This window comes from Enterobacter sp. P82 (assembly GCF_037053385.1).
Lineage (GTDB): Bacteria > Pseudomonadota > Gammaproteobacteria > Enterobacterales > Enterobacteriaceae > Enterobacter.
Genome location: NZ_JBALHX010000007.1, coordinates 1 through 57,312, shown reverse-complemented (window position 1 = coordinate 57,312; position 57,312 = coordinate 1). Strand labels below are relative to the sequence as shown.

At 54.4% G+C, this 57,312-nt stretch carries 54 protein-coding genes (1 of these 54 only partly in view); 20 read left to right on the top strand and 34 right to left on the bottom strand.

Going from position 1 to position 57,312, the window contains the following annotated elements; all coding sequences use genetic code 11:
- The 3 genes from tyrB to WB237_RS20980 all read left to right on the top strand — a co-directional run.
- Positions 1-858, top strand: partial view of an aromatic amino acid transaminase gene (gene tyrB / locus WB237_RS20990; protein WP_336216069.1) — the 3' portion only. It extends 336 nt beyond the left edge of the window; only the last 858 of its 1,194 coding nucleotides appear in the window; the start codon falls outside the window, past its left edge; the stop codon is at positions 856-858.
- 175 nt (positions 859-1,033) lie between these two features.
- Entirely contained in the window at positions 1,034-1,747 is a 714-nt protein-coding gene (aphA, locus tag WB237_RS20985; RefSeq protein ID WP_028017930.1) for an acid phosphatase AphA, read from the top strand.
- 116 nt (positions 1,748-1,863) lie between these two features.
- The gene (locus tag WB237_RS20980) at positions 1,864-2,217 is read left to right on the top strand and encodes an MmcQ/YjbR family DNA-binding protein (RefSeq protein ID WP_028017929.1); all 354 of its coding nucleotides are present in this window, start codon (positions 1,864-1,866) and stop codon (positions 2,215-2,217) included.
- Positions 2,218-2,220: 3 nt separating this feature from the next.
- Here WB237_RS20980 and uvrA read toward each other — a convergent pair whose 3' ends face one another.
- Positions 2,221-5,043, bottom strand: a complete 2,823-nt coding sequence (uvrA, locus tag WB237_RS20975) for an excinuclease ABC subunit UvrA (protein ID WP_336216065.1) — start codon at positions 5,041-5,043, stop codon at positions 2,221-2,223.
- Between the two features lie 251 nt (positions 5,044-5,294).
- Between uvrA and ssb1 the strand changes: the two genes are divergently transcribed.
- On the top strand, positions 5,295-5,819 hold the full coding sequence (gene ssb1 / locus WB237_RS20970) for a single-stranded DNA-binding protein SSB1 (RefSeq protein WP_008503384.1): 525 nt from the start codon (positions 5,295-5,297) through the stop codon (positions 5,817-5,819).
- Positions 5,820-5,879: 60 nt separating this feature from the next.
- Here the strand turns inward: ssb1 and WB237_RS20965 are convergent, their stop codons facing one another.
- Positions 5,880-6,161: a YjcB family protein gene (locus WB237_RS20965; RefSeq protein WP_336216062.1), complete on the bottom strand. Its 282-nt coding sequence runs from the start codon at positions 6,159-6,161 to the stop codon at positions 5,880-5,882.
- Positions 6,162-6,650: 489 nt separating this feature from the next.
- Between WB237_RS20965 and WB237_RS20960 the strand changes: the two genes are divergently transcribed.
- Both WB237_RS20960 and WB237_RS20955 read left to right on the top strand, forming a co-directional pair.
- A complete protein-coding gene (locus WB237_RS20960; protein WP_336216060.1) occupies positions 6,651-8,054 on the top strand; it encodes a sensor domain-containing diguanylate cyclase in 1,404 nt (467 codons plus the stop codon).
- A gap of 340 nt (positions 8,055-8,394) precedes the next feature.
- The gene (locus WB237_RS20955) at positions 8,395-9,960 is read left to right on the top strand and encodes an EAL domain-containing protein (RefSeq protein WP_236920662.1); all 1,566 of its coding nucleotides are present in this window, start codon (positions 8,395-8,397) and stop codon (positions 9,958-9,960) included.
- Positions 9,961-9,966: 6 nt separating this feature from the next.
- Here the strand turns inward: WB237_RS20955 and soxS are convergent, their stop codons facing one another.
- Positions 9,967-10,293, bottom strand: a complete 327-nt coding sequence (soxS, locus tag WB237_RS20950; protein WP_013095071.1) for a superoxide response transcriptional regulator SoxS — start codon at positions 10,291-10,293, stop codon at positions 9,967-9,969.
- 98 nt (positions 10,294-10,391) lie between these two features.
- On the opposite strand from soxS, the gene soxR reads away from it, so the two are divergent.
- The 4 genes from soxR to WB237_RS20930 all read left to right on the top strand — a co-directional run bounded on the left by soxR (position 10,392) and on the right by WB237_RS20930 (position 15,229).
- The gene (soxR, locus tag WB237_RS20945; protein WP_114979535.1) at positions 10,392-10,850 is read left to right on the top strand and encodes a redox-sensitive transcriptional activator SoxR; all 459 of its coding nucleotides are present in this window, start codon (positions 10,392-10,394) and stop codon (positions 10,848-10,850) included.
- Positions 10,851-11,116: 266 nt separating this feature from the next.
- Positions 11,117-11,788, top strand: coding sequence for a glutathione S-transferase family protein (locus tag WB237_RS20940; protein ID WP_028017924.1), 672 nt, complete (start codon positions 11,117-11,119; stop codon positions 11,786-11,788).
- Positions 11,789-12,082: 294 nt separating this feature from the next.
- Entirely contained in the window at positions 12,083-13,432 is a 1,350-nt protein-coding gene (gene ghxP / locus WB237_RS20935) for a guanine/hypoxanthine transporter GhxP (protein WP_336216051.1), read from the top strand.
- A gap of 150 nt (positions 13,433-13,582) precedes the next feature.
- Complete coding sequence (locus tag WB237_RS20930) at positions 13,583-15,229, top strand: Na+/H+ antiporter (RefSeq protein ID WP_028017922.1); 1,647 nt, start codon at positions 13,583-13,585, stop codon at positions 15,227-15,229.
- A 56-nt stretch (positions 15,230-15,285) separates the two neighbouring features.
- Here the strand turns inward: WB237_RS20930 and WB237_RS20925 are convergent, their stop codons facing one another.
- Positions 15,286-16,179, bottom strand: a complete 894-nt coding sequence (locus tag WB237_RS20925) for a LysR family transcriptional regulator (RefSeq protein ID WP_114979532.1) — start codon at positions 16,177-16,179, stop codon at positions 15,286-15,288.
- Positions 16,180-16,280: 101 nt separating this feature from the next.
- Here WB237_RS20925 and WB237_RS20920 point away from each other — a divergent pair, with 101 nt between their 5' ends.
- Positions 16,281-16,691, top strand: a complete 411-nt coding sequence (locus tag WB237_RS20920; protein ID WP_129996884.1) for a CidA/LrgA family protein — start codon at positions 16,281-16,283, stop codon at positions 16,689-16,691.
- Positions 16,684-17,373: an LrgB family protein gene (locus WB237_RS20915; protein ID WP_014830302.1), complete on the top strand. Its 690-nt coding sequence runs from the start codon at positions 16,684-16,686 to the stop codon at positions 17,371-17,373. Before WB237_RS20920 ends, WB237_RS20915 begins: the two co-directional genes overlap by 8 nt.
- Before the next feature lie 32 nt (positions 17,374-17,405).
- Here the strand turns inward: WB237_RS20915 and actP are convergent, their stop codons facing one another.
- From actP to acs, 3 genes are all read right to left on the bottom strand, one after another.
- Positions 17,406-19,055 carry a cation/acetate symporter ActP gene (gene actP, locus WB237_RS20910; RefSeq protein WP_114979529.1) on the bottom strand — a complete coding sequence of 550 codons (1,650 nt, stop codon included), beginning with the start codon at positions 19,053-19,055 and terminating at the stop codon, positions 17,406-17,408.
- A complete protein-coding gene (locus WB237_RS20905; RefSeq protein WP_114979528.1) occupies positions 19,052-19,366 on the bottom strand; it encodes a DUF485 domain-containing protein in 315 nt (104 codons plus the stop codon). Before WB237_RS20905 ends, actP begins: the two co-directional genes overlap by 4 nt.
- Before the next feature lie 78 nt (positions 19,367-19,444).
- Positions 19,445-21,403, bottom strand: coding sequence for an acetate--CoA ligase (gene acs, locus WB237_RS20900; protein ID WP_114979527.1), 1,959 nt, complete (start codon positions 21,401-21,403; stop codon positions 19,445-19,447).
- Positions 21,404-21,826: 423 nt separating this feature from the next.
- On the opposite strand from acs, the gene gltP reads away from it, so the two are divergent.
- A complete protein-coding gene (gltP, locus tag WB237_RS20895) occupies positions 21,827-23,140 on the top strand; it encodes a glutamate/aspartate:proton symporter GltP (protein ID WP_014830305.1) in 1,314 nt (437 codons plus the stop codon).
- Between the two features lie 37 nt (positions 23,141-23,177).
- Here the strand turns inward: gltP and WB237_RS20890 are convergent, their stop codons facing one another.
- From WB237_RS20890 to fdhF, 3 genes are all read right to left on the bottom strand, one after another.
- Entirely contained in the window at positions 23,178-23,852 is a 675-nt protein-coding gene (locus WB237_RS20890; protein WP_336216043.1) for a tetratricopeptide repeat protein, read from the bottom strand.
- A gap of 121 nt (positions 23,853-23,973) precedes the next feature.
- On the bottom strand, positions 23,974-24,126 hold the full coding sequence (locus WB237_RS20885; RefSeq protein ID WP_028017915.1) for a Hok/Gef family protein: 153 nt from the start codon (positions 24,124-24,126) through the stop codon (positions 23,974-23,976).
- A 320-nt stretch (positions 24,127-24,446) separates the two neighbouring features.
- Complete coding sequence (gene fdhF, locus WB237_RS20880; protein ID WP_336216040.1) at positions 24,447-26,594, bottom strand: formate dehydrogenase subunit alpha; 2,148 nt, start codon at positions 26,592-26,594, stop codon at positions 24,447-24,449.
- A 256-nt stretch (positions 26,595-26,850) separates the two neighbouring features.
- Here fdhF and WB237_RS20875 point away from each other — a divergent pair, with 256 nt between their 5' ends.
- Positions 26,851-27,582, top strand: coding sequence for a response regulator (locus WB237_RS20875; RefSeq protein WP_028017912.1), 732 nt, complete (start codon positions 26,851-26,853; stop codon positions 27,580-27,582).
- On the opposite strand, the gene WB237_RS20870 is transcribed toward WB237_RS20875, so the two are convergent.
- From WB237_RS20870 to WB237_RS20845, 6 genes are read right to left on the bottom strand one after another with little or no spacing between them, the layout of a single operon-like run.
- Complete coding sequence (locus tag WB237_RS20870) at positions 27,579-28,583, bottom strand: carbohydrate kinase family protein (RefSeq protein WP_336216037.1); 1,005 nt, start codon at positions 28,581-28,583, stop codon at positions 27,579-27,581. The two genes, WB237_RS20875 and WB237_RS20870, sit on opposite strands and share 4 nt — an antisense overlap.
- Complete coding sequence (locus tag WB237_RS20865; RefSeq protein ID WP_129324891.1) at positions 28,583-29,443, bottom strand: ketose 1,6-bisphosphate aldolase; 861 nt, start codon at positions 29,441-29,443, stop codon at positions 28,583-28,585. Before WB237_RS20865 ends, WB237_RS20870 begins: the two co-directional genes overlap by 1 nt.
- Before the next feature lie 10 nt (positions 29,444-29,453).
- Positions 29,454-30,140: a D-lyxose/D-mannose isomerase gene (locus tag WB237_RS20860; protein ID WP_129996879.1), complete on the bottom strand. Its 687-nt coding sequence runs from the start codon at positions 30,138-30,140 to the stop codon at positions 29,454-29,456.
- A 49-nt stretch (positions 30,141-30,189) separates the two neighbouring features.
- On the bottom strand, positions 30,190-31,131 hold the full coding sequence (locus tag WB237_RS20855) for an ABC transporter substrate-binding protein (protein WP_049007723.1): 942 nt from the start codon (positions 31,129-31,131) through the stop codon (positions 30,190-30,192).
- Between the two features lie 30 nt (positions 31,132-31,161).
- Positions 31,162-32,157 (bottom strand): ABC transporter permease subunit, encoded by a 996-nt coding sequence (locus WB237_RS20850; protein WP_049007722.1) that lies wholly within the window; start codon positions 32,155-32,157, stop codon positions 31,162-31,164.
- Entirely contained in the window at positions 32,154-33,674 is a 1,521-nt protein-coding gene (locus WB237_RS20845) for a sugar ABC transporter ATP-binding protein (protein ID WP_028017906.1), read from the bottom strand. Before WB237_RS20845 ends, WB237_RS20850 begins: the two co-directional genes overlap by 4 nt.
- A 125-nt stretch (positions 33,675-33,799) precedes the next feature.
- On the opposite strand from WB237_RS20845, the gene WB237_RS20840 reads away from it, so the two are divergent.
- The 3 genes from WB237_RS20840 (at position 33,800) to yjdP (ending at position 37,229) form a co-directional block, all read left to right on the top strand.
- Positions 33,800-36,079: an ATP-binding protein gene (locus WB237_RS20840; RefSeq protein WP_336216033.1), complete on the top strand. Its 2,280-nt coding sequence runs from the start codon at positions 33,800-33,802 to the stop codon at positions 36,077-36,079.
- Positions 36,080-36,200: 121 nt separating this feature from the next.
- Positions 36,201-36,827 (top strand): GNAT family N-acetyltransferase, encoded by a 627-nt coding sequence (locus tag WB237_RS20835; RefSeq protein ID WP_336216031.1) that lies wholly within the window; start codon positions 36,201-36,203, stop codon positions 36,825-36,827.
- 75 nt (positions 36,828-36,902) lie between these two features.
- Positions 36,903-37,229 (top strand): DDRRRQL repeat protein YjdP, encoded by a 327-nt coding sequence (gene yjdP / locus WB237_RS20830; RefSeq protein WP_047345567.1) that lies wholly within the window; start codon positions 36,903-36,905, stop codon positions 37,227-37,229.
- 45 nt (positions 37,230-37,274) lie between these two features.
- Here yjdP and phnP read toward each other — a convergent pair whose 3' ends face one another.
- From phnP to WB237_RS20750, 16 genes are all read right to left on the bottom strand, one after another.
- On the bottom strand, positions 37,275-38,033 hold the full coding sequence (phnP, locus tag WB237_RS20825) for a phosphonate metabolism protein PhnP (protein ID WP_336216028.1): 759 nt from the start codon (positions 38,031-38,033) through the stop codon (positions 37,275-37,277).
- A gap of 9 nt (positions 38,034-38,042) precedes the next feature.
- Complete coding sequence (phnO, locus tag WB237_RS20820; RefSeq protein ID WP_336216026.1) at positions 38,043-38,477, bottom strand: aminoalkylphosphonate N-acetyltransferase; 435 nt, start codon at positions 38,475-38,477, stop codon at positions 38,043-38,045.
- On the bottom strand, positions 38,470-39,021 hold the full coding sequence (gene phnN / locus WB237_RS20815) for a ribose 1,5-bisphosphokinase (RefSeq protein WP_336216191.1): 552 nt from the start codon (positions 39,019-39,021) through the stop codon (positions 38,470-38,472). Before phnN ends, phnO begins: the two co-directional genes overlap by 8 nt.
- Entirely contained in the window at positions 39,018-40,154 is a 1,137-nt protein-coding gene (gene phnM / locus WB237_RS20810; RefSeq protein WP_336216023.1) for an alpha-D-ribose 1-methylphosphonate 5-triphosphate diphosphatase, read from the bottom strand. Before phnM ends, phnN begins: the two co-directional genes overlap by 4 nt.
- Entirely contained in the window at positions 40,151-40,831 is a 681-nt protein-coding gene (gene phnL / locus WB237_RS20805) for a phosphonate C-P lyase system protein PhnL (RefSeq protein ID WP_336216021.1), read from the bottom strand. Before phnL ends, phnM begins: the two co-directional genes overlap by 4 nt.
- 9 nt (positions 40,832-40,840) lie before the next feature.
- Positions 40,841-41,596: a phosphonate C-P lyase system protein PhnK gene (gene phnK, locus WB237_RS20800; protein WP_006177354.1), complete on the bottom strand. Its 756-nt coding sequence runs from the start codon at positions 41,594-41,596 to the stop codon at positions 40,841-40,843.
- Positions 41,593-42,438, bottom strand: a complete 846-nt coding sequence (gene phnJ, locus WB237_RS20795) for an alpha-D-ribose 1-methylphosphonate 5-phosphate C-P-lyase PhnJ (protein ID WP_049007713.1) — start codon at positions 42,436-42,438, stop codon at positions 41,593-41,595. The genes phnK and phnJ overlap by 4 nt, the downstream gene beginning before the upstream one ends.
- Positions 42,431-43,495 (bottom strand): carbon-phosphorus lyase complex subunit PhnI, encoded by a 1,065-nt coding sequence (locus WB237_RS20790; RefSeq protein ID WP_336216016.1) that lies wholly within the window; start codon positions 43,493-43,495, stop codon positions 42,431-42,433. Before WB237_RS20790 ends, phnJ begins: the two co-directional genes overlap by 8 nt.
- Positions 43,495-44,079, bottom strand: a complete 585-nt coding sequence (gene phnH / locus WB237_RS20785) for a phosphonate C-P lyase system protein PhnH (protein WP_336216014.1) — start codon at positions 44,077-44,079, stop codon at positions 43,495-43,497. Before phnH ends, WB237_RS20790 begins: the two co-directional genes overlap by 1 nt.
- Positions 44,076-44,528, bottom strand: a complete 453-nt coding sequence (phnG, locus tag WB237_RS20780; protein ID WP_336216012.1) for a phosphonate C-P lyase system protein PhnG — start codon at positions 44,526-44,528, stop codon at positions 44,076-44,078. Before phnG ends, phnH begins: the two co-directional genes overlap by 4 nt.
- Positions 44,529-45,254 (bottom strand): phosphonate metabolism transcriptional regulator PhnF, encoded by a 726-nt coding sequence (gene phnF / locus WB237_RS20775; RefSeq protein ID WP_114979508.1) that lies wholly within the window; start codon positions 45,252-45,254, stop codon positions 44,529-44,531.
- A gap of 20 nt (positions 45,255-45,274) precedes the next feature.
- Positions 45,275-46,054 (bottom strand): phosphonate ABC transporter, permease protein PhnE, encoded by a 780-nt coding sequence (phnE, locus tag WB237_RS20770; RefSeq protein WP_028017893.1) that lies wholly within the window; start codon positions 46,052-46,054, stop codon positions 45,275-45,277.
- Between the two features lie 53 nt (positions 46,055-46,107).
- Complete coding sequence (gene phnD, locus WB237_RS20765; protein ID WP_336216008.1) at positions 46,108-47,124, bottom strand: phosphonate ABC transporter substrate-binding protein; 1,017 nt, start codon at positions 47,122-47,124, stop codon at positions 46,108-46,110.
- Between the two features lie 24 nt (positions 47,125-47,148).
- Positions 47,149-47,937: a phosphonate ABC transporter ATP-binding protein gene (phnC, locus tag WB237_RS20760; protein ID WP_108089428.1), complete on the bottom strand. Its 789-nt coding sequence runs from the start codon at positions 47,935-47,937 to the stop codon at positions 47,149-47,151.
- Positions 47,938-48,073: 136 nt separating this feature from the next.
- Positions 48,074-48,511 (bottom strand): VOC family metalloprotein YjdN, encoded by a 438-nt coding sequence (gene yjdN, locus WB237_RS20755; protein WP_114979504.1) that lies wholly within the window; start codon positions 48,509-48,511, stop codon positions 48,074-48,076.
- A gap of 80 nt (positions 48,512-48,591) precedes the next feature.
- Positions 48,592-48,927 carry a zinc ribbon domain-containing protein YjdM gene (locus WB237_RS20750; protein ID WP_114979503.1) on the bottom strand — a complete coding sequence of 112 codons (336 nt, stop codon included), beginning with the start codon at positions 48,925-48,927 and terminating at the stop codon, positions 48,592-48,594.
- Between the two features lie 595 nt (positions 48,928-49,522).
- Here WB237_RS20750 and crfC point away from each other — a divergent pair.
- Together crfC and WB237_RS20740 are read left to right on the top strand one after the other, a co-directional pair.
- Positions 49,523-51,877: a clamp-binding protein CrfC gene (gene crfC, locus WB237_RS20745; RefSeq protein ID WP_336216004.1), complete on the top strand. Its 2,355-nt coding sequence runs from the start codon at positions 49,523-49,525 to the stop codon at positions 51,875-51,877.
- Positions 51,874-52,749, top strand: a complete 876-nt coding sequence (locus tag WB237_RS20740; protein ID WP_336216002.1) for a diguanylate cyclase regulator RdcB family protein — start codon at positions 51,874-51,876, stop codon at positions 52,747-52,749. The genes crfC and WB237_RS20740 overlap by 4 nt, the downstream gene beginning before the upstream one ends.
- A 58-nt stretch (positions 52,750-52,807) precedes the next feature.
- Here the strand turns inward: WB237_RS20740 and kdgT are convergent, their stop codons facing one another.
- Entirely contained in the window at positions 52,808-53,800 is a 993-nt protein-coding gene (gene kdgT / locus WB237_RS20735) for a 2-keto-3-deoxygluconate transporter (RefSeq protein ID WP_049007705.1), read from the bottom strand.
- Positions 53,801-54,448: 648 nt separating this feature from the next.
- On the opposite strand from kdgT, the gene proP reads away from it, so the two are divergent.
- The gene (gene proP, locus WB237_RS20730) at positions 54,449-55,951 is read left to right on the top strand and encodes a glycine betaine/L-proline transporter ProP (protein WP_114979499.1); all 1,503 of its coding nucleotides are present in this window, start codon (positions 54,449-54,451) and stop codon (positions 55,949-55,951) included.
- 34 nt (positions 55,952-55,985) lie between these two features.
- Here proP and WB237_RS20725 read toward each other — a convergent pair whose 3' ends face one another.
- Positions 55,986-56,939: a nickel/cobalt transporter gene (locus WB237_RS20725; protein ID WP_336215998.1), complete on the bottom strand. Its 954-nt coding sequence runs from the start codon at positions 56,937-56,939 to the stop codon at positions 55,986-55,988.
- Between the last annotated feature and the right edge of the window lie 373 nt (positions 56,940-57,312).

Genomic DNA, 57,312 nt, shown 5'->3' with positions numbered 1-57,312 from the left:
GACTTCCTGAAAAAATACTTCCCGGATTCCGGGGTGTGGGTCAGTGATCCTACGTGGGAAAACCACGTGGCTATCTTTGAAGGCGCAGGTTTTAAGGTCGCGACTTATCCATGGTTCGACAACGAAACCAACGGTGTGCGTGTAGAGGCATTACTGGAAAAACTGCACACCTTGCCGGAGCGCAGTATTGTGCTGCTGCATCCATGTTGCCATAACCCGACCGGCGCGGACCTCACTAATGACCAGTGGGATGCAGTAATTGAGGTACTGAAAGCGCGTAATCTTATCCCGTTCCTCGACATTGCCTATCAGGGCTTTGGCGCAGGCATGGAAGAAGATGCTTACGCCATTCGCGCCGTTACCAGCGCAGGTCTGCCGGCGCTGGTGAGTAACTCTTTCTCTAAAATCTTCTCTCTGTACGGTGAACGCGTCGGCGGTCTGTCCGTGGTGTGTGAAGATGCCGAAGCCGCCAGCCGCGTGCTGGGTCAGCTGAAGGCGACGGTGCGCCGCATTTACTCCAGCCCGCCAAACTTTGGTGCGCAGGTCGTCGCCACGGTTCTTGGTGATGCGCAACTGAAAGCATCCTGGCTTGCTGAAGTGGAATCAATGCGTACGCGCATTCTGGCGATGCGTCAGGAGCTGGTTAACGTCCTGAAAGAGGCCGTGCCGGGCCATAACTTCGACTATCTGCTCAAGCAGCGCGGGATGTTCAGCTATACCGGGCTGAGTGCCGCTCAGGTTGATCGTCTGCGCGAAGAGTTCGGCGTCTATCTGATTGCCAGCGGCCGTATGTGCGTGGCGGGGCTGAATGCCAGCAATGTTCAGCGCGTGGCGCAGGCCTTTGCTGCTGTAATGTAAGTAAGTGATCACATTCTCTCTTCTTTCAGAAGAAGAGAATGTGATCTTTCTTCTTTTTCGCTGATCCATAAGCAAAAACTCCTTTCCTTCGCTTCCCGCTGGGGTTATGGTCGGATAGTTTTTTGACCATTCGCTCAAAATAAAACGATAACAAACTGAATATTCAGGGGAAAACATGCGCAAGATCACACTGGCGCTCAGCGCCGCCTGCTTATTGTTCTCGCTTAATAGCGCAGTCGTTGCGCGAGCTTCCGCGCCGACGCCGCTTTACACCGGAACCACCGCCGCCATCCTTGCCGAGCAGGCACCTGTTCACTGGGTCTCTGTGGCACAAATCGAAAACAGTCTGATGGGGCGTCCGCCAATGGCCGTGGGCTTCGATATTGACGATACTGTCCTGTTCTCAAGCCCGGGTTTCTGGCGCGGTAAGAAAACATATTCACCGGACAGCGAAGACTATCTGAAAAACCCGGAGTTCTGGGAAAAAATGAACAACGGCTGGGATGAGTTCAGTATCCCGAAAGAGGTCGCCCGATCGCTTATTGCCATGCATGTTAAGCGCGGCGACAGCATTTACTTTGTTACCGGACGCAGCCAGACCAAAACGGAAACAGTATCTAAAACCTTGCAGGACGATTTTCTGATCCCTGCCGCTAACATGAATCCGGTCATTTTTGCGGGAGATAAACCCGGTCAGAACAGCAAAACGCAGTGGCTGGAGCAGAAAAATATCAAAGTGTTTTATGGCGATTCTGATAACGATATCACGGCCGCGCATGATGTGGGGGCCAGAGGGATCAGGGTGTTACGCGCCTCTAATTCGACCTATCGACCACTGCCGATGGCCGGGAAATTTGGTGAAGAGGTGATTGTTAATTCTGAATACTGAGGTATGCTGGTTTTTTGTACAAATCGCGCCTGCCGGGTTTACCTTTTGTCGTCTTGCTGCACACTTAAAGAGGCAGGAACTCAGGCCGTGTCCAACCCATTTAGAGGGGAGCTAAGATGACAATTTCGGAGATACTCCAGTACTGCATGAGTAAGCCCGGCGCGGAACAAAGCGTCCACAGCGACTGGAAAGCCACGCAGATCAAAGTGGGTGACGTGCTGTTTGCGATGGTGAAAGAGGTTGAAGGCCGTCCGGCGGCTGCACTGAAAACCAGCCCGGAACTGGCTGATTTATTACGCCAGCAGCACCATGACGTCCGACCGAGCCAGCATCTCAACAAGGCTCACTGGAGCACTGTCTACCTCGATGGTTCTCTGCCGGGCTCGCAAATTTACTATCTGGTGGATGCATCGTACAAGCAGGCGGTTGAACTGCTGCCGGAAACGACCCGACAGCAGCTTTCCGTGTGACAATTACAGCAACGGTTTAAGGAAGCGTGCGGTGTGCGAGGCTTCGCACTCTGCAACGGTCTCTGGCGTACCGGAGACGAGGATTTCACCGCCGCCGCTGCCGCCTTCCGGGCCAAGATCGACAATCCAGTCCGCGGTTTTAATCACGTCCAGGTTGTGTTCAATGACCACAATGGTGTTGCCCTGGTCTCTGAGCTGATGCAGAACGTCCAGCAACTGCTGGATATCGGCAAAGTGCAGGCCGGTGGTTGGCTCATCCAGAATGTAGAGCGTCTGACCGGTGCCGCGTTTCGACAGCTCACGCGCCAGCTTCACGCGCTGCGCTTCACCACCCGAGAGCGTCGTTGCTGACTGTCCGAGACGGATATAGGTCAGCCCCACATCCATTAACGTTTGCAGCTTACGCGCCAGCGCCGGGACGGCATCGAAGAACTCACGTGCTTCTTCAATGGTCATATCCAGCACTTCATGGATAGTCTTGCCTTTGTACTTAATTTCCAGCGTTTCGCGGTTATAGCGTTTGCCTTTGCACTGGTCGCACGGCACGTAGATATCCGGCAGGAAGTGCATCTCAACTTTGATCACTCCGTCGCCCTGGCACGCTTCACAGCGCCCACCACGCACGTTGAAGCTGAAACGTCCTGGTGTATAGCCGCGTGAACGAGATTCCGGTACGCCAGCAAAGAGTTCACGTACAGGCGTAAAGACGCCAGTATAGGTCGCCGGGTTAGAACGTGGGGTACGGCCAATCGGGCTCTGGTCGATGTCGATAACCTTGTCGAAATGCTCCAGCCCTTGAATATCGCGGTACGGTGCTGGCTCGGCAAGCGTTGCGCCGTTCAGCGCCGTCTGTGCTATCGGGAACAGCGTATCGTTGATCAGCGTTGATTTACCGGAACCGGACACGCCGGTGATGCAGGTAAACAGGCCAACCGGCAGCGTCAGGGTGACGTCTTTCAGGTTGTTGCCGCGTGCGCCAGTCAACTTCAGCACTTTTTCCGGGTTTGCTGCCACGCGCTGTTTCGGCACGTCGATCTTGCGCTTGCCGCTCATATACTGGCCGGTCAGCGATTCAGGTACCGCCATGATATCTTTCAGCGTCCCTTCCGCGACCACCTGGCCGCCATGCACGCCTGCACCTGGGCCAATGTCGATAACGTGGTCAGCGGCGCGGATCGCGTCTTCGTCGTGCTCAACCACAATCACCGTGTTACCGAGGTTACGCAGGTGGATCAGCGTGCCGAGCAGACGTTCGTTATCACGCTGGTGAAGGCCGATAGACGGCTCATCCAGGACGTACATCACGCCGACTAAACCTGCGCCGATCTGGCTGGCAAGGCGGATACGCTGGGCTTCGCCGCCGGAGAGCGTTTCAGCGGAGCGGGAAAGTGTCAGGTAATTCAGGCCGACGTTCACCAGGAATTTCAAACGATCCCCGATCTCTTTCAGCACTTTCTCGGCGATTTTCGCGCGCTGGCCGGAGAGTTTCAGGTTGTTGAAGAAGTCCATCGCGTGGCCGATGCTCATGTCTGAGATAGTCGGCAGCGCCGTGTTTTCGACAAAAACGTGGCGCGCTTCCCGACGCAGACGTGTACCGTCACAGGTGGCGCACGAGCGGTTGCTGATGAATTTTGCCAGTTCTTCGCGTACTGCGCTGGATTCGGTCTCTTTGTAGCGGCGCTCCATGTTGTGCAGCACCCCTTCAAACGGGTGGCGACGCACGGAGGTATCACCGCGATCGTTCATGTACTTGAACTCGATGTTCTCTTTGCCGGAACCGAACAGAATCACTTTGTGCACACTCGGGCTCAGGCTGGCCCACGGGGCTTCAACATCGAACTTATAGTGCTCTGCCAGCGATTTCAGCATCTGGAAGTAGTAGAAGTTACGCTTGTCCCAGCCGCGAATGGCGCCTCCCGCCAGAGACAACTCCGGGTTCTGGATCACTCGGTCCGGGTCGAAATACTGCTGAACACCTAGGCCGTCACACGTCGGGCACGCGCCCGCCGGGTTATTAAAGGAGAACAGGCGCGGTTCCAGCTCGCGCATGCTGTAGCCGCAAATCGGGCAGGCAAAGTTGGCGGAGAAGAGCAGCTCTTCTGCTTTTGGGTCGTCCATGTCGGAGACCACGGCCGTGCCACCAGAAAGTTCCAGTGCCGTTTCAAAGGATTCCGCCAGACGTGTCGCGAGATCCTCACGCACTTTGAAGCGGTCAATCACCACTTCGATGGTGTGCTTTTTCTGCAGCTCCAGCTTGGGTGGGTCTGACAGGTCACATACTTCACCGTCGATACGAGCGCGGATATAACCCTGGCTTGCGAGGTTCTCCAGCGTTTTGGTGTGTTCGCCTTTACGTTCTTTAATGATGGGAGCCAACAGCATCAGACGTTTGCCTTCAGGCTGCGACAGCACGTTATCCACCATCTGGCTCACGGTCTGGGCCGCCAGCGGGACGTCGTGGTCCGGGCAGCGCGGCTCACCCACACGGGCATACAGCAGACGCAGGTAGTCGTGAATTTCGGTAATGGTACCGACCGTTGAACGCGGGTTATGCGAGGTAGACTTCTGCTCAATGGAGATGGCAGGGGACAAGCCTTCAATATGGTCGACATCCGGTTTTTCCATCAGCGACAGGAACTGACGCGCGTACGCAGAGAGTGATTCAACGTAACGACGCTGTCCTTCGGCATATAAAGTGTCGAAAGCCAGTGAGGATTTGCCAGACCCCGAAAGCCCGGTCACGACGATGAGTTTGTCGCGAGGGATTATGAGGTTGATATTCTTGAGATTGTGGGTGCGGGCGCCCCGAACTTCGATCTTATCCATTCACCTTTCCCGGTTGGAACACGGATTGCCTGGTTTGTTTGAAGGACAAACGGCTGTCAGAAACGGCTAATTATGACACAATTTAACCTGTTTGAATATACAGTATTGGAATGCATTTTCCGATTGGCTATGTAACAATGTAGCGTTCGCACGAGAACTCTGGAATCCATCTCGCAGCTATCAAAATGCAGCATGGAAATGGTACACTCGCGCGTTTACACTATTAAGAAACGTATTCAGGAGACACGAACATGGCCAGCAGAGGCGTAAACAAGGTGATTCTCGTCGGTAATCTGGGCCAGGACCCGGAAGTACGCTACATGCCGAGTGGTGGCGCAGTTGCCAACATTACGCTGGCTACTTCCGAATCCTGGCGTGATAAAGCGACCGGTGAGATGAAAGAGCAGACTGAATGGCACCGCGTTGTGCTGTTTGGCAAACTGGCAGAAGTGGCCGGTGAATATCTGCGTAAAGGTTCTCAGGTTTATATCGAAGGCCAGCTGCGTACCCGCAAATGGACCGATCAATCCGGCGCTGAGAAATACACTACTGAAGTTGTGGTAAACGTTGGCGGCACCATGCAGATGCTGGGTGGCCGCCAGGGTGGTGGCGCACCAGCAGGTGGTGGTCAGCAGCAGGGCGGTTGGGGTCAGCCTCAGCAGCCGCAGGGCGGCAACCAGTTTAGCGGCGGCGCACAGTCTCGCCCGCAGCAGCAGTCTGCTCCTGCACCGTCTAACGAACCACCAATGGATTTCGACGACGATATTCCGTTCTGATCCTCTGATATCTAAACAAAAACCCAGACAATAGTCTGGGTTTTTTTATTCCGTAAGGGATCAGGTAATCACCATCGGCCAGTCTGGCGGTGTGTGGCTCATTGCTTCAACCATCACCACTTTAATATTTTCCCAGACGGCGGCAATGTCCAGCAGGGTGATGCCAAGAAGACCAGTAGCAAACCAGCAAGCTGCGCCTAATCCCAACAGAGTGCTGATGATAGCAAGGGCAGCGTAATCAGACTTACGAAACTGAATGTTCAGCGTGCTGGCTAAAAACATCAATACCGCACTCAATAACGGCCAGCGTAAGAGAACCATGCTGGTAGTAATGGTTGCCATAAAACCCATCCTCTACAAAACAGACTCACTGAATGAAACAGTGTTTATTATTACACAAGATATGTGAACTATATCACACTTGATGATTTATTCGCCAGAGTCAGGGGCGTGAAAATGGGAGGATTCACAACTGAGTGAAAGGGGGAGGTATCAGAAAGAAAATATATCTTTGCAGGCTAAGAAACCCTTTTCCCCAGCTCTTCATAACGAATTCATTGAGATAGCAAAACCTCTGCAAGACGGCGCCTGTTGTACAGCGTTTACAGCAATAAACCTATGGATTATGCTTGAGTGGACATATTAATTTACTCGCAGCTAACCTTTCAGGTTTTTGAATTTTATTATTATTTTATTTCTTTGTCCGTTTTTAATTACACACAACAGTCGTTTCATTTCGCTGTGCTGATATTCAGCCTCCAGCTTTGGCTGACCAGTTTTTGAATCTGAAGACAGTTGCGTCCGGTTTATCGCGTGATAATCGGCGAAAAGATGAAAAAAAAACGATGTGAGATTGTCAATGACAGCATGCAGGCTTTGCATGCACTGGCTAAGTTGATGCCCCAGCTTCACACTCAGTGTTCACTGGCAGAAATGCTGGAGACGATCAATCGATCTCTGGGGGCGAGCCTTGCCTGGGTAAGCGTTAATGATAATGACGGGCTGCACCGTGTGGTCTGCGCGGGTGATGTAGCCTGCCACTCTTTTGAAGTCGCCGATTTTCTGGCGGGAGCCCTGCTACAGCGGCATCACCGGTCATGGCGGGTGGTCTACTGGAAAGAGAAGATTGGTCGCGTCTTATTTCCTCCGCAGCACCCCGGCTATACGCAATTGCAAAGCGGTGTACTATGCAAACTTTCGACCCATAACTGCCATTGCAGGGGATATTTCTTTCTGGCATTTGATGAGAAATTGTATTCTCTGCCAATCCTGAAAAATATCGTCGTGGTGCTGGTCGAAAAATTAAAAGACTATTTTGAGGAAATTATTGCCCGCGAGAAAACCGCACAGGAAATGCAGCGTGTCGTGACACAATATAAGACCCTGTTTGAACGGGCTCCGGTTTTAATGAATTCTTTCGACAAATTTAACCGCTGCGTGTTGTGGAATGCCGAGTGTGAAAAAGTATTTGGCTGGACGATGGCGGAGATCGGAGCTCATGCCGATCCGCTCTCGCTGTTTTATCCCGACCCTGAAGAGCGGCGTCGGGTAAGAGAGTCGGTAAATGTCTCTCCCCTCAAGGACATGTATGAGTGGCATCCGCTACGTAAAGACGGTACGCAGTTGACCGTATTGTGGTCAAACATACTGTTGCCGGACAACTCTATCCTGAATATTGGGCTCGACATTACCGAGCGGAAGAAAGCAGAGCAGCAGTTGGAAGTGAAAGCCACGATTGACGATCTCACCGGCTGTTTTAACCGTTCGGCGATTTTGCAGCAGCTGGAACTCGCTCAATCAGCAAATGCCAGGCGGGAGGCTAACAGCCATTTTTGTGTCCTGATGTTTGACCTGGATTTTTTTAAACAAATCAATGATGAGTGGGGACACCAGGTAGGTGATGCGGCGCTTCTTCACTTTTGTGATTGTATCCGTGAGTTAGCCCCTTCAGATTCTGCATTAGGGCGCGTGGGAGGGGAGGAGTTTTTGCTTCTGCTGGCGCAAACTCATGGTCATGACGCGGCGCAACTGTCCGCCAGGCTGCATACCACGCTAAAAACCAAACCGCTGAGGGTTGGAGAGAAAAAACTTGAGCTGTCGTTTAGTGCTGGGGTCGTGGAGGTGTGCGGGGATCAGTTCGATACGTCGGCATTGCTGACGCGCGCTGATAAAGCATTATATGACGCCAAGCGTACGGGGCGGGGAAAAACGGTAGTGGCAGCTGGCTATTTATAAATCAGCGAACAAAATACACCCGAAAAAATAGCATAGAATTTCATGAAGAAGTTGTGCTTTTTTCATGCTGTCAAAAGTTTGGCTTAATCAACGATCCTCTGTTGTGTTATCTTCGCACCATCCCTTACGGGATGGATAAATATTTTCCTTAATTGAAACGGAACGAATACTTACAGTTTAGCTTACGGGAAAATATTATCGTCATAACGAAATTTAAGATTTTTAATACTAAAAGTCAGTTGCTAACTTCGCATGATTCATGCAACGTAATCACCTGTTTAGCAAAGCATCCGGCCTTCATTACTACAGGCGTACAACATGCAGGGATATAGGGCGGGAAATGAATCGTAGCGCGCGGCGCAAGATGCTCAGGGTGGTAGGGATCATCATGGTAGTTATGCTACCGGTGATGCTTGCGCTATGGTTTGCCCAGCTAAGAGCCGTATCGGAAACAAGCGCTCAGCTACGTACCTTTGCTGAACTGGCTTTAGACAAAACAGAGCTGGTTATTCAACAGGTTGAACTGGCCCGGGACGAGGCGACAAAATACCAGGGCGAACTTTGCACGCCGGGACATCGTCAATATATGCTGAACGTTGTTCGTGGCCGTCTGTTTGTCGCCGATTTAATTTATGCCGAAGGTCAGAATTTTCTTTGTTCGACCGTTTTTACACCGGAACATCCATACTCAATTTCCGTCGCCAATTACACGCGTAAACCTGACGTCGCTATCTATTATTATCGCGATACCCCATTTTATACTGGTTATAAAATGACATATATGCAGCGCGGTAATTATGTGGTGGTGGTCAATCCGCTTTCGTACAGTGAAGTGATGTCAAACGATCATTCCCTTTCATGGGGAGTGTACGACACGATAACCAACGCATTCTTTTCCGTTAGCCAAAAAGCCAATATTTCTTTATTAAATTCGATGATTCGGGATAAGGAATCGGTATTTCAAAAAGATAACCGTTTTTATACCGTCGTAAAATCGCCAAAAAGACCTATTGCGGCTATTGTGTCAACATCGAATAAACGCTTTTATGAAACGCTTTATCATCAGGCAACATTGACGCTGCCACTGGGGATGATCTGCAGCATTATTATTTTGCTGGTATGGTCGCGTACCCATCGTGAACTTAATTCCCCTGGGCGGTTGTTGCAACGGGCGCTGAACAAACGCCAGCTTTGCGTGCATTATCAGCCGATCATTGATATCAAGAACAACCAGTGTGTGGGGGCTGAAGCGCTGTTACGCTGGCCTGGTTTTAACGGACAGGTGATGAGCCCGGCTGAGTTTATTCCGCTGGCTGAAAAAGAGGGAATGAGCGAGCGGATAACGGATTATGTTGTTGAGGAGGTGTTCAGCGATCTGGGCCATTTCCTGGCCGCGCATCCGCATCTCTATATCTCGATTAACCTGTCGGCCACGGATTTCCACTCTTCGCGGCTGATAGCCATGATTTCTGACAAGGCCCGCCACTATGACGTGCGCGCGCAGCAGATCAAAATCGAAGTGACGGAACGTGGGTTTATTGATGTGCCAAAAACCACGCCGGTGATTCAGGCTTTCCGTCAGGCAGGTTATGAAGTGGCAATCGATGATTTCGGGACGGGTTACTCTAACCTGCATAACCTCTATTCGCTGAACGTTGATATCCTCAAAATCGACAAATCCTTTATCGACACTTTAACGACCAACAGCACCAGTCACTTGATCGCCGAGCATATTATCGAGATGGCACAAAGCCTGCGGCTTAAAACCATTGCGGAAGGCGTAGAGACGGCAGAGCAGGTCGGTTGGTTGTTGAAGCGCGGTGTTCAGTTCTGTCAGGGATGGCACTTCGCGAAAGCGATGCCGCCCCAGGAGTTTATGACCTGGCAGCAGCAACCTTTACATTGATAGTGATTAATTCAACTGGTGGCGATAATCGCTCGGCGTGCGGTCAAATTCGCGACGGAACACGCGGGAAAAGGTTTGTTGCGACACATAACCAAGATCCATTGCGATATCAAAAATGGGCCGCTGCGTAGAGCGTAGCGCCTGAGCTGCCAGCAGCAGTCTGCGCTGACGAATGTATTCACCCAACGTCTGATGCATAACCGTCCGGAACATTCTCTGTAAATACCATTTCGAATAGCCCGATTTTTTAGCGACCACATCAATGTTCAACGGTTGGTCGATATGTTCATCAATCCATTCAATAAGTGTCTGAATAATTTGCTGATGCGACATACGGTTGCCCCTCTGTAGATACAACTTTCCTGGTTGATTCGTCGTTTTCTCTGCGGGGGAGTATAATTCCTCAAGTTAACTTGAGGTAAAGAGGTTTTATGGAAAAGAGATTGCCGCGAATTAAAGCACTTTTAACACCTGGTGAAGTGGCGAAGCGAAGCGGTGTTGCGGTATCGGCGCTCCACTTCTATGAAAGCAAAGGGTTAATCAAGAGTATCCGTAACGGTGGAAACCAGCGTCGCTATACCCGCGACGTACTCCGCTACGTTGCGATTATCAAAATTGCGCAACGAATCGGAATTCCCCTGGCCACTATTGGCGAGGCATTTGGTGTGCTGCCGGAAGGTCACACCCTAAGCCCGAAAGTGTGGAAAGAGCTTTCATCCCAATGGCGTGAAGAACTGGACAGGCGTATCCATACGCTGGTCGCACTGCGTGACGAGCTGGATGGCTGCATTGGTTGCGGCTGTTTGTCCCGGAGCGATTGTCCGTTGCGTAACCCGGGCGACAGGCTGGGTGAACAGGGGACGGGGGCGCGGTTGCTGGAAGAGGATTAATAAAGAACTAAAGCGCCACATAAGGGCGCTTTAGTTTTTCCCGGTCTTTGTCTTTCTCTCTATCCCGCTGGTTCACGGGAGGGTTTCCCCCGACATCAGCACCCCTCATGTCGAGCTGGTTGGGGAGGTTCCGGATTGTGCTGACACTTTAATTCTATGCAAGCCCCGTCATTTCGCCAGCCACGTCGGTTGTTTTTTAGCCGAATTTTTTTCGCGGTGTTGTTCGATTTTCTATAGTTAAAAAGTATGAATAACAGGAGACAACCATGCTTACGGTACATCACCTTAACCAGTCGCGCTCACATCGTGTGATCTGGGCGCTGGAAGAACTCGCCCTGCCTTATGAGATCATTCACTACCAGCGCGAAAAGAACATGCTGGCTCCTGAGTCCCTCAAAAAAGTGCACCCGTTGGGCAAATCGCCGGTCGTCGAAGATAATGGCCTGATTCTGGCGGAGTCAGGCGCCATTCTGGAGTATCTGCAGGAAACGTACGATCCCGACTCACGGTTGAAACCCTTAGATCCCGCTCATAAGGTGCAATACCGCTTCTGGCTGCATTATGCCGAAGGGTCGCTGATGCCGCTGTTGTTAATGAAGCTGGTGTTTAATAGCCTCGGTAAACCTCCCGTCCCGTTTGGTATCAGAACGCTGGGTAAAGCGCTGGGACAGGGAGTGCAGAAAGCCTATCTTAACCGCCAGCTGGAAACCCATGCGCGCTTTATTGAGTCGCATCTTGCTAAAAACAGCTGGTTTGCCGGGGATTCGCTCAGCATGGCCGACATCCAGATGAGTTTCCCGATTTTTGCCCTGCTGGCGCGTGGTGGCATCAATAATCTGCCGCATATTCAGGCATGGAAGAAAAAGGTTGAGAACAGCCCCGGGTGGAAAAGAACGCTGGAACAAGGTGGGCCGTTATCTATCCCGGGGGACGATTGAAATGTAAACAAATTGCGCATAAACGATAACGTTTGCGCATCCTCTGTTTATTTCTTCAGCGTCATAAGTGAATTTTAGCGAAAAACGACAAAGTTCAGTTGAAAAGGGCGGTGATTAGGCTAGATAATCGTTTGCCTTAATTTGACCACCCGTTTTTAAGCGCGGAGCTAAACGTTTGCTTTTTATGTGGCGCCCTTTCGTCACCAACGCAACTCAAGGATTTGACGTTTAGCTGGCAGTGGCGTCTCCACCACGCTTACGGACTTTCTAAAAAACTCTCAGGGGATGTTTTCTATGTCTACGCCATCTGCGCGTACTGGCGGTTCACTTGACGCCATGTTTAAAATTTCGGCTCGCGGCAGCACCGTGCGCCAGGAAGTCGTTGCCGGTCTGACAACGTTCCTGGCGATGGTTTACTCCGTCATTGTTGTGCCGGGCATGCTGGGCAAAGCGGGCTTCCCGCCTGCGGCTGTCTTTGTTGCTACCTGCCTTGTGGCCGGTGTGGGCTCCATCGTGATGGGGCTGTGGGCGAACCTACCGCTGGCAATTGGTTGCGCTATCTCTCTGACGGCGTTTACCGCATTCAGTCTGGTGCTGGGTCAACACATCAGCGTACCGGTTGCGTTGGGTGCCGTGTTCCTGATGGGTGTACTGTTTACCGTTATTTCAGCGACCGGCATCCGTAGCTGGATTTTGCGCAACCTGCCGCACGGCGTAGCGCACGGTACGGGTATCGGTATCGGCCTGTTCCTGCTGCTGATTGCCGCCAACGGCGTCGGTCTGGTCATCAAGAACCCGCTGGACGGTCTGCCGGTTGCGCTCGGTCACTTCGCGAGCTTCCCGGTGATTATGTCTTTGGTTGGCCTGGCGGTGATTATCGGTCTGGAAAAACTGAAAGTCCCGGGTGGCATTCTGCTGACCATTATCGGGGTTTCTATTGTCGGCCTGATTTTCGATCCAAACGTCCACTTCTCCGGTATTTTCGCCATGCCGTCGCTGAGCGATGACAAAGGCAACTCCCTGATTGGTAGCCTGGATATCGTCGGCGCGCTGAACCCGGTGATCCTGCCAAGCGTGCTGGCGCTGGTGATGACCGCTGTGTTTGATGCGACCGGTACAATCCGTGCAGTCGCGGGGCAAGCGAACCTGCTGGATAAAGACGGTCAGATTATTGATGGCGGAAAAGCACTGACGACCGACTCCCTGAGCAGTGTCTTCTCTGGTCTGGTGGGTGCGGCGCCGGCTGCAGTATACATCGAGTCCGCAGCGGGTACGGCGGCAGGCGGTAAAACCGGCCTGACGGCGATCACCGTCGGCGTGCTGTTCCTGCTGATCCTGTTCCTTTCTCCGCTCTCCTATCTGGTTCCGGCGTATGCGACCGCACCAGCGCTGATGTACGTTGGTCTGCTGATGCTGAGCAACGTGGCAAAAATCGACTTTGCTGACTTTGTGGATGCGATGTCCGGCCTCATCACCGCAGTATTTATCGTACTGACCTGTAACATCGTGACCGGCATTATGATCGGTTTCGCATCACTGGTGATTGGTCGTCTGGTCTCTGGTGAGTGGCGCAAACTGAACATCGGCACGGTGGTGATCGCCGTTGCACTGGTGGTGTTCTACGCGGGCGGTTGGGCAATCTAAGTTGTCCTTTGATGCGAAAACGGGTGGCTCAGGCCGCCCGTTTTTATTTTCAGGACTCATCCCGTTGCCTTTTACGTTACTCTGAGGAAGATAGAATAAAAGGCACGACGCCTTCCGTAGTAGATAAGCAACACAGCAAACAGGGAACGCATGGAAATCTTCTTCACAATACTCATCATGACCCTTGTGGTCTCGCTATCCGGGGTGGTTACACGCGTACTGCCCTTTCAGGTCCCTCTACCATTAATGCAAATTGCCATCGGCGCGCTGCTGGCGTGGCCGACGTTTGGCCTGCACGTGGAGTTCGATCCCGAACTGTTCCTCGTGCTGTTTATCCCGCCACTGCTGTTTGCTGATGGCTGGAAAACCCCCACGCGCGAATTCCTTGAGCACGGGCGAGAGATTTTCGGTCTGGCGCTGGCGTTGGTGGTGGTCACCGTGGTTGGGATTGGTTTTCTGATTTACTGGGCGGTGCCGGGTATCCCGTTAATTCCCGCTTTTGCACTGGCCGCCGTCCTGTCACCAACCGATGCCGTGGCACTTTCCGGCATTGTGGGTGAGGGCCGTATTCCGAAGAAAATTATGGGCATTCTACAGGGTGAGGCGCTGATGAATGACGCCTCCGGCCTGGTTGCCCTGAAGTTTGCGGTGGCGGTCGCAATGGGCACGATGGTCTTTACCGTCGGCGGCGCGACGCTGGAATTCTTCAAAGTGGCGATTGGCGGTATCCTGGCCGGTTTCGTGGTGAGCTGGCTGTATGGACGTTCGCTGCGATTCCTCAGCCGTTGGGGCGGTGATGAGCCCGCAACGCAAATCGTGCTGCTGTTCCTGTTGCCGTTTGCCTCTTACTTGATTGCCGAACATATCGGCGTGTCAGGCATTCTGGCGGCGGTGGCGGCAGGCATGACCATCACCCGCTCCGGCGTGATGCGTCGCGCACCGCTGGCTATGCGTCTGCGTGCGAACAGCACCTGGGCAATGCTGGAATTTGTCTTTAACGGCATGGTGTTCCTGCTCCTGGGCCTGCAATTGCCAGGCATTATGGAGTCCTCGCTGGTGGCGGCCGAGGCCGACCCGAATGTTGAAGTCTGGATGCTGTTTACCGATATCGTGCTGATCTACCTGGCGCTGATGCTGGTGCGTTTCGGTTGGCTGTGGACGATGAAAAAGTTCAGCGTGCGTTTCCTGACGAAAAAACCGATGGAGTTCGGCTCGTGGACCACGCGTGAGCTGCTGATTGCCTCCTTCGCAGGAGTACGCGGGGCGATTACCCTCGCCGGTGTGCTCTCTATTCCATTGCTGCTACCGACGGGCGATGTCTTCCCGGCGCGCTATGAGCTGGTGTTCCTTGCGGCAGGTGTGATTCTGTTCTCGCTGTTTGTTGGCGTGGTGATGTTGCCTATTTTGCTGCAACACATTGACGCCGGTGATTCGACCCAGCAGCACAAGGAAGAGCGCATTGCCCGTGCGGCGACTGCCGAAGTGGCGATTGTGGCAATCCAGAAAATGGAAGAACGTCTGGCCGCTGATGCAGAAGAGAACATCGACAATCAGCTGCTGACGGAAGTCAGTTCCCGCGTGATTGGTAACCTGCGTCGCCGTGCCGATGGGCGTAACGATGTGGAAAGTTCGCTGCAGGAGGAGAACCTCGAACGCCGGTTCCGTCTGGCGGCGCTGCGTTCAGAGCGTGCCGAACTGTATCACCTGCGCGCCACACGGCAGATCAGTAACGAAACGCTGCAAAAGCTGCTGCACGATCTGGACCTGCTGGAAGCGTTGTTGATAGAGAATCAGTAACCTTTTCCCCTCTTCCCATAGGGGCTCGATCGGTTCCCTCTCCCACCGGGAGAGGGCTAGGGGGAGGGGTTAGGAACCCAAAAACCTTCACAACATTGCAGCCACGCCTGTGCGCTGTGCGACAAATACACCCCTTCGCGCCATATCATACCTAACTGCCAGTGAAGATTGCTCTCCAGCGGGATCCAGCGCAGCGTGTTTTTATCCAGCCGCTCGCAAATCGGTTGTGGCAGGATGGCAATCCCCACACCTGCCTGCACCATCGCGGCCAGGAAATCCCACTGACCACTGCGAACCGCAATGCGCGGCTTGACGTTGTGTTGATTAAATAACGTCATCAACTGGCGGCTGAGCGCAAAGTCTTCGTTGTAAATCAGCAGCGGATGTTCGCCGAGAAGCTCGGGTTTCACCGAGTCTCTCTTCAGCCAGTCGCCGGAGCGGGGAACCAGTACGCACAGTGGATGGCTGAAGAGCGGCAGTGTCGCCAGGCCACTCTCTTCCTCAACGGGGAGAGCGGTCATCGCCACGTCCAGCTCGCCGTTGATAACCGCCTGCTGGACGGTTAATCCGCCAAATTCAGATATCTTCAGCTCTACGCCGGGATAGCGCTGGCGAAACAGGCTAATTGGCCCGGCCATCATCATCCCTACCATCGGCGGAATGCCGAGACGAAGCACACCTTTCGTCAGATGATTGATATCGTCCAGCTCCGCTTCCAGCTGGCGGAACTCCGCCAGGATTGCCAGCCCACGCTCAAAGACGACGCGTCCGGTATCGGTCAGTAACAGCTTGCGCCCGTCGCGGATCAGCAAGGTGCAGTTCAGTTCATCTTCGAGGTTTTTCAGCATCTTGCTGATGGTGGGTTGGGTAACAAACAACTTCTCCGCTGCGCGGGTAAAACTTTGCTGACGAACCACTTCGACAAAATAGCGCAGCGTTCTTATGTCCATGATTATTCCTCGAAACTATACCTTTGATGATTTTAATTCATTTCTGTCCATACCGTGCGCTCACTATACTGGCGCCTCGTCTCATTTTTGAGGAACCCCCCATGGCCGTGGCGTTAAGCCGTGTTACGCCTGCCGTTGTGCAACGACTCCAGGTACCGGTTCAGGTACTGCTCTACGCGGGACTGTTTGTTTTTGCCGAATATCTTGTCGGCTGGTTGCATCTGCCGTTGCCAGCCAACCTGGTGGGGATGATGCTGATGCTTACGCTCATCCTTTGTCGCGTCATTCCCCTCAAATGGGTGCGGGCTGGCGCGCGCTGGCTGCTGGCAGAGATGCTGCTGTTCTTTGTCCCTGCCGTGGTGGCGGTGGTGAACTATGCGCAACTGCTGATGGTGGATGGCTGGCGCATCTTTGCCGTTATCGCACTGAGCACACTGATGGTGCTGGGAGCGACCGCCTGGGTGGTAGATAAAGTCTACCGGTTTGAAATCAGCAGGCACAGAAATGACTAACTTTCAGATAAGCGTGCTGTGTCTGATTGCGACGCTGGTGATCTACTTTGCTAACAAGCGGCTGTATCGCCGTTTTCACGCCCTGCCGCTGATGCCGCTGGTCTTCACGCCGATCCTGCTGGTGTTGATGCTGGTCTTCGGTCATATCTCCTGGCAGAACTACATTGGCGAATCCCACTGGCTACTGTGGTTGCTGGGGCCAGCAACTATCGCCTTTGCCGTCCCGGTGTATGACAACCTGGCGATTATCAAACGCCACTGGATGTCACTCAGTGCAGGCGTGATCACCGCCACGGTGGTGGCGGTCTGTAGCTCGGTCTGGCTGGCGCGGCTGTTTACGCTACCCGATGAAATTCAGCGCAGCCTGGCCGTACGTTCGGTGACGACGCCATTTGCGCTGGCCGCAGCCAAACCGCTTGGTGGACAGCCGGATCTGGTGGCGCTGTTTGTTGTTGTCACCGGCGTCTTCGGCATGGCGGTGGGCGATATGCTGTTTCTGCGTCTGTCTATTCGGGAAGGGATGGCGAAAGGTGCGGGGTTTGGCGCGGCGTCGCACGGGGCGGGCACGGCACGTTCCTATGAACTGGGTCAGCAGGAGGGCGTCGTGGCAAGCCTGGTGATGATGCTCTCAGGTGTGGTGATGGTACTGATTGCGCCGCTGGTGGCGTGGGTGATGTTCTAAATTCCCCGGCCAGAGTGACCGGGGAGAAAGACTTAGTGTGCGCGACCTTGCTCAACGCCCAGGCCGGTTTGAGAGCGGATAAACTGGGCGCGGAATTTCTCGCGTTCCAGGTTACCCTCCGGGGAGTTATCGGTGGCCGAGAAGACCCAGATACCGATAAACGCCACGGCAATAGAGAACAGCGCCGGGTATTCATACGGGAAAATCGCCGTTGCGTGACCGAGGATCTGTACCCAGATGGTTGGGCCCAGAATCATCAGGATCACTGCCGTCAGCAGTCCCAGCCAACCACCAATCATCGCCCCACGGGTGGTCAGTTTTGACCAGTACATGGAGAGCAGGATGATAGGGAAATTGCAGCTTGCCGCGATCGAGAAGGCCAGCCCCACCATAAAGGCGATATTCTGCTTCTCAAAGAGAATACCCAGCAGAATAGCGACCACACCCAGCACCAGCACGGTGATCTTGGAAACCTTCAGCTCATCACGTTCGCTCGCGCCTTTACGGAAGACGTTGGCGTAGAGGTCGTGCGACACCGCAGATGCACCTGCCAGCGTTAAGCCTGCAACCACCGCAAGAATGGTGGCGAAGGCCACGGCGGAGATAAAGCCGAGGAACAGATTACCGCCCACCGCGTCGGCCAGATGCACCGCCGCCATGTTGTTACCACCAATCAGCGCCCCTGCCGCATCTTTAAACACCGGGTTTGCCCCCACCAGCATGATGGCACCAAAGCCGATGATAAAGGTAAGGATATAGAAGTAACCCATGAAACCGGTGGCGTAGAAAACGCTCTTGCGTGCTTCGCGTGCATCGCTCACGGTGAAGAAACGCATCAGGATATGCGGCAAACCTGCAGTACCGAACATCAGGCCCAGACCGAGTGAAAGGGCTGAAATCGGGTCTTTCACCAGGCCGCCAGGGCTCATTATGGCTTCACCTTTTGGGTGGACCGCCATCGCTTCGGTAAACAGGTTATTGAAGCTGAACCCAACGTGTTTCATCACCATGAAGGCCATAAAGCTGGCGCCGAACAGCAGCAGTACCGCTTTGATGATCTGCACCCAGGTCGTTGCCAGCATGCCGCCGAAAAGGACGTACATCACCATCAGGACGCCAACCAATACCACTGCGACGTGGTAGTTCAGGCCGAACAGGAGTTCGATCAATTTACCTGCGCCCACCATCTGCGCAATCAGATACAGCGCAACCACCACCAGCGAGCCACAGGCTGAGAGGGTGCGAATTGGCCCCTGTTTCAGGCGATAAGATGCGACGTCTGCGAAGGTGTAACGTCCCAGGTTACGCAGGCGTTCAGCGATCAGGAACAGAATGATTGGCCAGCCGACCAGGAAGCCGAGCGAGTAAATCAGACCATCGTAGCCTGAGGTATACACCAGGGCAGAGATGCCGAGGAACGAGGCCGCGGACATAAAGTCGCCGGCAATCGCCAGTCCATTCTGGAAACCGGTAATGTTGCCGCCCGCAGTGTAGTAATCGTTACGGGAGCGCACACGTTTCGACGCCCAGTACGTGATGTACAGCGTCAGCAGGACGAAAATCAGGAACATCACAATCGCCTGCCAGTTGGTTGGCTGGCGCTGTACCTCGCCGGTAATGGCATCCGCCGCGTGGGCGGCAAAGGGAAGTGTGGCGGCTAGCGCCGTCAGGACTCGCTTCATGATGCTTTTACCTCTCGCAGTACCGCTTTATTAAGACGATCGAATTCACCGTTCGCGCGCCAGACGTACACGCCGGTCAGCACAAATGAAATCACAATCACGCCAATGCCAATGGGGATCCCGCGCGTGACGCTGGTCCCCTCGTGGAGCGGGGTGCCGAGCCAGTGTGGGGCAAAGGCGATAAGCAGAATAAAGCCGACGTAGATAATCAGCATGATGATGGAAAGGAAGAAGGCAAACCGTTGCCGTTTATCGACGAGCTCCCTGTAGTGCGCACTATTCTCTATCTGCTGACAAATATCGTTATTCATCACAGAGTCTCCAGAAGTATTGGTAGGGGAGGTTTTATTATTCCCTCTCCCTTGCGGGAGAGGGTTAGGGTGAGGGGGTTACGAAGGCATTGCGATGGCCTGCTTCTCTTCGAGCAGTTTGTCCACCACACCCGGATCGGCGAGTGTTGAAGTATCACCGAGGTTACTGGTGTCACCTGCCGCGATTTTGCGCAGAATACGACGCATAATTTTGCCTGAACGGGTTTTCGGCAGCGAGTCGGTCCAGTGCAGAACATCCGGTGTGGCAAGCGGGCCAATCTCTTTACGTACCCAGTTGCGCACCTCGGCATACAGCTCTGGCGATGGCTCTTCACCGTGGTTCAGGGTGACATAGGCGTAAATCGCCTGGCCTTTGATGTTATGCGGGATACCCACAACGGCGGCTTCAGCAATCTTCGGATGAGACACCAGCGCAGATTCAATCTCGGCGGTGCCCAGACGGTGGCCGGAGACGTTCAGCACATCGTCCACGCGTCCGGTTATCCAGTAGTAACCATCTTCATCGCGACGCGCGCCATCGCCACTGAAGTACATGTTTTTAAAGGTCGAGAAATAGGTCTGCTCGAAGCGTTCGTGATCGCCGAACAAGGTGCGCGCCTGACCTGGCCAGGAGTCAGTGATCACCAGGTTGCCTTCGGTTGCCCCTTCCAGCGGATGACCTTCGTTATCTACCAGCGCAGGTTGTACACCGAAGAATGGGTTCGTTGCAGAACCCGCTTTCAGTTGGGTCGCACCTGGCATTGGGGTGATCATAAAGCCGCCCGTTTCGGTCTGCCACCAGGTGTCCATCACCGGGCATTTCTCGTTACCGATTTTCTTCCAGTACCACTCCCAGGCTTCCGGGTTGATAGGCTCACCCACAGAACCAAGAATGCGCAGGGAAGAGCGGTCAGTACCTTCGATGGCTTTATCGCCTTCCGCCATCAGCGCACGGATCGCCGTTGGCGCAGTATAGAGAATGTTGACCTTGTGTTTGTCGACCACCTGGCACATACGCGCCGGGGTTGGCCAGTTCGGTACACCTTCAAACATCAGCGTAGTGGCACCGCAGGCCAGTGGGCCGTACAGCAGGTAGCTGTGCCCGGTTACCCAACCCACATCAGCAGTACACCAGTAAATGTCGCCCGGGTGATAATCGAAAACGTATTTGAAGGTGGTGGCCGCATAGACCAGATAGCCGCCAGTGGTATGCAGCACGCCTTTTGGTTTACCGGTAGAGCCAGAGGTATAAAGGATAAACAGCGGATCTTCCGCATTCATCTCTTCTGGCTGATGCTGGTCGCTCGCTTTTTCAATCAGATCGCTCCACCACAGGTCACGACCTTCTTTCCAGTCGATCTTACCGCCGGTACGCTTGAGCACCACAACGTTGCTGACGCTTTTCACATTCGGGTTTTTCAGTGCTTCGTCGACGTTTTTCTTCAGCGGAATACTGCGACCAGCGCGCACGCCTTCATCGGCGGTGATCACCAGTTTAGAATTTGAATCGACAATACGACCGGCAACCGCTTCTGGCGAGAAGCCGCCGAAGATGACGGAGTGGATCGCACCGATGCGCGCGCATGCCAGCATGGCAACCGCCGCTTCGGGTACCATCGGCATATAAATAGCCACGACATCGCCTTTTTTAATACCTTTTTCCAGCAGGACGTTGGCGAAACGGCACACGTCGCGGTGCAATTCTTTATATGTTATGTGTTTGCTCTGCGAGGCATCATCGCCTTCCCAGATGATGGCCGTCTCATTCCCGCGCTCGGCAAGGTGACGGTCAAGGCAGTTTGCCGCCAGGTTTAGCGTGCCATCTTCATACCATTTTATGGAGACGTTGCCTGGCGCAAAGGAGGTGTTTTTCACCTTCTGATAAGGTTTGATCCAGTCAAGGATATGACCCTGTTCACCCCAGAAGATGTCCGGGCTGTTGATAGATTGCTGATATTTCTCGTGGTACTGCTCCGGGGTGATCAGGCAACGGTCCGCAATGTTTGCGGGAATGTCATGTTTATGTATTTGGCTCATGGCTTTTTTTCTCCTTGTAAGATGTTAATAATATGTCGCAAAAACGTTAATTGTAGGGGCTTTACAAGCTTTGTTTATTATTTGGGCGGCAGATCACGCATTGTTTGAATAGTATGAAAAATGAGCGAATGAAACTTTGAAGAAAAATAATTTAGCGAACCGATTATTCACAATTGAACCTAAAAAAGCGTTTTTATAACAAAAGGTTATTTATCGGGATTATCACAAACTCGCGTCATAGCAACTTTTCGTAGTGAAACGCATCGTTCTTTAAGGCTTGCGCAACATACCGTGCAAATGATACTCATACGCCGCGTTAAAAAATCCCATAAACCAACGCAACACAATTCATACCCTTTCAGTATGGCTCCATATTCATGCAGTTCGAGTGATCAGGGAGCTTCATTGAGGAAGTCAGTTTCTATGAAAAACGTTAAAGTCAGCCTGGCCTGGCAAATTTTGCTAGCCCTTGTGCTGGGCATCTTGCTGGGTAGTTACCTCCATTATCACAGTGACAGTCGCGAATGGCTGATTGCGAACCTGCTCTCGCCAGCAGGTGATATCTTTATTCATCTGATCAAGATGATTGTGGTACCGATTGTGATCTCGACGCTGGTAGTCGGTATTGCGGGCGTCGGCGATGCGAAACAGTTAGGCCGTATCGGGGCGAAAACCATTATCTATTTCGAAGTGATCACGACGATTGCCATTATCCTGGGCATTACGATGGCGAATGTGTTCCAGCCAGGCTCCGGGATTGATATGTCGCAACTGGCGACGGTGGATATTTCGAAATACCAAAGCACAACTGCTGATGTGCAGAGCCATGCGCATGGCCTGATGGGAACGATCCTGTCGCTGGTGCCAACCAACATCGTGGCGTCTATGGCGAAGGGTGAGATGCTGCCTATCATCTTCTTCTCGGTGCTGTTTGGTCTGGGCCTTTCTTCCCTGCCTGCGACACACCGTGAACCATTGGTGACGGTGTTCCGCTCAATCTCTGAAACCATGTTCAAAGTGACTCACATGGTGATGCGCTATGCGCCAGTTGGGGTGTTTGCGCTTATTGCTGTGACCGTAGCGAATTTCGGTTTTGCCTCCCTCTGGCCGCTGGCGAAGCTGGTGATTCTGGTGCACTTCGCCATCCTGTTCTTTGCGTTGGTGGTGCTGGGCATCGTGGCGCGTCTGTGCGGGTTGAGCATCTGGATCCTGATCCGTATTCTCAAAGATGAGTTGATTCTGGCCTACTCCACGGCAAGCTCTGAGAGCGTGCTGCCGCGCATTATTGAGAAGATGGAAGCCTACGGCGCACCGGCGTCGATCACCAGCTTCGTGGTGCCAACCGGCTACTCCTTTAACCTGGATGGCTCTACGCTGTATCAGAGTATTGCGGCGATCTTCATCGCTCAGCTGTACGGGATTGACCTGTCGCTGTGGCAGGAAATCGTGCTGGTGCTGACCCTGATGGTGACCTCAAAAGGTATCGCAGGCGTGCCGGGCGTTTCGTTCGTGGTGCTGCTGGCAACGCTGGGTAGTGTCGGGATCCCGCTGGAAGGCCTGGCATTCATCGCCGGTGTTGACCGTATCCTCGACATGGCGCGTACAGCGCTGAATGTGGTGGGTAATGCGCTGGCGGTGCTGGTGATTGCCAAGTGGGAACACAAATTCGATCGTAAAAAAGCGCTGGCGTATGAACGCGAGGTGCTGGGTCGTTTTGATAAGACGGCTGACCAGTAATGTAAAAAGCCGGGTGGCCTGCGCCACCCGGCAATGTTTACTCCCCGCTCAACGCATCAAACTCTTCGCATCCCGTATCAAACCCTTCAGTACAGCTCAGGTTCAACCAGTACAGCGCTTTCTGTTTATTGGGGATGATAAAGCCTTTCTCACCCTGTCTGAACAACATTCCAGCCCAGTACTCGGCGTAGCCCGTACGTGAAAGTGCTGAACTGCGTTTAAACCATGATGCCGCCTGAACATCGTCCTGAGCCACTTCTACACCGTTGGCATAAATCAAACCCAGCAGCAGTTGCGCATCTACCGCCGAGTCATTGTCGATATCTTCGGTTGCCGTTTGCAGCAGTTTGATGGCCTGTGGATAGTCGGTTTTGCCTGCCTGGGTGTTGACCAACACGCGTGCCAGCATGATCGCCCCTCGTTTACTGCCTGCGATGTTCGCCTGCTGCGCCAGTGCTTTAGCCTGCGCATAATCACCCTGCGTAAACTGAATTTGCGACAGCAGCGCCATCGCATCGACGTCGCCCCCTTTTGCCGCTTTCTCTGCCCACAGCGCCGCCTGTTTGCTGTCGCCAGAGCTGAAGTACGTATCGGCAAGATAATACTGGGCGCGGGCATCACCCGCTTCAGCTTGCTTTTTATACTGGCTGCCAATCTCATCGGCACGGGCAAGCGAAGTAAAAAATAACAACAACAGGAAAATGTGTTTCATGGATTCTTATCATCTTGGTACATGCCGCGCAGTATAATCGCGGTGGCAGAAGAAAAAAATGGGTGCATTAAGACCTCAGCATCCGACAAGCCGGGCGGAACCGTCGCTCCGCCCGAAGAGGTTAGCCTGCGTTGCAGGCTAATTTCGCCGCCACCTCCTGATGTTCACTCTTTATTGTGAGTTCGCATAACTTACCGCGATTAATAAAGGTAAATATTACTATCGTCAGGCAAATAATAAAGACAATGCCTAACGCAGTTTTTAATGGCGTCATGCCTTTTACTCCTTGTGAAAACTAGAATAAGAGGCTACTCTCAACCTGTTGGTGTTGAGGGGTAGCCTCGGGTAAATGACGATTTCCCGGGGCTTTCCACTTTCTGTCCCTCAACAATGCTCAAGACAGAAAGTCTTAAGCACCCGCCGCACATCTTATCCCTCTGAATTAAAATGCAAAGATGTAATTCTTGTTTGCGTAAATTACATTATTTCTGCGAGCGGCTTTCCAGAATAATAATTGATATTTCGAATGCTTTAAGCGGAAATAAAAAAGGAGTGAATATCTCACTCCCTTTATTCACTGTTGAATTAACAGCTTCAACCCATTGCACTTTCGCGCAGGTGGGCTTTCAGCTTGTTATATTCGTCGATAACATACTGTTCCGCAGCGTGCTGATCCGCAATTGGCTCCACGTTGACGGCGCAGTATTTATACTCCGGCGTTTTGGTTATCGGGCTTAAGTTCTCCGTCACCAGTTCGTTACAGGCACCAATCCACCACTGGTAGGTCATATAGACCGCACCTTTGTTAGGACGGTCGCTGACCTGCGCACGAGTAATGATTCGGCCTTTACGTGAGTTCACCCACACCAGCGCTTCATCCTCAATACCGAGCCGTTCGGCATCGGCGGTGTTGATCTGCGCATAGCCTGGTTCATCCGCCAGTGCCGCCAGTGCGGCACAGTTGCCGGTCATGGAACGACAGGAGTAGTGGCCAACTTCACGCACGGTGGAAAGCACCATCGGATACTCATCGGTGAGTTTGTCGATGGGGGCGACCCAGTCACACGTGAAGAACTGAGCCAGCCCGTTCGGGGTGTCGAACTTCTCTTTGAAGAGATACGACGTGCCCTGATCAGCCTCTGACTCATCCCGGCATGGCCACTGGATATACCCCAGTTCACCCATTTTTTCGTAGGTGGCACCAAAGAAATCCGGGCACAGATGACGCAACTCATCCCAGATTTCCTGGGTGTTGTTGTAGTGCATCGGATAACCCATGCGGGTGGCGATTTCGCTGATAATCTGCCAGTCCGTTTTCAGATCCCACTTTGGCTCTACCGCTTTAAAGAAGCGCTGGAAGCCACGGTCTGCTGCCGTATAGACACCTTCATGTTCACCCCAGGACGTTGACGGTAGAATCACATCCGCCGCTGCTGCGGTTTTGGTCATAAAGATATCCTGGACAATCACCAGCTCCAGGTCCTCAAACCCTTTGCGCACCGCTGACAACTCGGCATCGGTCTGGAGCGGATCTTCGCCCATGATGTAAGCCGCACGCACTTCGCCGTGTGCCGCGCGGTGCGGCAGCTCGCTGATGCGATACCCGGTGTGTTCCGGTAGGCTTTCCACGCCCCAGGCCTTCGCGAATTTGGCGCGGTTCTCCGGGAATTTCACGTACTGATAGCCCGGATAAGTATCCGGCAGTGCGCCCATATCACACGCGCCCTGCACGTTATTCTGACCACGTACCGGGTTGACGCCAACGTGCGCCTTACCGAGATTCCCCGTCAGCATGGCGAGGCTGGTCAGAGAACGAACGGTTTCCACCCCCTGGTAGAACTGGGTCACGCCCATGCCCCACAGGATCGCGGCGGTTTTCGCTCCGGCATACATCCGTGCCGCCTGGCGGATCTCCTGCGCGCTGACGCCGGTTATCGCTTCTACCGACTCTGGCGTATAGCCTTCGACAATTTTCCGGTACTCGTCAAAGCCTTCCGTACGGGTGGCGACAAACGCCTGGTCGTACAGGTTTTCCTCAATAATGACGTGCCCCATTGCGTTCAACAGCGCGATGTTCGAACCGTTTTTCAATGCCATGTGCATATCGGCAATGCGCGCGGTTTCAATTTTCCGCGGATCGCAGACGATGATCTTCGCCCCATTCTGTTTGGCGCGAATAACATGGTTCGCGACGATAGGGTGAGAATCCGCCGGGTTATAGCCGAAAATAAACACGAGATCGGTATTATCTATCTCGTTGATCGCATTACTCATTGCGCCGTTACCGACCGACTGGTGCAGACCTGCAACCGATGGGCCGTGTCAGACGCGAGCGCAGCAGTCGACGTTATTGGTACCAATAACGGCGCGCGCGAATTTCTGCATTACATAGTTCGTTTCATTTCCTGTCCCACGTGAGGAACCGGTGGTCTGAATGGCATCAGGGCCGTATTTGGCCTTAATGGCACTCAGGCGTGAGGCGACGTAATCCAGCGCCTCATCCCAGGAGACGGATTCCAGCTTGCCACCGCGCTCGCGGCGGATCATAGGGGTTTTCAGGCGCGGGGTGAGGATTTGGGTATCGTTAATAAAATCCCAGCCGTAGTAACCTTTCAGGCATAGCGTGCCCTGATTGGTTTTCCCCTGTGCGGCCTCCGCCCGGACGATTTTGCCGTTATCGACCACCAGGTGAATTTTGCAACCTGAGGCACAATAAGGGCAAACCGTGACGACTTTTTTCATCAGTCTGCTCCAGTTAATCGAATCTTTCGCACCCACTATGCAGCTTCTATGCCATGTTTTTTATATGGGTATACTCAGACTTTACGGCCCATTTGCAGTGAAAACCCTGACGAAAAGCAGCCAATCGTCAAAATTGACGTGTCGACAGGGCAGCGGATGTGACATGGGTTGAATTTTCGTGACTGAAAAAACTATTTGACTGGAGCCGACGGCAGAATGGTTCAGACTTAAAATAATCCCCTGACGGAAGCATGCGATGAAACCGGCGATTCTGGTGGTTGATGACGATATTGCAGTCTGCGAACTGCTTCAGGATGTGCTGAGTGAGCACGTCTTTAGTGTGCTGGTCTGCCATAACGGCCAGGATGCCCTGAACCGTGTTCATCAGGAGCCGAATATTGCTCTGGTTCTGCTGGATATGATGCTGCCGGATATCAACGGTCTGCAGGTTTTGCTGCAGCTGCAAAAGCAGCGTCCGGCGCTACCGGTGGTCATGTTAACCGGGCTGGGCAGTGAGTCCGACGTGGTGGTGGGGCTGGAGATGGGGGCCGACGATTATATTGGCAAGCCGTTTAACCCGCGTGTTGTGGTCGCCCGCGTTAAAGCCGTGCTGCGTCGCACGGGCGTGCTGGCCGCAGACGTTCCCGTGCCGAGTGTAGAGGGGATTACCTTTAACGGCTGGACGCTGGATACCGCGCGCTGTGAACTGAGCGATCCTAACCGTAACACCGTGCCCTTAACACAGGGCGAGTACGGCTTACTGCTGGCACTCACGCAAAATGCTCGCCGGGTACTGAGCCGTGATCAACTGCTTGAGTTGACCCACAGCGAAAGCGCCGAGGTCTTTGACCGCACTATTGATGTGTTAATCATGCGCCTGCGACGGAAAATCGAGGCCAATCCGCACCAGCCTGCACTCATTAAAACCATCCGTGGACTGGGCTACGTTTTTGCCACCGACGTCTCTCACAGCGAAAAAGCGGCCTAAGTATTCTCTTTAATAAACAGCTGCAACTCGGCCAGCGTTTTCGCGCCGTCAATCGCATTGGCGGCCAGCAGGCTTGCCCGCGCGCAGGCGTGTGCCAGATAAATACTGTCCGTTAGCGACAACGATTCGTGGCAGCCGTATAAAAAGCCCGCACAAAAGGCATCTCCCGCGCCAACGCTGCCGATGATCTGTTCCTGTTCCAGCAACCATGACGGGATCCAGCGGCCTTGCTCACCCGGCGCTTCACCCCATGCGCCTTCCGGGCAGTGGATCACCACGCGCTGACGAACGCCAGATGCCAGCAGTTGAGAAGCGGCCTGGGCAATATGGGTAATGTGCAGTGCATCATGCTCGTCACGCATCTCCAGCCCGCTAAACTCTCCGGCTTCCAGCTCGTTAATCACCAGATAATCGAGATGGCGAAGGGCAGGGAGCACCAGCGGCTGGTAGCGCGGGTCGCCCTTGCGGGAGACCAGATCGAGCGACGTTTCATACCCCTGGTCGCGCATTTGCGCCAGTAGCCGCGCGCTACGGGTGCCAAACTCGTCATCGGGCATATCAAGGCTGTCGAGCAACAGCAAATAACCGAGATGGAAGATCTTCATCGATCCGTCTAAACGATCGAAGGCGGGAAGATCCAGCAGACGGTTTGCCCCCGGTGAGTGGAAAAAGGTGCGCTGTCCGCTGGGATCGGTCATGACCTGCGACATGGAGGTTGGGGCAAAGGTCGTGCGTTGCACCCGCTGGCGATTGACGTGGTACTGGTCGAGCATTGCCAGAATGTAGTCCCCGTCGCTATCTTCACCAATCAGTCCCACCGCCTGCAGGGGCAGGGCAACATGCATTTTCGCCAGCGTCAGCAGAACGTTAAGCGGTGCGCCGCCGGTGGAACGTTCGCTGTGGGTAATTTCTGCCAGCCAGCCGCGTTCTGGCCACTGCACGATCTGGTGGACGTGATCCACCAGCATATTGCCCGCAGCGATAATCCCTTTGCGTTCCATTATGCCTGCCCCGCGCTGCCAAAGATGCGCATCTGTTCAGCGACCGTATCGGAAATCGCCTCTTCTATACCCAGCAACAGTTCGGCAAACTCGTCATAGAGTGGCTGGCGTTTTGCCATACGCTGCTCAACGGCGGACAGAGCCGCTTGCGACATCCCGGTGTAGAAATTGATTTTATGAATGCCCAGTTCGATGGCGCGACGAAAATCGGCATCGCTAATCCCGGAACCTCCATGCAGCACCAACGGCAGACCCGTCTGCTGGCGAATCGCATCCAGGCGTGGGAAGTCGAGTTTCGGCTCGCCTTTGTATTTTCCGTGTGCATTACCAATGGCGACGGCCAGGGCATCAATACCCGTCAGATCGACAAATTCGCGTGCCAGTTGCGGATCAGTAAAAAAGGCTTCATCCGCATGCCCATACAACGCGCCGCCTTCGTCACCACCAACCGCTCCCAACTCAGCCTCCACCGACACACCCACCGCGTGGCACATCTTCACGACTTCCCGTGTCTGGCGAATGTTTTCCTCGTAACTCAACGCGGAGCCATCGAACATCACCGAACTGAACCCTAAGCGCAGAGCGCGCACCACAGCCTCGAAGTGCAGACCGTGGTCGAGGTTGAGGACCACGGGAATATCGTGGCGAGCGGCCTCGAACTTAACCGCTTCCACAAGCGAATCCAGCGACACATACTTAAAATGCACTTCGGCGATGTTGATGATAAACGGCGATCGTTCCTGCCTGGCGGCGGCAAACAACGCACGCAGGAAATGGGAGTCGAGTACGTTAAACGCACCCAGTGCGTAGCGGTGCTCTCTGGCGTGCTCAAGACCGTCGGCAAGAGAAATCAATGGCATCATTCACTCCTTATATCCGAAACAGACTGTACTCGTTGCACAACACCAGTACCGCCGGTTCGTCTTCTTCAATACTGTTGTAGCGTGCAATGGGCTGCAGAAAATGGTTATCGTGTTCGTCGTCGTTCACGGATGACACTTCGCCCACCAGAACGTCGCCAAACCCGCGTTCGCCCCAGAAACTGTGGTACAGACCGGGCGTGAGACAGATGCTTTCCCCTGGTGTGAGGCGCAACTGGCTACCGGGCGCGTGGGTCTGCCGACAGCCGTCGACGGTGACGGTCACGTCGGTGTTTTCGGTCTCTTCATGCGCGCCGGCGTTCCATAACTCAATAATCAGATTCCCGCCGCCCCGGTTGATGATGTCTTCCCGCTTGCGCCAGTGGAAATGCATAGGCGTGACCTGGCCGTCTCGCACGTGCATGATTTTTTCTGCGTAGCATTTTTCATACGGCACCCCGTTGGGGGAACCATTGCGCAGAGTAAACAGCGTCAGGCCCTGGGCGGCAAAATTGTTGCCACCGAATGCCGTCACGTCCCAGCCGAGCCTGAGGTCGAACACTTCCTGCCACGCAGCCTGGTCAAGCTGCTGCCATTTTGTTGGCGGAAAGCTGGCGAAAGGGGGGAGGTGCACATCGTGCATGGAGAAAAACTGCCGCGTGTGGCCGAGGATTTCGTTGATGTCGGAGCGTTTCATGGGGACTCCTTGAAAACAGTTCCCTCTCCCGGCGGGAGAGGGAAAAGGGTTACTTAACCGTCCATCCCTTATAGGTTCCGACATTCTTTTTATCGATCATCGTCACCGGGATCAGCACAGGCGCTTTCGGTGCAGGCTTGCCCTGTAATATGTCATAGCCGATCTCCACCGCTTTTGCCGCCATCACCTGCGGATCTTGCGCTGGGGTCGCCACAAACAGGGAGTTTTCCCGCTTCAGCGCTTCTTCACCGTCCGGGCTACCATCCACGCCAACGATAAAGAACTCGCTGCGTTGTGCCTGTTTGGCTGCCAGATCGGCACCGATCGCGGTGGGATCGTTAATCGCGAACACGCCGTCGATCTTCGGATTGGCGGCCAGTAAGGAGGTCATCACTTCCAGCCCACCCTCACGGCTGCCTTTGGCGTTCTGGTTATCTGAGAGCACCTTGATATCCGGATGTTTTTTGAATTCTGTCTGACAACCTTCCACGCGGTTCTGTACCGCTGACACCGGTGGCCCGTTGATGATCACCACATTGCCTTTACCTTTCAGGCGGTCGGTTATGTACTTACAGGCCATTTCGCCTGCCTGGGTGTTATCGGAGGTGATGGTGGCATCTGCCCCTTCCGCTGCCACGTCAACCGCGACCACCACGATCCCGGCGTCCTTCGCGCGTTTTACCGCCGGGCCGATACCTTTGGAGTCCGCCGCGTTAAGGATGATCATGTCCACTTTGGCGGCAATAAAGTTGTCGATCTGCGCCACCTGCTGACCCAGATCGTAACCGCTGGAGACCAGCGTGACTTTAACGTTATCCCCCGCCAGTTTGCGCGCTTCCAGCTCGGCACCTTTGGTGATCTGCACGAAGAACGGGTTAGCCAGGTCACCCACCGTCACACCGATGGACTTCAAATCTTTCGCCTGCGCAAACGGCGTTGCGGCAAGCAGTGCGCCAGCACAGAGCGCGGTCACTAACGGTTTCAAACGCATCTTTTCTTCCTCGCTTGTAGGGTATTGTTGTTATGCACTTTGATGGTGTCGGGTACGGTATTTGTCGATCAGCACCGCAATGATGATCACCGCCCCTTTGATCACCAGTTGCCAGAAGTAGGAGACGCCCATTAGCGTCATGCCGTTGTTGAGGGTGGCGATGATCAGCGCACCTACCAGCGTGCCGGTGATCGTGCCGATCCCGCCGACAAAGCTGGTACCACCGAGGATCACTGCCGCGATTGCATCCAGCTCGTAACCCATGCCCAGATTGCCGTTGGCGCTGTAAAGTCGCGATGCGCTCATGATCCCGCCCAGGCCAGAGAGCAGACCGCTCATGCCGTATACAAACAGCAGCACCATCCAGACTTTAATACCGGTCAGTCGTGCCGCCTGCATGTTGCCGCCGACTGCATAGATGTGAACCCCAAGCGTGGTGCGGCGCAGGATAAACCAGCACACCGCAATCACTGCCAGGGCGATCACCACCAGCCAGGGAATGGGGCCGAGATAGTTATTACCGATCCACTCAAAATTGATGTTTGAGTTAATGACCGTTGTGCCGTCGGCCAGAAGATAGGCCGCGCCGCGCAGCGCGGTATAGGTCCCGAGCGTGACGATAAAGGGCGGCAACCCGGCAAAGGCCACCAGCGCGCCGTTGAACAGGCCCAGCACCATGCCGAGCATCAGGGCCGCCGGAATAGAGAGCATCGCAAATTCCGGGATCAGGGATACCACCATCGCGGCCACCGCCGTGGTGCCCAGAATCGAGCCTACGGAGAGGTCAATCCCGCCGGTTAAGATGATGAATGTCATCCCTGCCGCCAGCACAATGTTGATCGAGGCCTGACGGGTAATGTTGAGCAGATTGCTCTCGGTGAAGAAGTTAGGGGCGATAAAACCAAATACCGCCACAATCAGGATTAAAATCGGCAAAATACCGACCGTTTGCATCAGATCGCTCATCAGCATTTTTTTGGCGGAGGCGGATTTCGCCACCTGCTGCGGATGGGTAGGAGTTGTCATGATTGCACCGCCTGATGATGAGTGTCGTTCACGCCGGTTGCCAGCGTCATAATGTTTTCCTGAGAGATGTCATGCCCGTGGAGTTCACCCGCAATGCTGCCTTCACGCATGACGTACACCCGGTCACTCATGCCCACCACTTCCGGCAGTTCGCTGGAGATCATCAAAATCGCCACGCCCTTGCGCGCCATCTGGTTCATGATGCGATAGATCTCGCTTTTCGCGCCGACGTCCACGCCGCGCGTCGGTTCGTCCAGAATCAGAATGCGCGGACCGATTGCTACCCAGCGGGAGATCAGCAGTTTTTGCTGGTTACCGCCTGATAGCCCACCTGCGCGCACCTGAGAATGGGGCACGCGGATGTTAAGCAGGGCGATGGCATCATCGGAAATGGACTGTGCTTTTTTGCGGTTAAGCATGCCGAAGGTTGCGTCGCGCTCCAGCGTGGCCATGGTGATGTTCTCCTGCGCCGCCAGTTCGAGGAACAACCCCTGTTCCTTGCGGTTTTCAGTGAGAAAACCGATCCCGTTTTCAATTGCCGCACGCGGGGAGTGGATCACTACCGGCTCGCCATCAACTTCAATCATGCCGCCTGTGGCTTTGCGCGCGCCGAAGATCAGTTGTGCCAGTTCGGAGCGGCCAGCCCCCACCAGACCCGCCAGACCGACAATTTCCCCTGAACGTACCTGCAGGCTGCAAGGCTGTACTTTTTTACCGTCGGTGAGGTGGTGAACGTTGAGACGCGGGCTGCCGAGTGGAATATCGCGTTCTTTGTTAAACAGATCGCTTAAGGGGCGACCGACCATCATCTTCACCAGCTCAGAGGCGTTCAGTTTGTCGCGGGTCAGGCTGCCGACGTACTGCCCGTCACGCAGAACGCTGACGCGGTCGGAGAGTTCGTACACTTCCGCCATCCGATGGCTGATATAGATAATGGCCATTCCTTCATCGCGCAGGCGCAAAATCAGCTCAAACAGGCGATGGGTTTCTCGTGAGGAGAGGGCCGCGGTGGGTTCGTCCATCACCAGAATGCGGCTGTTGCGGTGCAGTGCGCGGGCAATTTCCACCTGCTGCTGCTCGGCAATGGTCAGCTTCATCACCAGGTCGGTGGCGTTAAAATGTGCGCCAAGGCGCTCAATCACTGCCTGCGCCTGGGCAGCCATCTCTTTACGCTGTACCAGCCCGCCCCGAGACAGCTCGCTGCCGAGGAAGATGTTTTCGGCAACGGTCAGATTGGGCGCCAGCTGCATCTCCTGATAAATCAGGGTAATGCCTGCGGCCAGCGCATCTTTTGGCCCCTTGATGTGAAACGGCTGACCGTCGATCAGGATCTCACCGCTGGTGGCGGTATAGGCTCCCGCGAGGATCTTCATCAGCGTGCTTTTTCCCGCGCCGTTTTCACCCATCAGCGCATGGATCTCACCGGGGAAGACCGTCAAATCCACACCCTTGAGCGCGTGGAAATTGCCAAACGTCTTGGCAATGTGACGCATCTCTAATACCGGGGTTCTGCTCATGGCGGATCTCCTGTGAATGTCGATATCTGCACTTCATCACAGGTGCGTAAATGCAAAATGTCAGAAGCCGTTCATATTTGTCATAGTTATGAATAGCTAATGTCGATCACAGTTACGGAGCTAACATGTCATCACACCGCCCCCCGTTTTTTGCCAGCGCCCGTGGTCGCCTGCTGATTTTCAATCTGCTGGTGGTTGCGGTGACGCTCATGGTCAGCGGTGTGGCAGTGCTGGGGTTTCGTCATGCCAGCCAGATCCAGGAGCAGGTTCAACAGCAAACGCTGGATGACATGACCGGCAGTATGAATCTCGCACGGGATACCGCCAACGTGGCAACGGCGGCGGTGAGGCTTTCGCAAGTCGTAGGGGCGCTGGAATATAAAGGCGAAGCTGACCGGTTGAAGCAGACGCAAATGGCACTGCGTCACTCGCTGGAACAGCTTGCTGATGCGCCACTGGCGCAGCAGGAACCGGCGCTGGTGGCGCGAATTATTCAGAGAAGCAATGAATTACAGCAGAGCGTGACGGAGATGCTTGAACGCGGGCAGCGACGCCATCTGGAACGTAATGCGCTGCTGAGCTCGCTGTATCAGAGTCAGAGCTACTTACGGCATTTGCAGGATATCAATCGTCGTTACGACAGTAATATCCCGGATGCACAGCAGCTAATGGAGATGGACAGGCTGATTATCGCCGCTATCGACACCCCCTCGCCGCGCGCCACGGTGCAGCAGCTGGATGCGGTGACGGCAACGCTGCCGCGGAGTGCGGCGCAGCCGGTGGTGAATGGCGTCCTGCCCGATTTTAACGACGAACTGCGTAAGCTCGCGCCGCTGTCGAAGCAACTGGAAGAAAGCGATCTGGCGATAAGCTGGTATATGTTCCACATCAAGGCGTTGGTGGCGATCCTCAACAGTGATATTAATCAGTACGTCGAACAGGTGGCGCAAGCCTCCCGGCTTCGCACGGCCCAGAGCCATCACGAATTGCAATCTATCAGCGTATTTATCAGCATTTTCGCCGTGCTGGCGCTGATCATCACCGGATGCGCCTGCTGGTATATCTATCGCAATCTGGCCTCAAACCTGACGGCCATTTCCCGGGCGATGTCGCGTCTCGCCCATGGCGAACAGGATGTTTCTGTCCCTGCGCTGCAGCGGCGTGATGAGCTGGGTGAGCTGGCGCGTGCGTTTAACGTTTTTGCCCGCAACACCGCCTCACTTGAGCACACCACGCGTCTGCTGAAAGAGAAAACCACGCAGATGGAGATCGACCGCATTGAGCGTCAGGGGCTGGAAGAGGCACTGCTGCACAGCCAGAAGATGAAAGCCGTTGGACAACTGACGGGTGGGCTGGCGCATGATTTTAATAACCTGCTGGCGGTGATCATCGGCAGTCTTGAGCTTACCGATCCGGAATCAAAAGATGCGCCGCGTATCACCCGGGCGCTGAAGGCTGCCGAACGCGGTGCTCTCCTCACTCAGCGCCTGCTGGCGTTTTCCCGTAAGCAATCCCTGACGCCGCACGCGGTCGAGATGAAACCGCTGCTGGAAAACCTCAGGGAACTCATGCTCCACTCCTTGCCTGCGACCCTGACGCTGGAGATTGAAGCGCAATCCCCAGCCTGGCCCGCATGGATAGACGTCAGCCAGCTGGAGAACGCCATTATCAATCTGGTGATGAATGCCCGCGATGCGATGGAAGGGCAAAGCGGGGTAATTAAAATCCGTACCTGGAATCAGCGCGTCACCCGTAGCGACGGGCGCAGGCAGGATATGGTGGCGCTGGAGGTGATTGACCGCGGCAGCGGTATGTCGCAGGAGGTGAAATCCCGGGTCTTTGAACCGTTCTTCACCACCAAGCAGACCGGAAGCGGGAGTGGGTTAGGTCTGTCGATGGTCTACGGCTTTGTCCGCCAGTCAGGTGGTCGCGTGGAGATTGAAAGCGCGCCGGGGCAGGGGACAACCGTTCGGCTTCACCTCCCGCGCTCGATGCTGCCCGTTATGTCTGAGGATGAAGTGCTCTCTGCCACCGCCGCCGGTGATAGCGAGCGGCTGGTGCTGGTGCTGGAAGATGAGGCGGATGTTCGTCAGACCCTGTGCGAGCAGCTGCATCAGCTTGGCTACCTGACGCTGGAGGCGGAGAACGGTGAGCAGGCGTTGAGAATGTTGGAGGTCTCACCGGATATTGGCATGTTTATCAGCGACCTGATGTTGCCGGGCAGCCTCAGCGGCGCTGAGGTGATTAACCATGTGCGCAGCCATTATCCGCAGCTTCCGGTGTTGTTGATCAGCGGTCAGGATTTACGGCCCGCGCATAACCCTCAGTTGCCAGATGTCCAGTTACTGCGTAAGCCGTTTACGCGGGTGCAGTTGGCGCAGGCGCTGCGGAAAGTCTGTTTATAAGCAGTGATATTTAGGAATTCATCAAGAGTGTGAGTAAACCGGGTGATGCTAACCTGCGCAAAATTTGGCAGATTGGGATATAAAGGGAACTATGCCGGTACTTACCAGAGGGGACTCACAAATGATCGTGATGCCTACAACTTACAGCCCAAAGACCGTAGCAAGGTCATTCAAGCTCGTTGATGAATTTGTTCTCTCCGGGCGAGTGTTACATGTCATCTTTGATAGCCAGACGCCAAGGGCTGCGATTATTGAAGCGGATGTCGAAACCTTCGATGGTGTGCCTCGGCATCGGGTTGTTGCTGCCCTGGATTTACAACGTAAAACGCATTTGGGTGAAGATATCATTGCTGTCGAGCGTTGTTGGGAAGATACCAACGTTATTCAGGTAGAAGGTATATGCGTTGATCCTGCCGAGCGTGACAAGGGACTGGCAACTCGCCTGTATGAATCCCTGGTATTACAGTGTGGCGTGACGCTTGTCAGTGATTTTGAACAATATGAGGGTGGGAAGATGCTTTGGCAGAAAATTGCCCGCGAGTCTGACCAAATCGCTGTATTTGTTCTCGATACCGAGCAGGGAGCATTTTGGCCGTATGATGGTAGTAAGGTTATCTATGACGGCGGTTGTATACCCGAAGATCGTATCTGGAGCCATTCGCCGGATCAAAAATGTTATGGCATTGTACTGGTTGCAGAAAATAAACAGCGTGCAAATCAACTGATGAAAGACCCTGGGCACAACTGAATTTGAGATTCCTCCGCTACCCCCGTTCCCTGTTGTTCATTATCGTAAAGCCAGTTCACCTGCGAGTCTGGCCTTATGAAACGTTACTCAACTGCTCTGTTATTTGGTCTGCTGTCACTCACCAGCCAACTGGCTCACGCCGATATTGTTGATGATGCCATTGGCAATATTCAGCAGGCGATCAACGACGCCTATAACCCCAGCAGTAGCCGAAGCAGCGATGACGACGACGATCGTTATGACCGCAGCCGCCAAATCGACAGTCGACAGTACGACGACCGTCGTCGGCAGCTTGAAGACAGACGCCGCCGTTTAGACGAGCGTCAGCGTCAGTTGGATGACGATCGCCGTCGGTTAGAAGAGGATGAGCGCAGGTTAGAAGACGATTACGACCGAGGGTAAGTGCGGCCTGTTGCCTTAACCCTCTCCACGGAAGAGGGTGAAAAACTAATCCAGCGCCAATACCATGCCGTCATACCCCGCTTCAAACCCTTCCGGAAGCGGATTATTCATCATCCACACGTCAAACTGATGGCTGATGTGCGTCAGGATCACTTGCGGGCAGCCAATCACCTCGTTTAGCGCAATTACGGTATTTAAGTCGCAATGGTTTCGCGGCGTTTCATCGCGCGGTTCGTGGCTGCAGTCGATAATCATCGCCTGCGGCCGGTTATTAAGCAGGAACTTCACCGTTTTTTCCGGCAACCCGGCGGTATCCGATAGCCAGGCCACGCGGCTGTGGGCCGATTCCAGCAAATACCCGAAGGTCAGTTTCGAGTGGTTGAGCGGCAACGGTGTGACCCGCATCCCCTGTAGCTCAAACATCACAAACGGTTCCACTGTATGGCTGAAGTCCAGGAGCCCCGGGTGCCTGAACAGGTCGTCACAGCCCACGTCGTCCGGCGGACCATAGACCGGAATGGTCGCCCCCACTCCCCAGCGTAGCGGGAATAGCCCCTGAACGTGATCCATATGGTAATGCGTGAGCAAAAACTGCTGGAAGCTGCCTGCCGGCCAGTCGTCCATCAGATGCGGAATACCGGCATCCAGCAAGGTAATGGCTTCATTGAATTTGACCACCGCGCTGCACGGACGACGGCGATAGCTATCCTGCAAACGCGCCCGGCGACATGCCGCGCAGTCGCAGCCAAATACCGGAACCAGCTGGGCACTGCCGGTGCCGGTTAACGTGATCGTCAGACTCATCGCATACCTCTACAGCGGTTTGGTGAATCGAAAATGGCTCTGCGTGTAACCCTCACGGACATAAAAGCGGTGGGCATCCACACGTTTTACGCTGGTCGAAAGCTCCGTTAACTCCGCTCCCGCCTGGCGTGCAACGTCTTCTGCCCAGGCCAGGAGTTGGCTCCCCACTTTGTGACCACGCGCCTGCGGCATCACTACCAGCTCCTGGATTTCACCAATCCAGCGTGCGTGATGCAGGTGAAACTGCATATGCAGGCCAATCATGCCGACGACCTGTCCGTCCAGCTCGGCAAGCTGATAACGCATATTGTGGTCTTGCAGATTAGCAAGATAACCGGTGTGAAAGGCCATATGATCGAACTCGGCCTGCTTTAACTCGCAGATGAGAGCGTAAACCATCGCCGCATCGTCGGCGGTGGCGGGGCGAAGCTGGCAGTCAGGCATGCTGTTTCTCCTTCTGACGGATCAGCGATAAAAAGGTATCGACAGACTGTAGCAAACTTCCGTCATTATTGAGGATATGACATTCAGACGGGGTATAACGCGCCGCACGCTCAAGCCGCTGGTCTATCTCACGGGCTGATTCGCGCCCTCGGTTCTGCAACCGGCTACGCAGGACATCGGGGGAAACCTGCAGGCAGACCGGCAGCAGGGCGGCTTCATATCGGGCGCGCGCTTGTTGAAGGTGCGCACGCGAACCGTTGACCAGCACGTCGAAACCCGCGTGTAGCCACAGGTCTATCTCGATACCGATCCCGTAGTAATAACCGTTGGCGTGCCAGCTAAGCGCCAGCAGGTTTTGCCCCGCGCGGGTGAAAAACTCCTGCTCGCTCAGGGCAATATGATTTTCACTTCCGGCATTCGCCGCGCGGGTAATATAGCGGTGTGCGACCAGTAGTTGCGGGTGTTCCCGCTGCCTTAACGCGGACAGCAGGCTGTCCTTACCGGAGCCGGACGGCCCCATTAGCCAGATTAGTCTTCCCATCAGAATACCCGTTTTCCCTGACGCCAGACGTGGTCGATATGAATGTGCTCACCTTTACGGTGGGCCAGCACCAGATCCGCCCGTTTACCTTCGGCAATCTCTCCGCGATCCTGAAGATTCAGCGCTGATGCCGGGTTTTTCGTCACCAGACGAATGGCCTGCGGCAGCGTGAATCTGTTACCTTCGTCGTCCGCCACCCGGAATGCCGCATCCAGCAGGCTGGCGGGGTAGTAATCGGAGGAGAGGATATCAAGCAGATCAAGTGAGGCGAGCTTGCTTGCCGCCACGTTGCCAGAATGCGAGCCGCCGCGCACAATGTTCGGCGCACCCATCAGCACGTTCATGCCGTGCTTACGGGAGGCTTCAGCTGCTTCAAATGTGGTGGGAAATTCGGCGATCACGCTACCAAGCTGATGAGATTCGAGTACATGGTCGTGGGTAGCATCATCATGGCTGGCCAGCGCGATGTTACGGTCCCGGCACATCGCAGCAATGGAGAGGCGATTCGGTTGCGACCATTGTGCTGCCAGCGCCAGTTGCTCTTCTTCATAGCGAGCCATCTCGGCATCGGTGAGAGAATACTTACCCTGGTAGTATTCGCGATATTTCTCAATATTGGCGAACTGGCGCTGCCCTGGGGAGTGGTCCATCAGTGACACCAGCGAGACCGGCTCACGACCGACCAGCTTTTCAAACAGCGGCAGGGTGGTGTGATGCGGCAGTTCGCAGCGCAGATGCAGGCGGTGCTCGGCGCGGTTGAGGCCGCGTTTTTGCGTCTCTTCCACGGCGTTAATCATCTTCTCCAGATTTTCCAGACGATCGCCCCCGTCGCGCACGTCACCAATCGCTACCGCATCCAGTACGGTGGTGATGCCGCTGGCGACCATCAGTGCGTCGTGGCTGCTCATCGCCGAATGGGCGGGCCAGTCCACTTTCGGGCGCGGGGTGAAGAATTTATCCAGATTATCGGTATGCAGCTCGATCAGCCCTGGCAGCAGCCAGCCGCCTTCGCCGTCCATGGCTTCTGGGGAGCGACTCAGGGTTTCGGCGAACGCGCGGATCACCCCGTCCTGGATCTCAATGGAGCCGCCAACCACTTCATTTTCCAGCACCAGCTTGACGTTATTGATAATCATGCGTGGGTCCCCATTGGATGCAGTCTGTCTGCCACGCGCGAACGCACGGTTTCGTCGTGGAAGATCCCGACGATCGCCGCGCCGCGCGCTTTGGCCTGCTCGATCAGCTCTACTACGGCCGCGCTGTTTTTATCGTCGAGCGAGGCGGTGGGCTCATCCAGAAGCAATATCGGGTAGTCGACGATAAAGCCGCGGGCGATGTTGACGCGCTGCTGTTCGCCGCCGGAAAAGGTCGACGGAGCAAGGTGCCACAGGCGCTCGGGCACGTTGAGGCGCGTCAGCAGGCTGGCGGCTTTGGCGGCGCAAGTTTCACGCGGCATGCCAAGATCCAGAAGCGGCTGCATCACCACGTCCAGGGCGGAGATCCGCGGGATCACCCGCAGAAACTGGCTCACCCAGCCGATCGTTGAGCGGCGGACTTCCAGCATTTTCCGTGCGGGTGCCTGAACCAGATCGACCCACTCATCGCCGTGGCGGATGTGAATATGGCCATCGTCCGGCAGATAGTTGGCATACAGGGAGCGCAGCAGGGTGGATTTTCCGCTGCCGGAATGGCCGTGCAGGACCACACATTCGCCCCTGCTGACCTCAAGTGAAGCATTTTGCAGCACCGGCAGGCGCACGCCGTTTTGCTGATGGAGCACAAAGGTTTTACTTACGTTTTGCACGCGGATCATGTTGGCCTCTTAATTCTGCAATACCGACGACACCAGCAGCTGGGTGTACGGATGATGGGGATCGTCGAGTACCCGGTCGGTTAACCCACTTTCCACCACCTGACCTTGTTTCATTACCAGCAAACGGTCTGCCAGCAGGCGCGCCACGCCCAAATCGTGGGTGACAATCACCACCGCGAGGTTCAGCTCTACCACCAGGCCGCGCAGCAGATCGAGCAGTCGCGCCTGAACGGAGACGTCCAGCCCGCCGGTGGGTTCATCCATAAACACGAGCTTCGGATGGGTGACCAGGTTGCGGGCGATTTGCAGACGTTGCTGCATACCGCCTGAGAAAGTAGTCGGCAGGTCGTCGATACGCGAGGCAGGGATTTCAACTTCTTCCAGCCAGTGTTGCGCCGTGGCGCGGATATTGCCGTAATGGCGCGCGCCGGTGGCCATCAAGCGTTCGCCGATGTTGCCTCCCGCAGAGACCTGACGGCGCAGACCGTCCATCGGGTGCTGATGCACCACACCCCACTCGGTGCGCAGCAGGCGGCGGCGCTCGGCTTCACTCATGCCGTACAGGGATGCTCCCTCATACAAAATGTCGCCATTCTGCGGCGTCAGGCGCGCAGAGATGGATTTAAGCAGCGTCGTTTTGCCTGAGCCGGACTCGCCGACGATCCCCAGCACTTCCCCCGGCCACAGCTCAAACGAGACGTCGCTGAAGCCTTTGCCAGGCGCATAAAGGTGGGTCAGGTTGTTAACCGAAAGCAGCGGTTTCATAGGCTGTTCGCCTCGCTCTGTTGGCGGCAGTAATCGGTGTCGGAGCAGACAAACATCCGTTTGCCCGTGTCATCCAGCACCACTTCATCCAGATAGCTGTGTTTCGAACCGCAGATGGCGCACGGCTCATCCCACTCCTGCACCGTAAACGGGTGGTCATCGAAGTCGAGGCTCTCCACACGGGTGTAGGGCGGCACGGCGTAGATGCGCTTTTCACGCCCGGCACCGAACAGTTGCAGCGCAGGCATCATGTCCATCTTCGGGTTATCGAATTTCGGGATTGGCGACGGGTCCATCACGTAGCGACCGTTCACCTTCACCGGGTAAGCGTAGGTGGTGGCGATATGGCCGAAGCGGGCGATATCTTCATACAGCTTCACCTGCATGATGCCGTACTCTTCCAGGGCGTGCATGGTGCGGGTTTCCGTTTCGCGCGGCTCAATAAAGCGCAGCGGCTCAGGGATAGGGACCTGAAAAATCAGGATTTGATCTTCGGTGAGTGGCGTTTCTGGAATGCGGTGACGGGTCTGGATCAGCGTGGCATCTTCGGTTTTTTCGGTGGTGTTAACACCCGTCACGCGCCTGAAGAAGTTGCGAATCGACACGGCGTTGGTGGTGTCGTCCGCCCCCTGGTCGATGACCTTCAGCACATCCGCTTCCCCAATCACGCTGGCGGTAAGCTGAATACCGCCGGTGCCCCAGCCGTAGGGCATCGGCATTTCGCGGCCGCCGAACGGCACCTGATAGCCCGGGATTGCCACCGCTTTCAGGATAGCGCGGCGGATCATACGTTTGGTTTGCTCATCCAGATAAGCAAAATTGTAGCCGCTTAAGTTAGCCATTTTCGCGCTCCCGTTGCAGGCGTTTCAGTAGTTCCAGTTCGGCCTGGAAATCAACGTAGTGCGGCAGCTTGAGGTGCGAGACAAAGCCTGCGGCCTCAACGTTATCCGCGTGGGCCAGCACGAACTCTTCGTCCTGTGCCGGGCCGGAGATGTGTTCACCGTAATCCGGGGCCTGCAGTGCGCGGTCGACCAGCGCCATTGCCATCGCTTTACGTTCACTCATACCGAACGCCAGCCCGTAACCCCGGGTAAAGTGTGGCGCTTCGTCTTCCGGAGCGACAAAGCCGTTGACCATTTCGCATTCCGTTACCAGCAGTTCGCCGATGTTCACGGCAAAACCCAGCTCTTCAGGCACAATTTCAACGTCAATGAAGCCGCTACGAATTTCTGCTGCAAACGGGTGGTTACGCCCGTAACCGCGCTGAGTGGAGTAGGCCAGCGCCAGCAGATAACCTTCGTCGCCGCGCATCAACTGCTGAAGGCGCGACGAGCGTGAGCACGGATAAACCGGCGGTGTGCGGGTAATGTCGTCTGGCGTGCTGCCGGTGTCTTCTTCGGCTTTTGCCAGCCCCTGATGCGCCAGCAGGCTAAAGACATGCGGGGAGGCATCTTGCTGCGGCTCGGCGGTGCTCAGGGAAGACGTTTCACCGTTTGCCAGCAGCGTGAAATCCAGCAGGCGATGGGTGTAATCGTAGGTGGGGCCGAGCAGTTGACCGCCAGGGATGTCTTTATAAACGGCCGAAATGCGGCGTTCCAGGCGCATCTCAGCGGTGTTAACGGGCTCACTCACCGCCAGTCTGGCAAGCGTGGTGCGATACGCGCGTAACAGAAAGATGGCTTCGACGTTGTCACCGCTGGCCTGTTTTAACGCCAGCGCCGCCAGCTCGCGGTCAGCGATGCCGCCTTCGGTCATGACACGGTCGACGGCGAGGTTTAACTGCTGCTCTATCTGGGCAACGCTCAGCTCAGGAAGCTGCTCATCACCCCGTCGTCTGTGCGCCTGTAGCGCATGGGCGGCGGCGATGGCTTTTTCGCCCCCTTTGACGGCAACGTACATCAGCATACCTCCACGTGAGTGGTTCGCGGTATCGCCAGCAGGCGTTCACCGCAGGTCAGGATCAGGTCGATACCCAGCGGGAACGGGTGGGGACGTTCGGTCAGCTCATGAATGATGCAATCCGGCAGCTGTGGCGCGACCATCCGTTCGTCAGCGATACCAGCACCGGTCAGGCGCAGCATGCGACCGCCGCTCAGACTGGAGACCTGCAAAATCAACGTGGCGCTGGTTTCCGGTGCGACGGCGCTGCCTTCGCTCAGGGCGTTGAGCTGTTCGTGGCTGATTTGCTCATCGGCCACGGCAAACACGGCTTGTCGGGGCTGTTCAACCAGCGGAGCGTTGGTGTGAAAACGCAGGTTCTGGCTGGCGATATCATTCGAAAGCGCGCCTGAGAGCCACACCGGAGTATCGTTGTCGGCAAGGGTCAGCAGTACGCTGGTGGTCGCCAGGTTTAGCGGTAGCCAGCCTTGTGAAAGCTGGTACAGCGAGACAATCACACCCGGCTCGCTCATGGCTTTCAGCAGGCGACGAAAACTCTGTTGGGCATCCTGGACGGCAAGGGTAAAAGCGGGTTGAAGCGTCATGCGTTATCTCCGCGAACGAGCGTAAAGAAGTCGACCCGGCTGGTATTCACTTCGGCCTGACGTGCGGCAAGGCGTGCGGCGCGGTCGGCTTCCAGAGGGGCGATAAGGGTTTCCATTAACGTCTGAAAATAAGGTTGTTCCTGCAAAAGCGCGTCTATCACTGCGCAATGTTCGGCATGCTGTTTATCGCGACCGAGCACGTAGCTGTAGCCCAGCGTGCCGCTCTTCAGGCGGATCACGGCTCGGGTAAGGGTGGCATCACCCGCGAAGAAGCGCTCACCGGTACCTCCCATGCGCGCCTGGATCTGTACAAGGCCGATTTCCGGCGGGCGAATAGCGTCGTAGTCCGGCGTCAGGCCGAGCGCGTTCATACGGCTGTGCAGCGCAGCAGGCTGACTGTGGGCCAGCACGCGCATCCAGCGTTGACGGGTGGCGGTATCGAAGTGCATTCAGTGCTCCATGGTGAATTCGATCATGTCGGCGCGGGTCAGACTGACGGAGTATTCCGTCGCGTCGACTTCACCGTCACGGTGGTTAAGGGTGCGCACGCAGAGCAGTGGGGCCATGTTGGGGATTTCCAGTACTTTGCTTTCTTTGGCCTGCGCGCGGCGGGCACTGATGCGCGTCTGGGTACGTCTGAGCGCAATACCGGTGGCATCACGCAGAAAGTCATGCAGTGAACCGCTGGAGAAATGTTGCAGCACAGGCCAGAGGCTCAGGTCACTGAAGTAGTGATCTATCTGGCAAACGGCCACGCCATTGACCCGGCGCAGGGTGCGCAGATGGACGACGTTGTCGCCCTCCTGAATGCCCAGCGCATCGGCTACATGGCTCGACGCCGGGCGCAGCACGGAGAGCAGTTTTTCGCTGGTGGGATGGCTGCCCTGATCGAGCAGGTTCTGGCTAAAGCGCGCCTGCGCATTGAGCGGGTAGTCGAACGGGCGCATCAGTACCAGTACGCCAATCCCCTGACGGCGCTGGACCCAACCGCGCTCGACCAACTGGTCAATGGCACGACGCAGGGTGTGGCGGTTCACTTCATAGCGATCGGCAAGCTGTTGTTCGGCGGGCAGATAGTCTCCGCAGCGGTAGTGGGTGCGCAGTTCCACTTCGAGTTTTGCCGCAATTTCTTGCCAGCGGGTTGGGTAACTGGTCGGATGTCTGGATAAGTACATATAAATCAAAGCCTCGCTTCTCAGATGAAGTGCTTACGCAAACGTTGAGAGAGGAAATCCAGCAGGCTCACTGTGATGATGATAAGTACCATCAGGGCGCAGGTTTGCTGAAACTGGAAACCGCGGATCGCTTCCCACAGGGTGACGCCAATCCCGCCTGCGCCCACCATGCCCACGACGGTGGCGGAACGGACGTTAGACTCGAAGCGGTACAGCGAGTAAGAGATCAGCAGCGGCATGACCTGGGGCAACACGCCGTAGAGAATTTCTTCGATTTTGTTCGCACCTGTTGCGCGGATACCTTCAACCGGACCCGGTTCAATGGCTTCAACAGCTTCAGAGAGCAGTTTGGAGAGCACGCCGGTGGTGTGAATGAACAGCGCCATTACCCCGGCAAACGGGCCAAGTCCAACGGCCACCACGAACAGCATTGCGAAGACCATTTCGTTAATAGCGCGGCAGGCGTCCATCAGGCGACGCACCGGCTGATAAACCCACCACGGTACGATGTTTTCGGCACTCATCAGGCCAAACGGAATGGAGAGAATGACGGCAAGGGCGGTACCCCAGACGGCGATTTGCAGGGTAATCGCCATTTCGCCGAGATAATCCTGCCACTGGCTGAAGTCCGGCGGGAAGAAGTCGGCGGCGAAGGTTGCCATGTTGCCCGCGTCTTTGAAGAGCAGGAGTGGATCCATCTCCGCGCCCTTCCAGGAGATAACCAGCACCGCCAGCAGGATGGCCCAGCTTATCAGCGAGAACCAGCTGCGCTTCGGCGGCGGGAGGGTGATGGTTTGCATGTTGGCTCCTTTGGGTTTAGTCCCCTCTCCCTTGAGGGAGAGGGAGAAAAGATCTACTGCACTGCTTTATTCACGCTGGTCATGGCGCCAAGTGCGGCGGTCAGGCGGTCGAGATCGTCCAGTTGCGCCTGAATCGCGGCGACTTTGCTGGTTTTCTCCTCGTCCTTCAGGCCGTTGTTGTCCTTCACACCCTGCATCTCTTTAAACAGCGCCAGCTGGCGAATCGGCACCAGTTGCAGGTCGCTGGATGCGCGGAACGGCGCCCAGCCCAGTTTCGCCAGAACTGCCTTCTCTTCCGGCGTTTTGCCGTAGTTCATAAAGAAGTCGTAGACCTTGTCCTTGGTGCTCTCAGAGAGATTTTTGCGCCATACAATCGGGTCGCCCGGGATCAGCGGTGATTTCCAGATGACCTTCAGCTCTTTGAGTTTGTCCGGTGCGGAGGTCTTCAGTTTGTCGAGGTTTTCGGTGTTGTTGGTGGCAACATCCACCTGCTTGTTGGCCACGGCCAGGGCGTTAGTTTCGTGGCTGGCGTTGACGGTGCGCTTGAAGTCGCTGGCAGACGCATTGTTCTTGGCGAAGACGTAGTAGCCAGGGACCAGGAAGCCAGAGGTGGAATTCGGGTCGCCGTTACCAAAGGTCAGATCTTTGCGTTTGGCGAGCATGTCGTTGAGGTTATTGATTGGGCTGTCTTTATTGACGATCAGCACACTCCAGTAACCCGGGGAGCCATCTGCCGCAACGGTCTGGGCAAAGACCTGGCCGTTCGCGCGATCGACTGCTTCCATCGCAGAAAGGTTGCCGTACCAGGCGATGTCCACTTTGTTAAAGCGCATCCCCTGGATGATGCCGGCGTAATCCGGTGCGAAGAAGGCGTTCACTTTGATCCCCAGTTTGGTTTCCATATCTTTCAGGAACGGTTCCCACTGAGGTTTGAGATTCTGCTGTGATTCCGTCGAAATAATGCCGAAGTTCAGCGCTTTTTCCTGTTCTTCCGCGTACGCAGGGCTGAACAGGGTGCTGATGCTGAACATACTGGTAAAGGCCAGTGCGGCAACGGCTTTGTAGCTCATGTACTTTCCTCGGATCGGGTTGGGTTATGCAGCCTGCGCGTTCTCGTCGACGCGGTTAATGCTGCGGTAGAGATGGTCAAAACGGTCGTTATCAAACTGATGGCTTGCGCCATCAAAGAACACATGGCCCTGACGCAGCGCGACAATGCGCTCGCAGTAGCGCAGGGCGTAATCCACCTGATGCAGCGTCACCACCACGGTGATGCCGTCGTTCTGGTTAATATCACGCAGGGTTTCCATCACGATGCGCGCGGATTCCGGGTCGAGCGAGGCAATCGGCTCATCGGCAAGGATCACTTTGGCTTTTTGCATCAGCGCACGGGCAATCGCCACTCGCTGCTGCTGACCACCGGACAGGGTGGAGACACGCTGGTGGGCGAAATGCGCCATGCCAACGCGAGTCAGCGCCTGCAACGCTTGTTGTTTCTGAGAAGGGGAAAACCAGCGCAGACAAGTGCGCCAGAACGGCGTGCTGCCGAGAGCGCCAATCAGGACGTTCTCCAGCACGGTCAGGCGGTTCACCAGGTTGAACTGCTGGAAGATGTAACCTGTTTGCGCGCGGCTTTTACGGATATCACTCGCCAGACGGCCCGCGCGCTGCACGGTGTTACCCAGCAGTTCGACGTGGCTTTCCGGTGCTTTATCGCAGGTAATAAGGCCGCTCAGGTGGCGCAGAAGGGTGGACTTACCTGAACCGGATGGCCCCAGCAGTGCCACCATTTCGCCCTGCTGGACGGTCAGATCAACGGCATGCAGAGCCTTGTTATGATGAAAGGTCTTGCTCAGTTTCTCGACGCGGATGACAGTTTGCATATGCTGGGCCTCACGATAAATGTGGCCTCATGCTGGCGCATCAATATGACATTTGGGTTAAGTCTGGGTTGCGGAAGTTTGAAGAGTTGAGTGGAGTTTGATGACAGGCGGAGGCAGACTGCCCACCGCCCGAAAATTAGTGCTGCTGCTTAACGACGTTAATCATCCACGGCACGCCGTATTTATCGGTGACTTTACCGAAACCGTGCGCCCAGAAGGTTTCCTGCCAGGCCATTTCGATATTCCCGCCAGCGGCAAGGTTGTCGAACCAGCGTTTGCCTTCATTGACGTCCTGGGTGTCGAGAACCAGCGTGAAGCCCGCATACTGAGCGTTGCTGCCCGGCGGCATCCCGTCGCTCATCATGATATCGCTACCCGCAATGCGGACGTTAGAGTGGGCGATCGCCGAATCCGGGAACTGCATACCGGAGGGGCAGCCTTCTTCGCTGTTATCGCTTTTTGGCATCTCGCCGAAGGTGATTTTATAAAGAAGCTCTGCGCCGACGGCTTGCTGATAGAAGGCGGTGGCCTCTGAGCAGTTACCGGCAAATGAGATGTAGGGACTTAACGGCATAATCTTTACCTCACGTAAGAAAAGCCCGTTAAGTGTAGTTCCTGAAGGCCCGGTATGCGAAGCGCCACCGGGCAGGTCAATCAGTTCTTTTTCACGAATTCAGATTTCAGCTTCATCGGACCAAAGCCGTCAATTTTGCAGTCGATGTTATGATCGCCTTCAACCAGACGGATATTCTTCACTTTGGTGCCAATCTTTAGCATGGAAGAGCTGCCTTTCACTTTCAGATCTTTAATCACGGTGACGCTGTCGCCATCCGCCAGCAGATTGCCGTTTGCATCTTTTACGACAAGTGCATCAGCATCTTGTGATGGTTCGGCATCATTCCATTCATGGGCGCATTCCGGGCAGATAAACATGCCATTATCTTCGTAAGTGTATTCAGAATTGCATTTTGGGCAGTGTGGGAGTTGCATATCGGTATCCTCAAAAAGTGTTAACGCGCTGGAAAGTGCCAGCTAAATGACGGCAGAGTGCCGAAAAAGGCGGCAAGTATAGCGCAAATCCACATGGTTGTCGGTGATATTGTGAATTAAAAAAATGTAAAAAGCGTATCGCGGGTGACATTTCCTGTCAGTCAGTTAAGCGATGCTTATGCCATTAACACGGTGGGAAGAAATGGCGTTAAATATATCGAATATTTTATTGCAGCAAATTGCTACGTTCCTTCATTTCGGATAAGGTGAAGCAACACATTGTTATTTATCTCCGGACTTCCCCGTCATTCATATCTTATGGCGGTGACGCATTACCTCTCTTTTTAGGTGGGTAAATAACGATGATATATCCTGAAGTTTCTTAAAAATGGGCTACGCTTTTTTCTTTTGGCTGTCTGGCCAGGAGGAGAGTGTCACACGCCATGCAGGGATAGTGAATTATTTCTGATTAGCATCAATCAGTTATATTTCGGCGAACATGTTTTCCACACGTGATCATATAAGCCTGAACAACATAATAAAAACCAGTGGCTTAATAAAAGTAATAAATTTGCGTTAAGGAAAGGCTTTTATCATGCACACACAGACAATTTTTGAATTAAGCCAGGAAGCTGAGCGTTTGTTGCAGCTTGCACTGCAAAACCTCGATACGCTGAAATCAGTGCCGACGGCGATGCTGGAGAGCACTACGACGGCGATTACGGGTGAAAAGAACAACGTTTTGCCTTTGCATTTTAGCGCGCGCGGCGTCGAAGCACAGCAGGCAATGTTGAATAATGAATTACGGAAAATAACCCGTCTGGAAATGGTTCTGGCAATTGTTGGTACCATGAAAGCGGGGAAATCGACCACCATTAATGCGATTGTGGGCACTGAAGTGTTGCCGAACCGCAATCGTCCGATGACAGCGCTACCGACATTGATCCGTCATACACCGGGTCAGAAGGAGCCAGTGCTGCATTTCTCTCATGTCTCGCCGATTGATGATTTGATCCGACTGCTACAGAAAAAGCTCTGCGATAACGATCGTGGGAAACTGGCTCAGCGTCTGGAAATTGATAAAGACATGAATATGCTGCTGGAGCGAATTGAAAAAGGGGAAGCTTTTGAGAAGCATCACCTGGGCGCGCAGCCGATATTTCATTGTCTGAAAAGCCTCAATGACCTCGTCAGACTCTCCCTGGCGCTGGGTGTCGAATTTCCCTTCTCTGAGTACGCGGCTATCGAACACATTCCGGTGATTGAAGTGGAGTTCGTGCATCTTGCGGGTCTGGATGCTCACCTTGGTCAGCTGACACTGCTCGATACCCCAGGGCCTAATGAGGCCGGACAACCGCATCTGCAAAAAATGCTTAGCGAGCAGTTGTCCCGTGCATCGGCAGTACTGGCAGTGATGGATTACACCCAGCTTAAATCTATTTCTGATGAAGAGGTCCGCCAGGCTATTTCGGTCGCGGGGAAATCAGTGCCGTTGTATGCCCTGGTCAATAAATTCGATCAGAAAGATCGTAATAGCGACGATGAAGAACAGATCAGGGCGATGATCTCTGGCACGCTCATGAAAGGCAATATTTCACCCGGGCAGATCTATCCTGTTTCATCAATGTGGGCGTATCTGGCGAACCGCGCCCGCTACGAGATGATCACCCACGGACAACTGCCTGATCACCAGGATCAACCCTGGGTTCAGGATTTTGCCGAAGCTGCCCTGGGACGTCGCTGGCGTACGGCGGACCTGGACGATATCGACCATATTCGTCATGCCGCCGATCTGTTGTGGGAAGATTCATTATTTGAACAACCGATACGCAAACTGATTTACGCCGCCTATGCCAATGCGTCGTTATTTGCGCTGCGTTCGGCGTCGCATAAGCTTCTAAACTACGCGCAAAATGCCCGGGAGTATCTCGATTTTCGTTATCAGGGGCTGACCGTGGCCTTTGAGGAACTCGAACTCAATATTACGCGGATTGAAGAGGATATGGCGCAGCTGCGGACGCGTCAGCAGGTGGTTAGCGATGAAGTGAAGCATGAAGTCGAGGAAGCGCTGAATGCAACGGATGACTTTATGGCGTTGCAGAAAAGTGCGCTTCAGCAGGCGATTGGTCATATTTTTAGCCGTCACAATATTCTTGATTTGGCCGGGAGCGATCCGCTGAATCTTCGTCACGATGAACCGGAAGCGCTTAAACAGCTGACGCTGGAAGATGAGGGGCAGGCGCAGATTGTGCTGAGCAAAATCCGTTCATCCTGCGAGCTGGTCATGCTGGATGCGCAGACGAAGATCTGTCGGGAATTGGCGTTACGTTTTGATCAACTGGAGTCTACGCTGGCGCGTTCACTGAATGAAGCGATGCGGCCTATTGAAACGCGTATTAAAGAACATCTGAGCCATGCTGGTTTTCGGGCTCGGATTAGCTTCCCGGCGTTTCAGGCCAACCAGCTTAACTTCAACACGCGGGCGCTGTTTAACGATGCAATTGCGCAGGATAACACTCCGGCAGGCCAATCATCTGGCGGGAGCAGCATGCGTGAAACTGTCTCTCGCTGGCTCAATAATCCTGGCTGGGGTTGGGATGATTATGTCGAAACGCGCACGCGTTATGTTATCGATATTGCACAGCTACATGACAAATTTAAGCAACATATTGAGCAGTTTTGTGAACAAATCCGTAAAGCTTTATCCGCGCAGGTCGATGTCTCTGTTACGGCAGGAATGGCAACGTTCTTTGCAGAATTTTCGTTATGCCTGACCGGGTTACAGGAAAGCTTGCGTGATAGCCTCGCAGTGCGTCAACAAAATGAGCATTCAACCCGAGCGCTCTGCCAGTTGTTGAAGCAAAGTATCACTACTGCGACGTGGATTCAGGAAGATACCCGACTGTTACGCGATGACATTCAAACTCTATTCGCGGCAGAGCAACCATGACAACACAACTACTGGACGGTCCCGGGAGAACGCTGGAGTGCATTAATCCAAAATTTATGGTCGATCTGGTGCAGGGGGTTGATGCGGCGCGCCATCCCCACCAGGGACCACAACAGCTGCAGTTTCGTGAGCGTTTGACTCAGGAGATCATGACGCATACCCGGCTACGCCCCTGGGCAATGGCTGGAATGCTCAATGAAAATGCGGCGTTACGCCTTGGGCTGGCAGAAAAACTGGCCGGTATGCTTGACCCGGGCCATCTCGCGCTGACGCTGATGGCCGATAAACTGATGGCACTGCGTCAGCAGACTCACCCGCGGGCTCCGCAATCACCGGGCCTGATGCAGCAGTACGCTGAACTCTCCTCTCATTTTACTCAACGTGCAGCTTATAAAGAAAAGGCGCTGACCCAACGCGGATTAACGGTGCAGGCGGGTGAGCACAGTGAGCAAATTTTTACCCGCTGGCGAGCCGGGCTCTATGATGGCTGGTCTCTGGCCGGGCGCTGCTTTGTCGTCCTGGAAGAACTGCGCTGGGGGGCATTTGGCGACGCATGTCGCCTGGCAAATGAAGATGTGTCGGCAATGCTCAAGGATAACTTACGCAGCATGGCGGCGAACTATCTGGCGCAAGGCATCAATGCCTCTCCCTCTACCCGCCATTTTTATCATCAGTGGTTAACGACGCCTGCTTCTCCTGGATTGATCGATCATAAAGATATGCTGGGCTGGTTGGGTGACTGGTGCCAGGCGGATAAGCATCCTGTGAGCTGGTCAGTGACGCAAAACTGGCAAACCGTCGCGCTGGGTATGCCGAGGCTCTGTTCGGCAAAACGGTTGGTGGATGGGATGATGGAAGAGATTTTTGGGTGAATCCCTTACACATCTTCCCCCCTTTCCCCACAGGGAAAAGGGGGGCAGATGTGATGTGTTAATGATTCATTTCTATTGGTTTCGGTTCAGGCTGGGACTCTTGCCTATTTCCGTAACGTTTTGCATACAGTGCCGTGATGATGGGCACCAGGATCGCGGTAACAATCACGCTGGCAGCAACCAGTGCCGTCGCTGACGCGGCCACCGGTTCGAAGGCCGGATTTATTTGGGCAATGATCACCGGGTTTGCTACCGCCGCACCTGCGGCTGAAGAGGCGGCGACACCCGCCGTTCCGTTTCCTCCCCCAATCACGCGGTCGGCAATAATCAGCGGAATACCGGTGATGATGATGACAGCCACACCCAGCACAATACCCAGCAGGCCTGTATCAAGAATGACGTTCAGGTTGATGGTGTTACCCAACGCGAAACCGAAGAACGGGATCAGTACTGGAGTGGCTTTGCTAAAGAAGTCACGCAGATCGTGGTCCAGGTTACCCAGGGCGAAACCGATCAGAAATGGCAGGATCGCGCCGACAAAGTGGTGGGGTTCAAATGATGCCAGGCCAGCAGACCCCAGAATCAGCATCGTCATCAGCGGGCCGGATTCCAGAGACATCAGTACAAATGCCCCCGACTCTTCTTTCGTTCCATACTGGTTCATCAGGCTGGCATACAATCCACCGTTGGTCATATCCATCGCAGAGACAATTGCCAGAACTGATAAACCGGCGAAGAACCCGGTCTGAATTCCATTCTCCGGAATGAACATTGCACATATCATTGCCACAGCCCAGGCGACCGCTATTTTGGTTATCACCAGCGTACCGGATTTACGTAATACGGTACCCGTTGCCCGCAAATTAATGGATGCGCCAATACAAAAGAACCAGACTGCCAGAATGGGAACAGTGCCGGTTATCATTCCTTTTGTGAAACCACCAAAATAAGCCCCGGTATCAGGAGCCAGGGTATTCAGGATGGCACCCAGTACAAGCGGAACCAGCATCATGCCGCCAGGTATGCGTTCTATCGTGGCCTTTATCTTCATATATAACCCTCACATCTTATCCCGCGAAACGGGTGATGATCGCTAAAAATAATTCATTAAATTCAATTGATTGAATGTTTTTTTGTGAATTTATTTCGATGGACATGCAGCAAAAAATAAACGTGTATTCTCGTTTAGCCATGTTTGAAAACACATGTAACGTTGTATTCGGATTTATCATGCGATCAATGGAATGTTGATTCAACAAAAACAAAACAATGTTTTAGTTATCTTTGTCACATATTCAATGTAAATTTTTGGATGGGTTCTTGATGGTAGGGGCTTATGTAAATCTGATGTGAATTAATGTGGTTTTTTTTCAGTTACAAAAGAAATAATGACGTGCGCGAGGATATTCTTGTAGGGGGAATGAGGAAGGTCTTATTGGCGCTAATTGACAAAAACTTAGCTCAGTTGAACTTATGCGCAAATTAGTGTGAAGTTGATCACAAATATAAACGCTGGTAGGGTAAAAAGGTCATTAACTGCCCAGACAGGCGTCAACAGGTTCGGTTGTATCGTCGTGAAACGTCAATGTAAGTAAACCTGCTACGCTTGAATAAGGCGATTCGCATGGAGCGGATCCCATGGTTCACAGAACGCAAACTGGACTGTGAAACAGACAGGGCCGAGTCTACGAGGATAGCTATGCTGAGAAGGAAAAAGATTAAACCCATTACACTTCGCGACGTCACCATCATTGATGACGCAAAACTGCGTAAAGCCATTACCGCAGCCTCGCTCGGTAATGCGATGGAGTGGTTCGATTTTGGTGTCTACGGCTTTGTGGCCTATGCGTTAGGTAAAGTGTTCTTCCCCGGGGCTGACCCCAGCCTGCAGATGATTGCCGCACTGGGTACGTTTTCCGTTCCCTTCCTGATTCGCCCGCTGGGCGGCCTCTTCTTCGGTATGCTCGGCGATAAATATGGTCGCCAGAAGATCCTTGCCATTACCATCGTCATTATGTCGATCAGTACGTTTTGTATCGGCCTGATCCCGTCGTATGCCACGATCGGGATCTGGGCGCCGATTCTGCTGCTGATATGTAAGATGGCCCAGGGCTTCTCCGTGGGTGGTGAGTATACCGGTGCCTCGATTTTCGTCGCAGAGTATTCCCCGGACCGTAAGCGTGGCTTTATGGGGAGCTGGCTGGACTTTGGCTCGATTGCCGGGTTTGTCATGGGCGCGGGCGTAGTAGTACTGATTTCAACTGTGGTAGGGGAAGATAATTTCCTCGACTGGGGCTGGCGTATCCCGTTCTTCCTGGCCTTGCCGCTGGGGATCATTGGTCTGTACTTGCGTCATGCGCTTGAAGAGACACCAGCATTCCAGCAGCACGTCGAACAACTGGAGCAGGGTGACCGTGAAGGGCTGCAGGAAGGTCCGAAAGTGTCGTTCAAAGAGATTGCCACTAAGCACTGGCGCAGCCTGCTGACCTGTATTGGTCTGGTTATTTCTACCAACGTCACCTACTACATGCTGTTGACTTATATGCCGAGCTATTTGTCGCATAACCTGCATTACTCGGAAGATCACGGTGTACTGATTATTATCGCCATTATGGTTGGTATGCTATTTGTACAGCCGATTATGGGCTTGCTGAGTGACCGCTTTGGCCGTCGACCGTTTATTATCCTGGGGAGCGTTGGGCTGTTTGCCCTGGCAATCCCGGCATTTATTCTGATTAACAGTAATGTACTGGGGCTGATTTTCGCGGGTCTGTTGATGCTGGCAGTGATCCTTAACTGCTTTATTGGGGTGATGGCCTCCACCTTACCCGCGATGTTCCCGACACACATTCGCTATAGTGCGCTTGCCGCTGCCTTTAACATTTCGGTGCTGATTGCCGGTCTGACCCCGACCCTTGCCGCCTCGCTGGTGGAGAGCACGCAGAACCTGATGATGCCTGCTTATTACCTGATGGTGATAGCGGTGATTGGTTTGATTACCGGTATTGCTATGAAGGAGACGGCAAATCGTCCTCTGAAAGGGGCAACGCCTGCCGCATCCGATATCCAGGAAGCGAAAGAGATCCTGCGTGAGCACTACGATAATGTTGAGCAGAAGATTGAGGATATTGACGCAGAGATTGAAGAACTGCAGAAAAAACGCTCCCGACTGGTGGATCAGCATCCACGCATCAACGAGTAATAAAAGAAACCCGCCAACGGCGGGTTTTCTTTTATTAGCATCCGGCGGCGATGTAGTCGCCATTGGCGCTGATGGGGATCACTGTCAGGAACAGGATCGTCGCGAACAGGATCAGGACTATCCCTCCGGCTATTTTGACTACCGGTACCAACCATCTTAGTGAGGCACTTCCTCCAAACCAGGCCACGGTACGCTCACGGGCGTAACGTACTGCCAGTGAAAGTCCCATAATAGAGAGTGCCGTTCCCAGAGACATGGTCATTACTGCGGCCATCCCCCAGGTGACTATGCCCAGCGCGTTCGAGAACATCAGGATCATGATTGCCCCGCTACACGGGCGCGCGCCAATTGCCAGAATCACACCCAGGCGGGTTTTCCAGTCGCCTTGTGTCAGATTCGCTCCCACGCCATGGTGGCTACAGCCACAATGTTCGTCATGTTGATGGAGGGGCTTGATGGCTGAAATAGTCATCCTGTGCGGACGCAGGCTCTTAAGCGACTGGTAAATGATAAATGCACCAAATGCGCCAATGAGTACTGCGCTTATCTTCTCAACATACCAGCGGCTGGTACTGATATCCCCTGATGCGAGGTTAAACCCTACCGCCAGAATAAAGACGAAAATAATGGCGCTGACGCCTTGCATCAGGCTGCCAAGGAAAGGGACGACCCGGGCGGCCAGCTCGCTTTCCTTATTTGTAGTCAGGTAGGTCGTCACGATGAACTTTCCGTGCCCGGGGCCAATGGCGTGGAGAACGCCATAAAGGAAAGCTCCCGTTAATAGCCATAATCCGCCGCTGTACTGGTGGTTATTAAGCTGCAGCAAATACATCACCAGATAACGGTGCAGCGTAATTTGCGTGGCCAGGCACCACTGTATAAAGGCATTCCAGTGCGTATGCAGGGTGAAACCGGCAAAGAGGATCGCCAGCAACATCAGTCCTGCTGTGGGGATACGCCAGTCACGGGGGAGGCGTTGTGTGGTCATGAAGGTGGCCTGCGGAGGAGAATATTTGCCGCTAGTATAGTTGATCTTCCTCCTCGGTTCGCAGGATCACGCCAGGATCTATGAATAATTGTGGATAACTCTGTGTGTAAATGGGTATAAAGCGGGGTTTTGCTGGGGAATGCAGCAGTCAGTCATTTTTTTGCAACTTTTCGGTTGCGGCCTGCGGAGAACTCCCTATAATGCGCCTCCATCGACACGGCAGATGTGAATCACTTCACAAACAACCCGGTCGGTTGAAGAGAAAAAATCCTGAAATAACGGGTTGACTCTGAAAGAGGAAAGCGTAATATACGCCACCTCGCAACGGTGAGCTGAAAGCCGCGTTGCAACTGCTCTTTAACAATTTATCAGA

Bases quoted from the DNA above. Each gene is read 5' to 3' on its own strand.
- WB237_RS20855 (WP_049007723.1), bottom strand. From the start codon at position 31,131: ATGCGTTTGAAACCGTTAGTGACCGCGCTCTGTGCTGGCGCACTGCTT.
- WB237_RS20860 (WP_129996879.1), bottom strand. From the start codon at position 30,140: ATGAAACGCTCCGACATCAACGAAATCCTCGGCCACACGCGGCAGTTT.
- WB237_RS20725 (WP_336215998.1), bottom strand. From the start codon at position 56,939: ATGACCACACAACGCCTCCCCCGTGACTGGCGTATCCCCACAGCAGGA.
- WB237_RS20925 (WP_114979532.1), bottom strand. From the start codon at position 16,179: ATGGACATAAGAACGCTGCGCTATTTTGTCGAAGTGGTTCGTCAGCAA.
- WB237_RS20865 (WP_129324891.1), bottom strand. From the start codon at position 29,443: ATGCCATTGATTTCTCTTGCCGACGGTCTTGAGCACGCCAGAGAGCAC.
- phnG (WP_336216012.1), bottom strand. From the start codon at position 44,528: ATGCACTTCGATACCGCCACCCGTCAACGCTGGATGCGCGTGCTGGCC.
- WB237_RS20850 (WP_049007722.1), bottom strand. From the start codon at position 32,157: ATGACAACTCCTACCCATCCGCAGCAGGTGGCGAAATCCGCCTCCGCC.
- aphA (WP_028017930.1), top strand. From the start codon at position 1,034: ATGCGCAAGATCACACTGGCGCTCAGCGCCGCCTGCTTATTGTTCTCG.
- acs (WP_114979527.1), bottom strand. From the start codon at position 21,403: ATGAGCCAAATACATAAACATGACATTCCCGCAAACATTGCGGACCGT.
- WB237_RS20930 (WP_028017922.1), top strand. From the start codon at position 13,583: ATGGAAATCTTCTTCACAATACTCATCATGACCCTTGTGGTCTCGCTA.
- phnF (WP_114979508.1), bottom strand. From the start codon at position 45,254: ATGTACTTATCCAGACATCCGACCAGTTACCCAACCCGCTGGCAAGAA.
- WB237_RS20955 (WP_236920662.1), top strand. From the start codon at position 8,395: ATGAATCGTAGCGCGCGGCGCAAGATGCTCAGGGTGGTAGGGATCATC.
- WB237_RS20980 (WP_028017929.1), top strand. From the start codon at position 1,864: ATGACAATTTCGGAGATACTCCAGTACTGCATGAGTAAGCCCGGCGCG.
- WB237_RS20870 (WP_336216037.1), bottom strand. From the start codon at position 28,583: ATGGAACGCAAAGGGATTATCGCTGCGGGCAATATGCTGGTGGATCAC.
- phnO (WP_336216026.1), bottom strand. From the start codon at position 38,477: ATGCCTGACTGCCAGCTTCGCCCCGCCACCGCCGACGATGCGGCGATG.
- phnM (WP_336216023.1), bottom strand. From the start codon at position 40,154: ATGATTATCAATAACGTCAAGCTGGTGCTGGAAAATGAAGTGGTTGGC.
- phnC (WP_108089428.1), bottom strand. From the start codon at position 47,937: ATGCAAACTGTCATCCGCGTCGAGAAACTGAGCAAGACCTTTCATCAT.
- WB237_RS20965 (WP_336216062.1), bottom strand. From the start codon at position 6,161: ATGGCAACCATTACTACCAGCATGGTTCTCTTACGCTGGCCGTTATTG.
- uvrA (WP_336216065.1), bottom strand. From the start codon at position 5,043: ATGGATAAGATCGAAGTTCGGGGCGCCCGCACCCACAATCTCAAGAAT.
- yjdN (WP_114979504.1), bottom strand. From the start codon at position 48,511: ATGCCGTTAAGTCCCTACATCTCATTTGCCGGTAACTGCTCAGAGGCC.
- phnE (WP_028017893.1), bottom strand. From the start codon at position 46,054: ATGCAAACCATCACCCTCCCGCCGCCGAAGCGCAGCTGGTTCTCGCTG.
- soxR (WP_114979535.1), top strand. From the start codon at position 10,392: ATGGAAAAGAGATTGCCGCGAATTAAAGCACTTTTAACACCTGGTGAA.
- WB237_RS20840 (WP_336216033.1), top strand. From the start codon at position 33,800: ATGTCATCACACCGCCCCCCGTTTTTTGCCAGCGCCCGTGGTCGCCTG.
- ghxP (WP_336216051.1), top strand. From the start codon at position 12,083: ATGTCTACGCCATCTGCGCGTACTGGCGGTTCACTTGACGCCATGTTT.
- phnD (WP_336216008.1), bottom strand. From the start codon at position 47,124: ATGAGCTACAAAGCCGTTGCCGCACTGGCCTTTACCAGTATGTTCAGC.
- WB237_RS20960 (WP_336216060.1), top strand. From the start codon at position 6,651: ATGAAAAAAAAACGATGTGAGATTGTCAATGACAGCATGCAGGCTTTG.
- soxS (WP_013095071.1), bottom strand. From the start codon at position 10,293: ATGTCGCATCAGCAAATTATTCAGACACTTATTGAATGGATTGATGAA.
- proP (WP_114979499.1), top strand. From the start codon at position 54,449: ATGCTGAGAAGGAAAAAGATTAAACCCATTACACTTCGCGACGTCACC.
- phnP (WP_336216028.1), bottom strand. From the start codon at position 38,033: ATGAGTCTGACGATCACGTTAACCGGCACCGGCAGTGCCCAGCTGGTT.
- WB237_RS20890 (WP_336216043.1), bottom strand. From the start codon at position 23,852: ATGAAACACATTTTCCTGTTGTTGTTATTTTTTACTTCGCTTGCCCGT.
- WB237_RS20875 (WP_028017912.1), top strand. From the start codon at position 26,851: ATGAAACCGGCGATTCTGGTGGTTGATGACGATATTGCAGTCTGCGAA.
- WB237_RS20905 (WP_114979528.1), bottom strand. From the start codon at position 19,366: ATGAATAACGATATTTGTCAGCAGATAGAGAATAGTGCGCACTACAGG.
- WB237_RS20790 (WP_336216016.1), bottom strand. From the start codon at position 43,495: ATGTACGTTGCCGTCAAAGGGGGCGAAAAAGCCATCGCCGCCGCCCAT.
- WB237_RS20845 (WP_028017906.1), bottom strand. From the start codon at position 33,674: ATGAGCAGAACCCCGGTATTAGAGATGCGTCACATTGCCAAGACGTTT.
- WB237_RS20750 (WP_114979503.1), bottom strand. From the start codon at position 48,927: ATGCAACTCCCACACTGCCCAAAATGCAATTCTGAATACACTTACGAA.
- phnL (WP_336216021.1), bottom strand. From the start codon at position 40,831: ATGATCCGCGTGCAAAACGTAAGTAAAACCTTTGTGCTCCATCAGCAA.
- ssb1 (WP_008503384.1), top strand. From the start codon at position 5,295: ATGGCCAGCAGAGGCGTAAACAAGGTGATTCTCGTCGGTAATCTGGGC.
- WB237_RS20920 (WP_129996884.1), top strand. From the start codon at position 16,281: ATGGCCGTGGCGTTAAGCCGTGTTACGCCTGCCGTTGTGCAACGACTC.
- WB237_RS20940 (WP_028017924.1), top strand. From the start codon at position 11,117: ATGCTTACGGTACATCACCTTAACCAGTCGCGCTCACATCGTGTGATC.
- phnK (WP_006177354.1), bottom strand. From the start codon at position 41,596: ATGAAACCGCTGCTTTCGGTTAACAACCTGACCCACCTTTATGCGCCT.
- WB237_RS20915 (WP_014830302.1), top strand. From the start codon at position 16,684: ATGACTAACTTTCAGATAAGCGTGCTGTGTCTGATTGCGACGCTGGTG.
- yjdP (WP_047345567.1), top strand. From the start codon at position 36,903: ATGAAACGTTACTCAACTGCTCTGTTATTTGGTCTGCTGTCACTCACC.
- WB237_RS20835 (WP_336216031.1), top strand. From the start codon at position 36,201: ATGATCGTGATGCCTACAACTTACAGCCCAAAGACCGTAGCAAGGTCA.
- WB237_RS20885 (WP_028017915.1), bottom strand. From the start codon at position 24,126: ATGACGCCATTAAAAACTGCGTTAGGCATTGTCTTTATTATTTGCCTG.
- phnJ (WP_049007713.1), bottom strand. From the start codon at position 42,438: ATGGCTAACTTAAGCGGCTACAATTTTGCTTATCTGGATGAGCAAACC.
- kdgT (WP_049007705.1), bottom strand. From the start codon at position 53,800: ATGAAGATAAAGGCCACGATAGAACGCATACCTGGCGGCATGATGCTG.
- phnH (WP_336216014.1), bottom strand. From the start codon at position 44,079: ATGACGCTTCAACCCGCTTTTACCCTTGCCGTCCAGGATGCCCAACAG.
- actP (WP_114979529.1), bottom strand. From the start codon at position 19,055: ATGAAGCGAGTCCTGACGGCGCTAGCCGCCACACTTCCCTTTGCCGCC.
- WB237_RS20740 (WP_336216002.1), top strand. From the start codon at position 51,874: ATGACAACACAACTACTGGACGGTCCCGGGAGAACGCTGGAGTGCATT.
- crfC (WP_336216004.1), top strand. From the start codon at position 49,523: ATGCACACACAGACAATTTTTGAATTAAGCCAGGAAGCTGAGCGTTTG.
- gltP (WP_014830305.1), top strand. From the start codon at position 21,827: ATGAAAAACGTTAAAGTCAGCCTGGCCTGGCAAATTTTGCTAGCCCTT.